This is a genomic window from Actinoplanes sp. NPDC089786 (assembly GCF_040684855.1).
Taxonomy (GTDB): Bacteria; Actinomycetota; Actinomycetes; order Mycobacteriales; family Micromonosporaceae; genus Actinoplanes.
In genome coordinates, this window is record NZ_JBFBGU010000010.1 from 1 (window position 1) to 56,757 (window position 56,757).

Here is a 56,757-nt window from a genome sequence, read left to right on the forward strand (position 1 = left end):
GCCCAAATGCCCTCAGCAGCCGCCGGCGGCACCGTTACCTGGCGGGAAGCCCTCGCGACCGAACCCGCCCGCACCGGCCTCTGGATCTGCGCACCTATAGGCACCACCCCTGGCCCGGGGGTGGGATCCCGACCGTCGCACCCATGCGCCACGATGGCTCCATGTCGTCATCACGCAGGCACTTGCCGTCGTGGCTCGGGGGCCACCGGCACGGCCATGGGCATAAGCGGAAGCGGAAGAAGGGCAGCTGGCTCGACGGCTGCGACTTCTGCGACTGTGATCTGCCCTGCTGCGACTTCGGCCTGCTGTCGACCTCGCTCCTGCTGGCCGCGCGGACGCCGCTGTCCGAGCGCGCCGCCACCACGGCCATCCGCGGCTACCGGCGCTTCTTCTCGCCCCGGGTGCCGGTGAAGTGCCGGTTCGAGCCGTCCTGTTCCGCCTACGCGCTCGAGGCGGTGACCCGGCACGGCACGCGCGCCGGGTTGCGCCTCGCCGCCGCCCGGCTGCGCCGTTGCCGCCCGGGTGTGCCGTACGGAACGCACGATCCTGTCCCGCACGACCGTTGAGGAGGCCGTGTTTTGGGTGAAGTGAGCCGCCGGACCTGGCTGCCGCGTCGTCGCGGCGACGAGGCGAACCCCGAAGACCTGCCCGCCGACCCGTTCCCGACCGAGCCGCCGCCGCCCGAGCCCGAGTCGGTGCCGATGGAGGCGCCGCCGAGGGTCACGCTGGCCGCTGTGCGCCTCGCCGCGCTCGGCCTGGCCCTGGTGCTGATGATCGGGATCACCATGGCCCGGCTGTTCGTCGGCGGGCCGCCGTCGGTCGAGGAGTTGCGGGCGCGGGCCGGGGTGGACAACTGGTCCACGATCGCCATCGGCGTGAAGGACGATCAACCCGGCACGGCCGAGCGTCGCGAGGACGGCACCTGGGCGGGGTTCGACATCGAGATCGCGTACATGATCGCCGAGGATCTGGGTTTCCGCCGGAGCGAGGTGCGCTTCTACGGGATGGAGAGCGAGGATCGGGCCCGGATGCAGGCCAACGACCCGGACGGCAAGCGGGTGCCGGTCCAGATGGTGGTGGCCAGCTACAGCATCACGCCGGAGCGGGAGGCCCGTGACGAGGTGACGTTCTCCCAGTCGTACCTCTACACCGAGCAGTCCGTGCTCACCCTGCACGGCCACGAGAAGGTGTCGGCGCTGGAGGACTTCAAGGGCAAGGACGTCTGCACACTGTCCACTGCGACCAGTGCCTCCGCGCCGGAGAAGGCGGGGGCGATCACCCACCAGCGCAATCGGATCAGCGAGTGTATCGACGACCTGCGCCACAGCCTGGTCGACGCGGTCACCACCGACTCGGCGATCCTGGCCGGGTACAAGGCGAGGTACCCGCGGGACTTCGACCACTGGGACCTCGGCCTCGACACGACCGAGCGGTGGGGCGTCAACGTGGGCCAGAACGAGGCGCTGAAGACCCTGGTCGACCTCACGCTCTACCGCTCGCTGAAAGATCCGCAGGACAACCGGTGGGAGGTCGCCTACGAGAAGAACTTCCAGTCCGAGGTGCTGGCGAACAACCGGAAGATCAACACGGTGAACACCCCGATCGCCCAGGCACAGCAGCCCGACGTCGAGAAGCCGCGGGTGCGTGAGCAGCCGTGGGAACGGGTCTTCCCGTGACCGACATCTACGTCAAGGACGGCGGGGTCGCGCCCCGGCGCCGGCGGGCCCAGCTCAACTGGCTGCTCACCGCGCTGCCCGCGTTCCCGCTGGTGCTGCTGGTCCTGCGGGTCTGGTACCTGAGCCGGCAGGACCTGCCGACCATGCTGCTGCTGGTGCAGTACATCAGCCCGCTCGGCATGATCAGCGCGCTCGGCATCACGCTGATCTGGGCGGTGCCCGCGGTCATCCTGGTGCTCCGGGTGCTCGGCGGGATGCTGCTGGTCAGCGCGCCCGCCGAGGCCGGCCGGTCGCTGCTCGCGGTGACCGCGCTGCGGATGCCCGACTGGGTGGTGCTGCTGGCCGCCGGGCTGGCCGGGCTCACCTGGCAGTTGCGGCTGCTGCCGGTGCTGCTCATGCTGGTCGTCGCGATCATGGGTCTGACCGCGTTGCAACGCTTCCAGGCCGACCGGTGGCTGATCCCCTGGGTCACCGTGGGGGTGCCGATCGCGGCCGGGTTCCTGGTGCTGGTGTTCGTGGCGCCGGGCATCCGGGAGGCGCTCGCGGTGGGCGAGTACGACACCGCGCTGCTCCTCGGCGTACCCCCCTTGCTTGGTCCTTTCCTCACCGGGCCGGTGCCGTCGCGGGCCGCCCGCTTCGCCACCCACTGGCCCGCGGTCGGCGCCACCCTGATCGCGCCGCTGGTGGTCGGGCTGCTCTTCCTCCGCGCGCCGGTGCTGCCGAACAGCGCCGTGGAGATCGGGCCCGAGGGCGGCAAGGTCACCGATGTCGTACGCGGCCAGCTGATCGCCGTCGACGACACCTCGACCACCGTGCTGGGCCGCGGCGGCCAGGTCACCTTCCTGTCCAACGATCAGGTCCGGTCCAAGACGCTGTGCCCCGAACCGGTGCACGGCCCGGACAGCGTCGTGGTGGTGCGCGGCTGGGCCGCCGAGGCCTCCGCGCTCACCTGGCTGGCGCCCGTGGTGCCCGCCACCGACATCGATCCACGCTGCCTGGGCCGCCCGCTCGCGCCCAGCTGACAACGATTTCCTCGGCGGCATCCGCGCCACGCCGCCGACCGGCTAGAGACACGGTGGACATGACCTGGCAAGCTTCCGCCATGACCTTGCACCTCCGGTGGGCGGCCGTCACCGACCAAGGACGCGTCCGCAGCAACAACCAGGACGCTTTCTACGCCGGTGACCGCCTCCTCGTCGTCGCCGACGGCATGGGAGGGATGGCCGCCGGCGACGTGGCCAGCCGCCTCGCTGTCGACGCGATGGCCTCGCTCGACGTGGCGATCGACAACGAGCAACAGATGGATGCTCTGCACAAGGCGCTCGAGGCGGCCAACGGCCGGATCGCCGAGACGGTCGCCGAGGACACCGCCCTGCAGGGCATGGGCACCACGCTCACCGCGGTCATCTTCTCCGGCGACCGGGCGGCGCTCGCCCACGTCGGCGACTCGCGGGCCTACCTGCTGCGCGACGGACGGCTCAACCAGCTCACCAAGGACGACACGTACGTCCAGATGCTCGTCGACCAGGGCCTGATCCGGCCCGAGGAGGCGGCCGCGCACCCGCGGCGGGCAGTGGTCACCCAGGCGTTACAGGGCGAACCGGTCAGCCCGTCGTACGTGATCGTGGAACCGCAGCCCGGCGACCGCTGGCTGCTCTGCAGCGACGGGCTCACCACCGTGGTCTCGCCGGAGGCGATCGAGGCCGTGCTGCTCGAGGTGGCCGACGCCCAGGACTGCTGCAAGCGGTTGCTGGCGCTGGCGCTGGAGGGCGGCGGGCCGGACAACATCACCGTCATCGTCGCCGATCTGACCAGCGAGAACCAGGCCGACCTGGGGTAGGTTACACCGGTCGTAGTGGCGATGACCGGGGTCCGGTTGGTGGTGATGACGACGGCGCGGCTGAGCACCACGCGGATGCTGCCCGTGGCGGTGGCGCTGATCGCGCTCATTGTCGCGGCCGGTGAGTTCGTCGTACCCGCCGGTGACGGCCGCCGTGTCTACCACGTCCTCATGCAGCTGATCGTCGGCGTCGCGGCCGCGGTCGTCTGCCTGACCATGGCCACCCGCCGCGAGGACGCCGGGCGGCGCTGGCGGCAACTCGTCGGCATCGGGCTGGCCGGCTGGGCCGCGATGCGGCTGTGGTGGCTGATCCGCGCGTTCGCCGACCCGGACGGCCTGGCCCGGCTGCGGCCCGGCGACGTCGGGTTCCTGGTGCTGCCCGCGCTGATGTTCGCCGGGCTCCTGATCGGCGCGGCCGCGTTGCCCCGGCCGGTACCGCTGCCCGGACGCCGCGACCTGGTCATCCTGGTCATCGACAGCGTGCTGCTGGCCGGGTCGCTGATCGCGCTGGTCTGGTCGCTGGTGCCGGAGCGGGTGTTCGAGCAGGGCGGGCGGACCCCGGCGGTGCTCGCGCTGGCCGTGGCGTACCCGGTCGCCGATCTGATCCTGATCGCGATGGCCGTGCTGATGCTGATGATGCGGCAGGGCGGCGGCGCGGTCCGGCGCCAGCTCCGGCTGATCGCCGCGGCGCTGGCCGCCTTCGGCGTCGCCGACACGTTGCGGCTGTTCGACCTCGGCGCGGACGGGCTCAACCCCGCCGCGGCGGCCGGGGCGCTGCTCGGGCCGGCCCTGCTCGCGCTGGCCGCGCTGGCGCCCGGGGCCGCGCCGGGCGACCTGAACCTGGCCCGGCGCGAGCGAGACTGGCTGCACCTGCTGCTGCCGTACGTCCCGGTGGTGGCGACCGGGGTGGTGATCGCGGTCCGCACCGGCACCGGCGGGCAACTGACGTCGTTCGAGGCGTACCTCGGCTGGCTGGGTCTCGGTCTGGTGGTGGCCCGGCAGATGTTCACGATCGTCGACAACCTGGTGCTGCTCTCCCGGGTCACCGAGGGGCAGCGGCGGATGCGCCACCAGGCGTACCACGACCCGCTGACCGGGCTGGCCAACCGGGCGCTGTTCCGGGAACGGCTGGACGCCGCGCTCACCGCCCGCAGCGCCCACGGCGGCCCGCTGGCGCTGCTCTTCGCCGACCTGGACGACTTCAAGCTGATCAACGACAGCTTCGGGCACGCCATGGGCGACCGTCTGCTCCGCGCCATCGGCGAGCGGCTGCTCGGCGTGGTGCCCTCCGGCGACCTGGTGGCCCGGCTCGGCGGGGACGAGTTCGCGGTGCTGCTCGACCATCGCGCGGCCGACGCCGAGCTGATCGGCAACCGGATGCTGGCCGTGCTGCGCGAGCCGTTCCCGATCGACGGCCACACCATCGGGGTCGGCGCGAGCATCGGCCTGGTGCTGCCCGAGCCCCACGACCGCGACCTGACCGCCGACACGTTACTGCGAAGAGCAGATGCCGCGATGTACGCCGGGAAGCGCCGCGGCAAGGGAACGATGGCGCGCTACTCCGGTGGCGCCGACGGCGGCCCGCACGCCGACCTGCCGCACCAGCTCGCCCAGGCGCTGGCCGGCGACCCGTCGGCGGCCGGTTTCGAGGTCTACTACCAGCCGATCGTCCGCTTCACCGACGGCGTCACGGTGGCCGTCGAAGCCCTGGCCCGCTGGAACGACCCGGTCGCCGGGTTCGTCGACCCGGACGTCTTCGTGACCGTGGCCGAACGCACCGGCCTGGTCGGCGCGATCGACGACTTCGTGCTGGACCGGGCCTGCGCCGACGCCGCCGTGCTGGCCAACATCTACGGCCGGCCGATCGACGTGCACGTCAACGTGTCGGCGGCCCGGTTCTGCCAGCAGGGCCTCGATTCCGCGGTGCTGGCGGCCCTCGACCGGCACGCCGTGCGGCCGTCCCGGATCGTCGTCGAGATCACCGAGACCCGGCGGATCCCCGACCTGCCGCGGGCCATCGAGGTGGCCACCCGGCTTCGGGCCGCCGGGGTGCGGCTGGCCCTGGACGACTTCGGCAGCGGCTACAACGCGCTGGCCCAGCTGCATTCGCTGCCGGTGGACATCGTCAAGCTGGACGCGACCCTGACCGACGTCGAGGTGTCACCGGAACGCTCCGAGGCGCTGTGCCGGTCGGTGCTGGCGATCTGCGAGTCGCTGGGGCTGACCGTGGTCGCCGAAGGGATCGAGACGGCGCCGCGGGCGCACGCGATGGCTTCGATGGGATGCCCGCTGGGGCAGGGTTATCTGTTCGGCCAGCCGGTGCCGCCCCATCGTCTCGGCGAACCGGCCCACCCCCTGGTCTCGTAGACCGGCCAGGTGTTGAGCCGCCGTCCCCCTGGTCGCGCATGAAGTCGAGATGAGCTTCTGTACTAGTGACATTGATCAATAGGGTTTGTAGGCCGGAGGGATGAGATATCCCGCAGCATCGGTAACGCGGATGCTGCCGCAAACTACCGCTAGGCCCGCTTCCACATTCGCCACCGGGGCCGGCGCCCCGGAAGCGAATGTGAAACAGAACCTGGCCGAGCGGGCCCGGTCCTCTCCATCACCGAGGACGAGCCCGCTTCCCGGCAGCCGGCCTCAGCACCCTCCGCACGTCGCTCAGAAGGTGACGTCCAGAGAGGAGAGACGGTGGCCGAGCGGCGGGGTCGGCTGCCAGGCCGGAGACCGGTACGCCGGCGCGATGTCCGGGCAGCGGTCCAGCAGGATCCGGAAGCACTCGTCGGTCTCCATCCGCGCGAGCGCCGCGCCCAGGCAGTAATAGGTGCCCATGCCGAAGGCGAGGTTCCGGCCACGCTTGCGGTGCAGGTCGAAGGTGTCCGGGTCGGTGAAGTGCTCCGGGTCCCGGTTGCCGGCCATCAGCGCCAGGTAGACGCGCTTGCCGGGCGGGATCGGATGACCGTGCAGCTCGATCGGCTCGGTGACGGCCCGGCCGATCACGCTCGCCGGGCCGTCCAGGCGCAGCATCTCCTCGACCGCGAGCGGCGTCAGGTCCGGGTTCTCCTTGAGCAGCGCGAGCTGGCCGGGGTTGTCGAAGAGCAGCACCAGGCCGTTGGCGATCAGGTTGGCGGTGGTCTCGTGGCCGGCGAAGAGCAGCAGCACGCAGTTGGCCACCGCCTCGTCCTCGGTGATCTGCCCCTCGGCCTCGGCGGCGACGAACATGCTCAGCACGTCGTCGCGCGGTTCGATGCGGCGCTCGGCGGCGATCACGCGCAGGTAGTCGTGCATCTCGAGCATGCTGCGCTGGGCCTGGCGCAGGCCCGGCACGTCTCCGTTGCCGAAGACCGCCAGGATGTCACGGGACCAGAGCTGCAACCGCTCGCGGTCGCTGGTCGGCATGCCGAGCATCTCGGCGATCACGTTCGCCGGCAGCGGGTACGCGAGGTCGCGTACGACGTCCATCCCGCCCTTGCCGGCGACCGCGTCGAGCAACTCGTTGGTGATCGCCCGCACCCGTGGCCGCAGCCGGTCCACCATGGCCGGGGTGAAGTAGCGCTTGAGCAGTTGCTGGAAGCGGACGTGCTCGACCGGGTCGGTGTGTCCCATCCACATCTCGATGGACCGCCGGACCGGGGCCAGCTCCTCCTGTTCGGCCGGCGTCAGGCGCAGCAGGCTCTGCGTCATGTTGGCGGTGTCCATCCGCTTGTCCCGCAGCGCGGCGACGATGTCCGCGTGGCGGGTGAGCAGGTATCCGTCGAACTGCGGGAGCCGAGCGAGCGGACTCTCCGCGCGCACCCGGTGCAGGAAGGCGTTCGGATCCGCCTGCACCTCGGGGGTGAAGACGTCGTAGTCCCGGATCGTCGCGGTTTGATCACTCATGGCCGCGATTCTGCCTACTTCGGTGATCCATCTCCATGCCGGAATCCGCAATGGACGATAAACCGCAGCTGAGGCGTGTTTCATAGCCCGGCCCAGCGATCTGCTCCTCGCGCGGCACCTCTTTACGTACATGAGGTTTCTGCTTCCCGGCCTCATCGAGCGTGGTGGACGCGATCATCAGCGCCGCCGAGCTGCGCCCACGGATCATCGAGGAGATCGAGCACGGCAGGAAGCTGACGGCCGGGGAGGCCACCCGCTCAGGAGCGTTCGAGGCGGCGCGCCAGATAGCGCCCGGTCGCGCTGTTCCGGGCCTCGGCGATCGTGGCGGGAGGGCCGGTCGCGACGACCTGGCCGCCCGCGTCCCCACCGCCCGGGCCGAGGTCGATGACCCAGTCGGCGCCGGCGATCGTGTCCAGGTCGTGCTCGACCAGAACGACGGTGTTGCCGGCGTCGACGAGTCGGTGCAGTTGCCGCAGCAGCAGCGCGATGTCCGCGGGGTGGAGTCCCGCGGTCGGCTCGTCGAGCAGGTAGAGCGCGTGGCCGCGGCGGGCCCGCTGCAACTCGGTGGCAAGTTTGATGCGTTGGGCCTCGCCACCGCTGAGCTCGGTCGCCGGCTGGCCCAGCCGCAGGTAGCCCAGCCCCACCTCCCGGAGCGTCTCGAGGCTCCGGGAGGCGGCCGGCAGGCGGGCGAGGAACTTGGCGGCGTCGTCGACGGACATCGCCAGCACGTCCGCGATGTTCTTGCCGCGGTAGGTCACCTCCAGCGTCTCCGCGTTGTACCGCGCGCCGTGGCAGGCCGGGCACGGGGCGTACGTCCCGGGCAGGAACAGCAGCGCGAACTGGGTGCCCGCGACGCCGTTGAGGCTGGCCTGTTACCGCTGGTCGTCGTGTTGGTGCTGGCCGGCGGGTGCGCCGAGCCGCGGCTGCCGATCACCTGGCGGCCGCTCGATGAGGCCGGGCACAACGGCCTGCGTCATCGCGCGGGAGGCCGTCGAAGGCGATCGCGGGTCCGGTGCAGAGGTATGGGCGGCGATCCGCGATGAGGCTCTCCGCTCCGATCGGAACTTCGTGCGGGATCGGGCCGAAACCCTGGATCGCGACATCCAGACTACCGCCGGTCCGACGCGCTGTTCAGCGTCGTCTGGATCTGCCGCAGGAGCGTGTCGGCGCTGAACGGCTTGTCGATGATCGGCACTCCCTCGGGAAGCTCGCGGTCGCCGTCGGCGGTGTAGCCGGACATGAAGACGATGTGGATCGAGGGACGGACGGCGAGCACCGTCCGGATGAAGTCGAGGACGGGCATTCCGGGCATGATGACGTCCGACAGGAGGAGGTCGAACGACAGTGTGTGGTCGTGGACGAGCCCTAGCGCTTCTTCTCGGGTGGCAGCGTCGGACACCTCGTATCCGCCGCGGGTCAGCACCCGTCGGGTGATGGTCCGGATGTCGTCGTCGTCCTCGACCACGAGGATTTGTTCGCCTCGGCCTGCGCGTGCTTCGCCGGCTGGCCCGTCCGGTGCGGTCGTGGGTGCCGGCGGGTCGGCGGCCGGCAGGTAGACGGTGATGCGCGTTCCCGCACCCGGTGCGGAGTCGACCGTGATCGCGCCGTACGCCTCCTGGACGGCGCCGTAGACCGTCGCCAGGCCGAGGCCGCTGCCCTGACCGGTGCTCCTGGTGGTGAAGAACGGTTCGAACGCCCGCTGCTGGACCTCCTCGTCCATTCCGCAGCCGGTGTCGGCGACGGTGAGACACACGTAGCGCCTCGATGGTGGCTGGTTGCCGATGGCGGTGGCGGGCACGTGATTCGAGCTTGCCGTCCGGATGACGAGATGTCCTCCCTCCGGCATCGCGGCGCGCGCGTTGACCACCAGGTTCATGATGATCTGTTCCAGGCGGCTGGGGTCGATGGTGACGAATTCGAGATCCGGCCGCAGATCGGTGCTGAACTCTATGTCCTCTCCGATCGTCCGGCGCAACAGTCGCTCGATCTCGCCGACCACGTCATTCAGGTTCACCACGACGGGATGCGACGGTTGCAGTCGGCTGAAGATGAGCAGCTGGCGGGTCAGAGCGGCGGCCCGCCGGGCGGCATGGTCGATGTTTTCCAGGTCCGGACGGCACGGATGGTCGGGGCCGAGTTCGTCGAGCACGAAACTGGTGTAGCCACCGATCACGCCGAGGAGGTTGTTGAAGTCGTGCGCGACGCCGCCGGCGAGCTGGCCGAGGGAGTCCAGCCGTTCCACCTGGTGCAGCTTCCGCTCGAGTTCCTGTCGTTGCTCGGCGGCCTCGACCTGTTCGGTGATGTCTCGGAGAATGCCCTCGACGGCGGTCGGTACGCCGGCGTCGTACACCGTGACGAGCCGCTGTTCGGCATAGGCGCGACTGCCGTCGGGCCGCGACCAGCGCAGGGTGAGGGGACCGTCCGGCGGCGACTGCCAGGACCGCCGCATGAGGTCGCGGTCTTCCGGTTCCAAGATGTTGAAGAGCAGTTCCGGCTGCTCGTACAGCTCGTCCGGCAACAGCCCGGTGACCGTGGCTATGGCGGGGCTGATGTATTCCAGTGCGGGTACCGGGCCGGGCCGGAATCGGAACAGCACGTCTTGGAGGTTCTCCGCTACCAGCCGGAACCGTTCTTCGCTGTCGCGCAGCGCCGCCTGTGCTCGCCGCCGATCCTGGCGGTCGCGTGCTTCGCGCAGCTCGCGTTGCACTGCGGGACCGAGGCGAGCGAGTTTGTCTTTGAGTACGAAGTCATGTGCGCCGGCACGCATCAGCGCGGTGGCGGACTCCTCGCCGATCTGACCGGAGACGACGATGAAAGGCACATCCAGTCCGGTTTCACGGAGCAACCGCAGCGCCGCCTCCGCGTTGAACGCGGGCATCCCGTTGTCGGAGATCACGATGTCGGGTGCCTGGTGGAGTAGAGCGGCGGACATCGCCTCGGCGGTCTCGACGCGTTCGTAGGCGACGCGCAGACCGGTGCGGCGCAGACGGTTAGCCACGAGGACGGCGTCGTCTTCGCTGTCCTCGATCAGCAGCAGCCGGATGTCGTCCGGCTCGTCAGTCATGAAGCCGTCCCGCCGGTCGGTTCACCAGCAGCCAGTACATGCCCAGCACGCGCACCGCCTCCAGGAATTCGTCGAAGGCGACCGGTTTCCGTACGAAGCTGTTGGCTCCGAGGTCGTAGGTGTTCACGATGTCGCGTTCCTCGGTCGACGTGGTGAGGACGACCACCGGCAAATACTTGGTACGGGGATCGGAGCGGATGCTGCGCAGCACCTCCAGGCCACTGACCTTGGGCATGTTCAGGTCCAGCAGTACCAGTGCGGGCAGCGCATCGGTGCGGCCTGCGGGCGGTTCGCCCGGCGGGAACAGGTGCCGCAATGCCTCCTCGCCGTCGGCGGCGATCTCCACGGGGTTGGTGATGTTGTTCTTTCTCAGCGCACGTAACGTGAGAGTCACGTCGTCCGGGCTGTCGTCGATGATCAGGATCTTGCCGTCGACGGTCATGGCTTCCCCTTTGCCCCGCTCATCAGGTTGAAGTAGAACGTCGCGCCGTGGCCGACCTCGGCCTCAGCGAAGATGTGGCCACCGTGACGTCGGACGACGCGAGCCACGATCGCGAGCCCGATGCCGGTGCCCTGAAAGTCGGCGGTCGTATGCAGCCGCTGGAAGGCATCGAAGAGCTTGTCGGCATAGGCCATGTCGAAGCCCACGCCGTTGTCACGTACGAAGAAGAAGGTCTCACCGGAGCGGACGGCCTGGCCCACTTCGATGACCGCGTCGGGCCGTTTGCCGGTGAACTTCCAGGCGTTGGCCAGAAGATTCTGGAGGGCGAGCCGTAGGAGTTGAGGATCGGCTTCAGCGACAAGGCCGTCCGGGACGACGAGCGTGACATCGCGGGGCGGATCGGCCGCCCGCAGCTCGGTCACGACGTCCTGGCTCATCGCCGTGAGGTCGATCTCGCGGCGCTCCAGGTCGGCTCGGGTGGCCCGGGACAGACTGAGCAGGTCGTCGATCATCCGGCCCATGCGTCCCACATTGCGCTGCAACCGGCGCAGGTAGTCCTTGCCGCCGTCGTCGAGAACGTCGCCGTAGTCCTCGAGCAGCGCGTCGCTGAACCCGTGCAGTGAGCGCAGCGGCGCCCGTAGATCGTGCGAGACCGAGTATGCGAACGCGTCGAGTTCTTTGTTGGACGCCTCCAGCTCAGCCGTGCGCTGCAGAACCCGGGTCTCGAGGCTCGCGTTGAGTCGTCGTACCTCGTCCTCGGCGCGCTTACGCTCCGTGATATCAGTGGAAATGCCACACACGGCGTAAGGGTCGCCGGCGCTGTCGAGCACGGGAAACTTGACGGAGATGTAGGTGCGCTCGCCGTCGATGCCCTCCGCTGTCTCCTCGTACTGGACCGACTTGTTCCCCGCCGCGACCCGGAGATCGTTCTGCCGCAGCTGGTCTGCGAGTTCGGCGGGGAAGACGCCGTGGTCGGTAAGGTTGATCACGTGGTCTCGGGTGACCCCGAACAACCGCTCCCACTCCTTGTTGACGAGCAGGTACTGGCCGTTGTCGACCCGCTTCATGTAGATGTTCGACCCGGTGTTGTCAATCAGCTTCTGTAACTGGTTGTGACTGGCGGCCGCCTCGTCCTGTGCTTCGACACGGGCTCGGTCCGCGCGCCTGACGATGTTCAACGCGTACAGCCCGAAACCGCCGAGCACGGCCACCTGGGTGGCGATCAGCATCGCGGTCGACCGGTCGGCGTGGTCGAAGACGAGCAGGCAGCCGAGCGCTGAGCTGGCCACAACGGCGGCCGCCAGCGCTCGGCGCAGCGCCGCCGGGGCCGCCCGGGCGAGGAGTTGCCTCAGGACCGCGATGCCTCGTGGCGGCCGAGGCTGCGCGCTGACCGCAGGACTCGTTGACATGGCGGCCCCCGGTTACGCACTAGCTACGGTGAAATGACGCTACCACCCTGCGTAATCAGGCCGTCTCAGTTTCCGGGCTGCCGGACGAGTTCTCGTACTCGATGTGCAGGGTCCGGTCGACAAGGTCCACCAGGCGCCGTACTTCTTGGTGAGCCGACGCGGACCCGTGCACGATGCCCAGATACGTGAGCGTGCCCTGCCGCCAGTCCAGTGCCGCACCCGGCTCCACGAAGATCTCGATGAGGTGGATACCGGTGGCGCGGCCGAGTTCGTCGAGCCCGTCGAGACGCCGCAACGCGACCGCGTCCATGGGCGGAGTGAGAAAGTACTGGAACGCGTGCCGCCGGTACGCCGTGGGCGGCGGCGGGGGGCAGGGCCGCCCCAGGGCTATTGTCAGCGCGGCCCGTACGAGGTCGAATCCACGTGCGCGTCGCACCAGATCGGCGACGTATCCGCCGAGCCGGCCGTTGACCTCGATGATCCGTGGACCGTCAGGGGTGAACTTGATCTCCGTGTGGGTGATTCCGTGCCGTACTCCGAGGGCCGCGAGAGCCGATCCGGTCAGTGTCAGCACTTCCTCCCGCCGGTCCTCGCTCAGCGTGCTGGGCACCACGTAACCCGTCTCCCTCAGTGGTGGGGCGAGGGGGAACTTCCCGGTCACCTCGACGTGCCGGATGTCGCCGTGCGAGGTCATCGACTCGACCGAGACGTAGTCGGCCCAGTCCGCTCCGGCGACCGAGGAGTCGCCGGCCAGCAGCTGCTCGACGACGAAATCGATGCCGGCGCCCCCTGCCGCCGGATCCGTGAAAGCCCGGTACCGTCCGGCGGCCTCCTGCCGGCTGCGGACCGTGCAGGTGCGTGCGCTGGCCGCGCCGTGGCGGGGCTTCAGAACCGCCGGAAGACCGACCGCGTCCAGAGCCGGATCAAGGTCAGCGAGATCGCGTACGATGCGGCATTCGGTGTGCTGCACGGATGACTCGGCGAGTATCCGGCGTTGCGTGTACTTGTCGGTCACCGCCGCAGCGGTGTGCACGTCGAGGAAGGTCAGACCGAGACGATCGGCGAGGGCAGCGGTCCGCCTGATCTGGCTCTCGCTGAACGTGACAATGCCGGCGAGGCCCGCGCATTCCGGTAGGGCGAGAATCTCGTCGTCGGTCAGGCCGGTGATGTCACCGACCTGTGCCAGCGTACGAAGCTCGTCGAAGAGCGGCCGGACGTGAGGCAGGTCCCGGTCGCACAGGAAGACGATCTCGGCCAGGGCGCGGGCGGAGGCGAGGATGCTCATCGGGCTGGCGGAGCCGAAATCGAGCACGACAGCCAGCCGGGGCAGCCGTTCCGGGCTGGTCATGCCGTTCCGTGGCGCGAGCCGGTGATCTCCCGGCCGGCGCCGGGGGCCGGGAAATACCCGCACCGCTGGAAGAAGCGCACGTAGTGGTGCAGCAGCGCGGCATCGACCGGAGGCGTCGAGAGGGCCGATCCCGCCAGCGCCCTCTCGGCATTGCTCCGAGCGAAACGGGGGAAGTGCGCGGTGAAGTACATCTCCTTGACCACGAGACCGCTGCGCGGGCACCGATCAACCCAGAGCGGCACGAACGGGGTGAACGGGTGCCGGGGGTTGTCGGCGACGAACGCCACCGCCCGGTTCACCCACTCGTCGAACGGCAGCGTGCGGATCCGGTAGCCCTGCTCACGTAGGACCTCGGTCATGTCGGGCAGCGTCGCCGGCCTCGGATTGGTCAGATGATAGGTGCGTGTCTCCCGGGTACGGGTCAGCGCGATGTGCACGATCTGCGCCGCCAGCACGTCGACCGGCACAAGATCGAGCGACAGTTCGATGTCCGGCGCGATGAGCGTGTCGACGATCAGCCGCAGCAACGCGCACGTGGCGTTCTCCAGATTCCACGCCCCGTGTGCTAGATCGCCGGACACCTCGTACGGACGGTGGATCCCAACCGGCAGTCCATCGCGTGCCGCACGGCGCAGCACTGTCTCGGCCACCCACTTGGTCTCGGTGTAGCCCATGAACAGGTACTCCGGGTAGGCCAGCGGCGTGTCCTCGGCCACGTCACGCACCCCCGCCGCCCCGAAGCCGGCCAGCACAGCCAATGTGGACACGAAATGCACGGGGATGCGCCTCGGCATCGCGAGTCGCACGATCTCCCGTGTGCCGCCGACCGTGACCGGCGCCAGCTGGGAGTAGGGGTAGGTGAAGTTCACGTAGGCGCCGGCGTGCAGGACGAGACCCAACCGATCGGCCAGCCCGTCGAACTCCGCGGCCGACAGCCCGAGACGCGGACGACCGAGGTCGCCGGCCAGCGGACGCACCCGGTCGGCGGGAAGATCGCCGAGCCCGTACCGCTGCTGCCCATCCACCAACCGGCGTCGGGCCCGGTCCTCGTCGGCCGCACGGACCAGGCAGTAGACCTCCGCATCGGTGTTCGTCAGCAACCGGCGTAACAGATAGCCGCCGAGGAAACCGGTGCCACCGGTCAACAGAATCGCCCCGCCCTGGAAGCGCCGCGGCGCGATGATCCGGTCGTGATCGGCCGGCGACCGTGGCCGAGCCACCAACGGCGGCGGGCCGTCCGGCCCCGGGATGGTCCCGAACTCGGCGTCGAGTCCGCTCTCACGCCGGAAGTCGGGATCCAGCGCGGCGCTGTTCTGGTCGAGGAGGCCGGTCCGCGCCTCCTGCACCGCGGCCGCGCAGGCGGCGAGGGTCGGGTCGGCCAGCAGCCGCGAGGTCAGGAACCGGCCCTGGGACCGATCGACACCGAAGATCGTCTGTAACCGGACGAACAGGCGCGCCGCCAGCAAGGAGTTGCCGCCCAGGTCGAAGAAGCTGTCCTCGAGACCGACCGCGTCCGGCTCCACGTCGAGGACTTCCGCCCACAGCCGCGCGAGACCCACTTCGATCGGTGTCCCCGGCCGGCGGACGGCCGACGAATCGCTGTCCGCGCGGTCCGTGCCACGCGAAGTGCCGGACGCGAGCACCGCGAGCGAGGACCGGTCGACCTTGCCCGTGGCGGCCAGCGGAAGGCGGTCCAGCGGGACGATCCGCGCGGGGAGCATGAAGTGCGGGAGGCGGGCGGCAAGGAACGCCCTGAGTTCCGGCACTGTCACTCCTCCCGGCTCGCTCACCGTTCGGTCCGGCGCCGAGCCGCGATCCGGCTGGTAATAGGCGACGATCATCCGCGTGTCCGGGTCGTCGCCGGTGACCACGACGGCCGCGGCGGCAACACCGTCCGCGCCGGCGAGAACCGCCTCGATCTCGTCCAGCTCGACCCGGAAACCGCGGATCTTCACCATCCGGTCCCGGCGGCCGAGGAAGTCGATGTCGCCGTCCGGCAACCAACGAGCCCGGTCACCGGTACGGAACAGTCGCGCGCCGGGGCGGCGGCCCAACGGATCCGGCACGAACCGCTCGGCGGTCAGCGCGGGATCATTGACGTATCCCAGCGCGACGCCGTCGCCGCCGACCCAGAGCTCGCCTTCGACGCCGACCGGCACCGGCCTGCCATCATCGTCCAGGATGTGGCAGGTGGAGTTGGCCACGGGGCGTCCGATCGGAATCCGTGCCGTCCCCTCCGGCACATCGGTGATGTGGCGGGTCGTCGAGAAGGTGGTGTTCTCGGTCGGTCCGTAGCCGTTGAGCAGCCGCTCCGGCGGCGCGCCGGCCAGCACCCGTCGCACCAGGGCCGTGTCGAGCACGTCGCCACCCGCGATCAGGCAGCGCAACCCGGCGAACATGCCCGGCAGAGTCCGCGCGCACTGGTGGAACACGCCGGCGGTCAGCCACGCGACCGTGACGCCGGCACGTGTGAACAACTCGTCCAGCCGAATCGGATCAAGCAGGGTGGCCTGGTCCACGATCACCAGTCGGGCGCCGTTGAGCAGCGCGCCCCAGATCTCGAACACTGACGCGTCGAACGCCGGATGGCCGGTGTTCGAGATCCGATCGGCCGGAGTGATCCGAAGGTGGTCGGCGCCGACCACGAGCCGTGCGACGGCGCGATGCGGCACGGCAACGGCCTTCGGCACACCGCTCGACCCGGAGGTGAACATGATGTAGGCCAGATCGCCACCGCCGGTTGCGTGCCGCGGCGGCCTTCCCTCGAAATGGTCCGTGGCGGCGACCGAGGCGACATCCTCCAGGATCCCCGCGGTGCCCGGCAATCTGATCACGTGCCGGATTCCGACCTGTTCGATCAACGTCCTGAGCCGGCCGGCCGGATCCTCAGGATCCAGCGGCACGTAGGCCGCACCGGCCTTCATGATGGCAAGCATCCCGGCCGGCGCCTCGGCGCACCGCTCGCCCAGCAGGCCCACGGTGCCGCCGGCCCGCACCCCGGCCTCGGACAGCCGGGCGGCCAACGCGTCGGACCATCGATCGAGTTCCGCGTACGTGACACAGCGATCGCCATCGACCACCGCGGTCGCGTCCGGACACCTCGCCACCTGCCGCGCGAACAGATCCACGATCGAGGAATCATCGGGGTAGTCGGTCACCCGGCCGGACCAGTGGGCCGGCGGTGGCACAGCGCCGGATTCGTCAACAGTCATGGTCAGACCTCCGCCTCACCTCGAGCACTGGCTGTACGCCTGCGCTCAGGCCGACGACCCACTTCACCAGCCCTTTCCTCATGTTGTGGGGCATGCATGGCTTTTGTGAAGGCAAGTCCTTCGATCGAACTACGACCGTCCACGCCGGCCGAGCGGCTGAGCGTCGGCGGCCACTCCGTGGACCTGTTCGGCCCGGCCGTGGAGGTGGCGGAGCGGATGGGTTGCTCCACATCGCATGGTCAGCGGCGGTGAGGGCGGTTGGTCCGGGCCGTCGGCGCGGCAGTGGTCGGGTCCTCGGGCCAGGGGTGCCGGGGGTAGCGGCCGCGCAGCTCGGCGCGGACCTGCTGGTAGCCCGAGGCCCAGAAGGAGGCCAGGTCGGCGGTCACCGCGACCGGCCGGCCCGCGGGGGACAGCAGGTGCAGCAGCACCGGGATGCGCCCGTCGGCCAGGCGGGGCGCGTCCCGCCAGCCGAAGGTCTCCTGCAGCTTGACGGCCAGCACCGGCGCCGCCGGGTCGGCGTAGGACACCCGGACCCGCGAGCCGCTCGGCACCGGCAGCCGCTCGGGCGCCACGTCGTCGAGGCGGCCGGCCACCGACCAGGGCAGCAGCCGGCGCAGGGCGGTGGCCACGTCGATGCGGGCCAGGTCGGCGCGGCGGCGGGCGCGGGTCAGGTCGGGGCCCAGCCAGTGCTCGGCGGCGGTCAGCAGCGACTCGTCGTCGACCGCCGGCCACGGGTCGCCGAGGGCCGCCCGCGCGAAGGCCAGTCGCTCCCGGAGGTCGGTGGCGGTGCGGCTCCAGGTGAGCAGGCCGAGGCCGTCCTTGCGCAGCCCGTCGAGCAGGGCGGCGCGGAGCTTCGCCGGGTCGGGCCGGTCGAGCCGCCGCTCGGTGAGGACGATCGCGCCGAGCCGGTCGACCGACCGCGCCACGACGTCGCCGTCGACCCAGGCGATCTCGGTGGCTGAGCTTCGCAGGGTGGCGGCGGCTTCGCGGGCGGCGACTTCGTCGATGGGTACGGCCGACCGGATCCGCGCACTCCGCGCTCCCGCATCCCGGTCCGCGGCCGCGACGACCAGCCAGGCCGCCCCGGCGAGCGGACTACCCACGGCCAGATCCGCAGCCGTTCCCCCGGCCATCAGATAGGTCCGCCCGCCCGGCTCCCGCACCCGGGCCACCCGCTCCGGGAACGCCAGCCCCACCACCAGCCCGGCCGCCACATCATCAGCCATCGCACCGCCCGCTTCCGAGGCGCCCGCGCCGCCCTGCCCGCCGCCCGCTTCCGAGGCGACCGGTGCCGGGGTGGGCGGGATGGCGGAGGTGAGGCGGCGGACCTCGGTTCGCCAGGTCGGGGTGTTGTCGCGGCGGGACTGGCGCCAGGCGGCCAGGAGGTCGTCGCCGGCGGTGCGGTTCTCGTCGAGGACGGCGACGATCTCGGCGGCTCGGCGCCGGCCGACCAGAGGGGCGCCGTCGAGCAGGGCCCGGGCCAGGCGGGGGTGGATGCCGGCGCGGGCCAGAGCGTGGCCGCGTGAAGTGGGGCGGCCGTCTTCGGCGACCGCGCCCAGGTCGTGCAGGGTGGTCATCGCCGACTGCAGGGCGCCGGGTGGTGGCTGGTCGGGAAGGGCCATCCCGGCGCCGGTCGGGTGGCCCCACAGGGCCAGGTCCAGGGCGAACGAGGTCAGGTCGGCGGTGGCGATCTCGGGTTCGGGGTGGGCCGGCAGGCGGTGGTGCTGGGCCTCGGACCAGCAGCGGAATACGACTCCGGGCGCCTCGCGGCCGGCCCGGCCCGCTCGTTGTTCGGCCGAGGCCCGGCTCACCGGGACCGTGACCAGGGCGCCCAGGCCGCGGGAGTGGTCCATCCGCGGCACCCGGCTCAGGCCGGCGTCGACCACGACCCGGACGCCGGGGACGGTGAGGCTGCTCTCGGCGACCGCGGTGGCCAGGACGATGCGGCGGCGCGGGCCGGGGCGCAGGGCGGCATCCTGGTCGGCGGCGGACTGGCGGCCGTGCAGCGGGATCACGTCGGCGTCGAGGCCACGCAGCAGGCCGGCCACCGTGGTGATCTCGCGGACCCCGGGCAGGAACACCAGCACGTCGCCGGGGGCGGTGACACCGCGGACGACCGTGGCGATGTGATCGAGGAGGCGTCCGGACCCGGGCGGCGTCCACCGGATCTCGACCGGGAACATCGGCGCGGTGGCGGTCACCACCGGCGCCGACAGCAGGTCGGACAGGCGTTCGGTGGCGGCCGTCGCCGAGGTGGCGATGAGCTTCAGGTCGGGGCGGAGCGTCTCGCGCACCTCGGTCAGGAAGGCCAGGGCCAGGTCGGCGTCGAGATGCCGTTCGTGGCATTCGTCGAGCATGACGGTGGCCGTACCGGACAGCTCGGGGTCTCGTTGCAACCGCCGCACCAGAACGCCGGTGGTGACCACCTCGATCCTGGTCTCGGCCGAGGCCCGGCGGTCGCCGCGCACCGAGTAACCGACCACGCCGCCGACCTGGGTGCCGAGCAGCGAGGCCATCCGCCGCGCGGCCGCCCGGGCCGCGACCCGCCGCGGCTCGGCGACCACGATGCGCCCGGCGACCGCGAAGGAGGGCAGGTCGGCGGAGGAAGAGAGGCCGGCCAGGACGAGTGGCACCAGGGTGGTCTTGCCGGTGCCGGGTGGCGCGACCAGCACCGCGGCTCCCCGCGAGGTCAGCGCCTCGGCCAGAGCGGGCAGCGCGGAGCGGACGGGCAGGTCGGGCAAGTCGAGCGGCACCGGCACAGTCTGGCGCACGTCCGTGAAATGGCGGGGAAACAGGTGCGTCTCACCGCCCGGGTTTGCTTTGATCGAGGCCGGAGACTGCGACCATCGAGGCCGGAGACTGCGACCATCGAGGCCGGAGATTGCGACCATCGAGGTCGAGGATTGCGGCCATCGAGGCCGGAGGCTGCGACGATCGACGCCCAGGACCGAGGACGGCGAAGTGCGAAGGGAAGGCGCGGATGCGGGAGCCGACTGAGCAGGAGCTGCTGGCCTGCTGCGCCACGCCGGCCTGGGCCGGGGCGATCGCGGCCGGTCGCCCGTGCCCGGACCGGGCCGCTCTTGAGACCGCGGCCGCGACCGCCGCAGATGCCTTGAGCTGGGACGACGTGGCGCAGGCCCTGGCCGCGCACCCGCGGATCGGCGACCCCCCGAAGGGCGACAGCCAGGAGGCGGCGTGGTCGCGGCGGGAACAGCAGCAAGCCCGGAAGAGCCCGGAGCTGATCGAGGCCAACCGGGCGTACGAGCAGCGCTTCGGCCGTGTCTTCCTGATCTTCGCGAGCGGCCGCACGGAGGACGAGATCGTGGCCGCGGCCAACGAGCGGCTGGGCCATGACGAGGCCACCGAACGGCGCGTGACGCAGGGGGAACTCAAGAAGATCGCCATGTTGCGCCTGGGGAGGCTGCTGGATGCCCTCGAATGACGGTACCGAGCCGGAGATCCACGCGCGGATCTCCACGCACATCCTGGACACCGTCGCCGGTGAGCCGGCCCGCGGCGTCTACGTGCGGCTGGAGCGCCGGGACCACGACGGCTGGCGGACGGTCGACGAGGGCGACACCGACACCGACGGGCGGCTGCGGTTCCGGGTGCCGATGCACGACTGGCAGGCCGGCGGTTACCGGCTGCTGTTCTATGTGGAGCCGTACCTGAAGGGCGAATCGTTCTTCCCGGAGATCACGGTTGCGTTCCACGTGCACGACCCGGCCCGCCACTACCACGTGCCGTTGCTGCTCAGCCGCTATGGCTACACCACCTATCGAGGGAGCTGACGCGTGGCGATCACGCTCGGACCGAACCGGTACGGCAAGGCGGAGGTGCGCCTGGTCCACGTCGGCCGCGACAGCGCCACGCATGTGCTCACCGACCTCAACGTCAGCGTCGCCCTGTCCGGCGACCTCGCCGCGACGCACGAGACGGGCGACAACCGCGGCGTCCTGCCCACCGACACGATGAAGAACACGGTGTACGCCTTCGCGCGTTCGCATCGCGACGAGCTCGCCCAGCCCGAGGAGTTCGGGCTGCGACTGGCGCGCTACTTCATCGCCACGCAGCCACAGATCAAGGGCGCGACGATCACGATCCGGGGGTACGGGTGGGAGCGCCTCGGTCCGCACTCGTTCCGGCGGCGCGGCGACCACATCGAACTGACCATGGTGACCGTCGTGGGCGACCAGGAGCAGGTCGTCGGCGGCATCGAGGGCCTGGTCCTGATGAACACGACCGACTCGGAATTTCACAGTTTCCCGCGCGATCGTTACACGACGCTGCCCGAGACGACGGACCGCATCCTGGCGACCGAGGTCAACGCCAGGTGGCGGCTGGCTGAGCGAAAGAACGTTCGCTCTCTCATCGAGCGAGCGCTGACGGACGCGTTCGTGAACACCTACAGCTATTCGTTGCAGCAGACGCTCTACGCCATGGGCAAGGCCGTGCTGGAGCAGTGCCCCGAGGTCGCTGAGATCCGGCTGGCCCTGCCCAACAAGCACCACTACCTGGTCGACCTGAGTCCCTTCGGGCTGGACAACCCGGGCGAGGTGTTCCAGGCCGGCGACCGCCCGTACGGCCTGATCGAAGGAACCGTGACCCGCGACGACGCGCCACCGGCCCTGGAAGCGTGGCATTCGTGATCATCATCGAGAACGTGGCCGTCGCGACGGTCGACGCCGACGGCACCGAGTACGCCGACGGGCACGTGGTGGTCGGCGACGACGGCCGGATTCTCGCCGTCGGTCCCGGCCACGCGGGCCGCTACCAGGGCAAACAACGACACGTGGACGGCACCGGGGGTCTGGTCACGCCGGGCCTGGTGAACACGCACCATCACCTCTACCAGTGGGCGACCCGCGGCCTGGCGCTCAACGACACCCTCTTCGGTTGGCTGACCACGCTCTATCCGATCTGGGGGCGGCTGGACGCCGAGGTGGTCGGCGCGGCGGCCGGCGCCGGTCTGGGCTGGCTGGCGCTGTCCGGCTGCACGACCAGCATGGACCACCACTACGTCTTCCCCCGCGACGGCGGCGACGTGCTGGCCGCGGAGATCGAGGCGGCCCGGCTGATCGGGTTGCGCTTCCACCCGGCCCGCGGCTCGATGGACCTGAGCCGGAAGGACGGCGGCCTGCCGCCGGACAACGTGGTCGAGGACACCGACGAGGCGCTCGCGGCGACCGAGGCGGCCATCGACCGCTGGCACGATCCGTCGGACGACGCGATGCTCCAGATCGCGGTGGCGCCCTGCTCGCCGTTCTCGGTGACCGAGCGGCTGATGAGCGAGGCGGCCACGCTGGCCCGGCGCAAGGGCGTACGCCTGCACACGCACCTGGCCGAGACCGACGACGAGGAGGCCTTCTGCCAGGAGCGGTTCGGCTGCACCCCGGTCGAGTACGCGGAACGTCTCGGCTGGCTCGGCGACGACGTCTGGCTCGCGCACGGCGTGCATCTGGACGACAAGGCGATCGAGCGGCTGGGCGCGACCGGCACCGGGGTGGCGCACTGCCCGTCGTCGAACGCCCGGCTGGGTGCGGGCATGGCCCGGGTCCGCGAGCTGCTCGACCACCGGGTGCCGGTCGGTCTGGGTGTGGACGGCGCCGCCTCGCAGGAGGTGTCACATCTGGGCGCCGAGCTGCGGCAGGCGCTCTACACGGCCCGGCTGCGCGGCGGTCCGGGGGCGCTGGACGCCCGCGAGGCGCTGCGGATGGGCACCATGGGCGGGGCGCGCTGCCTGGGCCGGTCGGACCAGATCGGTTCGCTGGAGCGGGGCAAGCTGGCCGACCTGGTGCTGTGGAAGCTGGACGACCTGGGTCACGACGGCATCGACGACAGGGTGGCGGCGCTGGTGTTCGGGCCGCCGGCCGAGGTGGAGCTCGCGCTGGTGGGTGGGCGTCCGGTGGTGGAGCGTGGCAGTCTGGTGCACGCCGACGCGCGTGAGCTGGCCCGGGAGGCGCGGCGCGTGGCCCGCAAGTTAAGGAAGACTTAAACCGGAAAGCAGTTATCGAATGGCTGCTCCGCAGCCACCTGCGACGCAGAAAAGTGTTATTCCTAAGTCTTTCTCCGCAGCTTGATACAGCTCTTGGTGATTCACATACTCCCTGGTGAGAAACCCGCAGGGAGGGAATACGGCAATGCCGAGAAAGAAGACCAGGCTGATTCTGGCCGCAACGATTACCGGCGCCTTGGCGGCCAGTGTGATCGTGGTGGCGAACGCGGGCGCCGACACGGTCGCGACGCCCGGGCGGGTCGAGGCCGAGAGTTCTGCCGCGCAGTCCGGCGCGCAGGTGGAAGGCACGTCGGACACCGGGGCGGCGGCCGATCCCGCATCGACGCCGCCGACCACACCCGCCAGTTCTCCGCCGGCCACCGGTGACGGCTGGGTGCCCATCGACCAGGCCAAGTGGGACAAGCAACTGGCCGAGTACGAGGCCACGCCGGCCCAGCCCGTCCCCGCGGGCAACGTCCGGGTGCCCGAGTTCAACGCCTCCTGCACGATCAGCCACCGCCGGCCGGACGACCCGATCGTCTTCCCCGGCATGCCCGGCGCCTCGCACCTGCACACGTTCTGGGGCAACAAGAGCGCCGGCGCCGCCACCACCAACGAGTCGCTGTTCGCCAACCCGGCCACCACCTGTGACCCGGCGGACGACGACTTCTCGGCCTACTGGATCCCCACGCTGCTGGAGAACGGTCAGCCGGTCGACCCGCACGGCGTGACCGTCTACTACGGCTCGCGCCTCAAGGACCCGACCGCGACCAAGCCGTTCCCGGAAGGGTTCCGGATGATCGTCGGCGACGCCAAGCGCCAGGTCGACACCCCGAAGGGCGCACCCGCCCAGTTCTGGTGCGCCGGGGCGGGCGGCGAGACCGGCCGCAGCACCGACGGCAACTGGCCGGTCTGCGCCGGCGGTTTCTAGGACCTCCGTTCCCCTCCGGAAAGGCAGCGGCCTCCGCATCCCCAGAGACTTCGGTCTCGCGGAGGCCGCTGCCCCGTTCTGCCGTTACGGTGAGGGGGAGATCCGCAGTCCGTGAGGGGAGCACTCCGTCGTGACCGAGATCCTGTCCGCCGAGGCCGTGGCGTTCGTCGAAGACCTGAACCGGCGGTTCCGGCCGCGGCGCAACGAGCTGCTCGCCGCCCGCGCCGAGCGCCGGGCCGCGATCGCCGCCGGGACGCCCCTCGACTTCTTGCCCGAGACCGCGGCGATCCGGGCCGGCGACTGGACGGTCCCGGCCGCGCCGCCCGCGCTCACCGACCGGCGGGTCGAGATCACCGGCCCGACCGAGCGGAAGATGACCGTCAACGCGCTCAACTCCGGCGCCAAGGTCTGGCTGGCCGACCTGGAGGACGCGAACACACCGCACTGGGCCAACGTGGTCGACGGTCAGCAGAACCTCTACGACGCGATCCGCGAGACGGTCACCCTTCAGACCGACAAGAAGACGTACGAGCTGAACGGCGGCCCGTACCCCACGATCGTCATGCGTCCCCGCGGCTGGCACCTGGACGAGCGCCACCTGACGGTCGACGGCGAACCGGCCGTCGGCGCGCTGGTCGACTTCGGCCTCTACTTCTTCCACAACGCCCGGGAACTGCTCGACCGCGGCCGCGGACCCTACTTCTACCTGCCCAAGATGGAGTCGCACCGCGAGGCGGCCCTGTGGAACGACGTGTTCACCCACGCGCAGGAGACGCTCGGCATCCCGGTCGGCACGATCCGCGCCACCGTGCTCATCGAGACGATCCCGGCCGCGTTCGAGATGGACGAGATCCTGCACGCCCTGCGCCCGCACATCTCGGGGCTGAACGCCGGCCGCTGGGACTACCTGTTCAGCATCATCAAGTACTTCCGGGACAACCCGTCGATGGTGCTGCCCGACCGCGCGTCGGTGACGATGACGGCGCCGTTCATGCGGGCGTACACCGAACTGCTGGTGTCGACGTGTCACAAGCGCGGCGCCTTCGCGATGGGTGGCATGGCGGCGTTCATCCCGTCCCGGCGCGACCCGGCGGTGAACGAGGTCGCGCTCGGCAAGGTGCGGGAGGACAAGGAACGCGAGGCGGGCGACGGCTTCGACGGGTCCTGGGTGGCGCACCCCGACCTCGTACCCGTCTGCACCGAGATCTTCGACCGGGTCCTCGGTGACCGGCCCAACCAGGTCGAGCGCCGCCGCGACGACGTGTCGGTGACCGCCGGCCAGCTGCTCGACGTGGCCGCCACCCCGGGCTCGGTGACCGAGGACGGGCTGCGCGGCAACGTGTCGGTCGGCCTGCAGTACCTGGAGGCGTGGCTGCGCGGGAACGGCGCCGTGGCCATCAACAACCTGATGGAAGACGCGGCCACGGCCGAGATCTCGCGTTCGCAGATCTGGCAGTGGATCCACAACGGCGTCACGCTGCCCGACGGCACGCCGATCACCGCCGAGCTGGTGCAGCGCATCGAGGACGAGGAGCTCGCCAAGATCGCGCCGGGGCCGGGCAACCGCTTCGACGACGCCCGCAAGCTCTTCGAACGGGTCGCGCTGGCCGACGACTTCGCCGACTTCCTCACCACCGCGGCGTACGACAGCATCGACTGATGCGCCTCGACGACGGCGACTATCGGCAGATCGACGAGCTGCTCGCCGATCACGACGCGTTCCTGAAAGCTCGTTACCCGGGTGAGCGCGCGGGCCGCCAGCCGGTACACACCGTGTACGTGCCGGCCGACCAGGTCACGCCCGACCTGGTCGACGGGTGGCGGGCTTCCGCGCTGGCGGCCCTGCACGGCCAGGAGTGGCCGTTCGGCCACGTCGAGCAGGTCGAGGCCAAGCTGCGCGCGGAGCCGATCGAAGACCTGCGGGTCGACCTCGAGGACGGGTACGGGGTGCGTGACGACGCGACCGAGGACGCGGCGGTGAAGTCGGCCGCCGCCGCGCTCCACGAGGGCATCCGGGTGCCGTTCGCCGGCATCCGCATCAAGTCGCTGGAGGCGGCCACCCGGCGCCGCGCGCTGCGCACCCTCGACCTGTTCCTGACCGCCTACGGTGAGCCGTTCACGATCACGTTGCCCAAGGTGAGCGGCCCGGCCCAGGTTCACGCGATGGTCGCGCTGTGCGACCGGCTCGACCGGGCGTACGGGACCACGCTGCACTTCGAGATCCAGGTGGAACTGCCGGCGGCGGTGCTCGGGGCCGACGGCGCCGCGACGGTGGCCAAGCTGATCACGGCGGCCGAGGGGCGCTGCTCCGGCCTGCATTTCGGCACCTACGACTACAGCGCCGCGGCCGGTGTCGCGGCGGCGTACCAGTCGATGGACCACCCGGCGGCCGACCACGCCAAGGCGGTGATGCAGGCGGCCGCCGCACAGACCGGCGTGCGCCTGAGCGACGGCTCGACCAACGTTCTGCCGGTCGGGTCGCCGGCCGAGATCCGCGCGGCCTGGGAGCTGCACCACCGGCTCGTCCGGCGATCGCTGGAACGCGGCTTCTACCAGGGCTGGGACCTGCACCCGGCCCAATTGCCGACCCGTTACGCCGCGGTCTACGGCTTCTACGCCGACGGCCGCGACGCCGCGATCAGCCGGCTGCGCCGCTACCTCGACCGCCAGTCCGGCGGCATCGCGGACGAGCCGGCCACCGCCCGCGCCCTGGCCGGATTCCTGCTGCGCGGCCTCGACTGCGGCGCACTCACCGACGTCAGCTTCACCCGCGAGGAACTGCTCGCCTTCGTCTGAACCGACGCACGGGTCATCCATCTCACTCGCTCCGGGCGACCGGTTCCCGCCGGAGCCGGCGCACGAGCCACACCGTCGTGGCCGCGAGGATCAGGACGGCCGGTCCGGTGTGGACGGCGAAGACGCCGAGCAGGCTGGGGCCGCCCCAGTCGTCGCGATAGCTCGCCGGGTTGTCGTAGTCGACCACCCAGAACTCGGCGATGCCGCGGACGACCAGGTAGAGCGCCGGCAACCCGCCGGCGGTCAGGCCGAGGAACCGGAGCACCGGGCGCCGCCACCGCTTCGAGACGATCGCCACCACCAGCGCCACCAGCACGGCGACGCCGACAAGCGTCACGATGAGACCGGTGCGCGCCTCGGGCCCCGGATCGCCCTGCACCGCGAGCGGGTGGACGACCATCAGGCCGAAGACGCCGTACGTGCCGGCCCGGGGCAGGGAGCGCCGCCACCGCCGGACGATCAGCGCCACCCAGGGACCGACCGCGCCGGCCAGGGTGAGCGCGCCGAGCACGGTCGCCGGAACCCACAGCACGTTGACGGCGAAACCCTCGCGGTGGGCGATCACCCGGCTCACCGTGGCCACCGCCAGCGCCGCCACGATCAGCAGCCCCTCGGTGTGGGCGTCGCACCGCAACCGGGCCGCGTTGGCCACCACGTCGGCCATGGCCCTGGGCGTGAGCCGGGTGTCGTCGAGCAGGGCGGCGAACTCGTCGCCGTAGCGCCGGCGCCAGGCCGGCGGATGGAGGGCGACGAGGAGCCGGGTCAGGTCCATGCCAGCCGCGCCTTGCCGGTCTCGACGACCCGGGACCAGAGCCGCAACTGGGTCGCCAGGGCGGCCCGCCCGGCGTCGGTGATCTCATAGGGACGGCGCCGATCCTCGCTGGGCAGCGGGGCGATCAGGCCCAGTTTCTCGAGCTTGGCCAGGGATCCGTAGAGGGTTCCCGGGCCGAGCTCGACACCGGTGCGGTCGGTGATGTCGGCGACGATGGCGTAGCCGTGTTTCGGCCCGTCGCTGAGCGCGAGCAGCACCAGCAGGCCGGGCTCGCCGAACCGCGCCAGCCCGCCCGCGTCGGGCGATTGCTTCGTCATGCGGTGCATCGTATCGCGTTACATCGTCTGGCGTAGTAGTGACCTTTGTCGCTCATGCCCGTCGGTGATCGGCCGTTAAGCTCGCAGTCATGATGGATCTCGTCGTCCGGTCCCGCCGGGCCGTCACCGCCGACGGTGAACGGCCGGCCGCCGTCGGGGTGCGCGAGGGTGTGATCGTCGAGGTGGCCGGCTACGACGCGGTGCTCGACGCGGCCGAGGAACACGACCTCGGTGACGACGCGCTGCTGCCCGGCCTGGTCGACACCCACGTGCATGTCAACGAGCCCGGGCGTACCCAGTGGGAGGGATTCCCGACGGCCACCCGGGCGGCCGCGGCCGGTGGCGTGACCGCGATCGTCGACATGCCGCTGAACAGCCTGCCGCCCACGGTCGACGTCGACGCCCTGCGGGTCAAACAGGCGGCGGCCACCGGGCAGTGCCATGTCGATGTCGGCTTCTGGGGCGGCGCGATCCCGGGCAACGCGGGCGCGCTGCCCGGCCTGCACGAGGCCGGGGTGTTCGGGTTCAAGGCGTTCCTGGCCGATTCCGGGGTGCCCGAGTTCCCGCCGGTCAGCCCGATCGAGCTGGCCGCCGCGCTGTCCGCTGTGGACGCCCAGTTCGTCGTCCACGCCGAAGACCCGTTCCACCTGCACGAGGCGGCGTCCTCCGCGGCGTACCCGGATTTTCTGGCCTCGCGCCCGCCCGAGGCCGAACACGCCGCCGTGCGCACCGCCATCGACGCGGCCCGGGCCGGCGGCCGGCGCGTCCACATCCTGCATCTCTCGGCCGCCGGCGCGCTGCCGCTGATCAGGCGGGCGCGGGCCGAGGGGCTGCGGGTGACCGCCGAGACCTGCCCGCACTACCTGGCGCTGGCCGCCGAACATGTTCCGCCCGGCGCCACCGAGTTCAAGTGCTGCCCGCCGATCCGTGAGGCGGCCAACGCCGACCTGCTGTGGGCGGCGCTGGCCGCCGGCGAGATCACCTGCGTGGTCAGCGACCACTCGCCGTGCACGCCCGAGCTGAAGCGGCCGGACACCGGCGACTTCGCGGCGGCCTGGGGTGGCATCGCCTCGGTCCAGCTCGGGCTGCCGGTGATCTGGACGGCGGCGCGGGCCCGGGGCCACTCGCTGCCCGACGTGGTGTCCTGGATGGCGCGCCGCCCGGCCGACCTGGTCGGGCTGAGCCGCAAGGGCCGGCTGGCCGTGGGCGCCGACGCCGACCTGGTCGCCTTCGCGCCCGACGCGTCGTTCACCGTCGACCCGGCCGCGCTCCATCACCGCAACCCGGTCACGCCGTACGCCGGGCAGACCCTTACGGGTGTGGTGCGCGCGACTTGGCTGCGCGGCCGGCCGGTGACCGGCGAGACTCCACACGGCCGGTTTCTGACCAGGGAGAGCTGAATGGACGACACCCAGTACATCGACCTGGCGTCCCGGGCGTTCGGCGCCGGGGTGGTCGCGGTCAACGACGAGTTCTTCGCGGCCGCCGACCACCTGCTCTCGCCGGCCCGGCCGACGCACTCGGCACGCACCTTCGACCACCGCGGCCAGGTGTACGACGGCTGGGAGACCCGGCGGCGGCGGGAACGCGGGAACGACTGGGTCATCATCCGGCTCGGCGCGCCCGGCGTGGTCCGGGGCATCGACATCGACACGTCGTTCTTCACCGGCAACTTCCCGCCGTACGCGTCGGTCGACGGGTGTTCGCTGCCCGGTTATCCCGACGCCACGCAGCTGAAGGCGGCCACGTGGACGCCGCTGGTGTCCCGGTCGGCGCTCAGTGGCGATACCCAGAACCTGTTCACCGTCGACAACCCGAAGCGCTTCACCCACGTCCGGCTGACCATCTACCCGGACGGCGGCGTGGCCCGGCTCCGCGTGCACGGCGACGTGGTTCCCGACCCCGATCTGCTGCCCGAGGTCTTCGACGTGGCGGCGGCCGAGCACGGCGGCCGGGTGACCGCGTGCAGCAACATGTTCTACGGTCACCCCGGCAACATGCTGATGCCCGGCCTGGCCGCGTCGATGGGCGACGGCTGGGAGACCTCGCGCCGGCGCGACGACGGCAACGACTGGGTGACCGTCCAGCTCGCGGCGCCGACCGTGCTGTCGCTGGCCGACCTCGACACCCGCCACTTCAAGGGCAACGCGCCGGGGCGGGCGTCGCTGCGCGGGGCCGACGCCCGCAGTGGTTCGGTGGACGACCCGACCGAGTGGTTCGACCTGATCGAGCCGGTGCCGCTGGCGCCCGACACGCCACACCGGTTCCGGGTGGCGGCGGCGCGGGCGGTGACCCACGTCCGGCTCGACATCTTCCCGGACGGCGGCATGGCCCGGTTGCGGCTGCTCGGCCGGCCCGACGCGGCCGCGCTCGACGCCATGCGGGAACGTTACGAGTCGTTGCGCTGAGCGCGGGCCCACACCGCGGGCCAGTTCCAGTTCGCCGGGGCGCGCAGCGGGCCGCGCGGCACCGGGCGGCCGGTCAGCTCCTTCGGGGTCGCGGCCCGCCACGCCTCGGGTCGTTCCCGCCTGATCGGGGCGCCCACACCCAGGGCGGTGGCGGCCAGAGCCATCGCGCACAGCGTCGGGACGTCCGGGCCGGCCGCCAGGCCACGGGCCAGCGCCGGGTCCTCGGCGGCGACCAGCCGGCCCAGCGCCGCGCGGACCCGGATCGACACCACGTCGACCGTGCGGGCCAGCCGTACCTCGGGCAGCCGGGCCAGCGGCCGCAGCGCGCCCGGCAGCGGCTCGTCGCGGGCCAGCGGCGCGATCCGCGTTCCCATCTTCCGGATCGCCGCCCCCAGCGGGCGCTCGTCGGTCCCGTGCCACAGCTCGCGCACGGTCATCCCGGCCCGGAACGCCCGCCGGCACGCCTCGTCCAGCTCGGCGTCGTCGGCGCGGCGCAGGGCGGTGACCGCCTCGGTGCCGCGGGTGCGGGGCGGCTCGGGCAGGGCGTGCGCCAGGCGTACGAGAACCGGCGCTTCGAGGCCCGACAGCCGGCGGCGCAGCACCGGCCCCACCTCCCGGACCACCCGCTCGGCCGGCGTCGGACGCCGGACCGTCCGCATCGGACGGGCGCCGGGCGGCGGCAGGTCCGGGACGTCCGGGGGCGTCGGCTGCGGCACCGGCAGCGTCGCCACCCACGCCCGGACCGCCTTGTCCTGCCCCGGATCGGGGTCGGCGTTGAACCGCGCCTTGAACTGGTCGATCCGCCAGTGGCCGAACCGCCGCACCAGCTCCACGTTCAGCACGATGCGGCGGTCCGGGGCCCGCAGCGCGAGCACGACGCAGGTGCCCAGCTCGGCCTCGCGGGTGTAGTACGAGCCGTTGAGGCAGTTGCCCATGAAGTCGCTGTACGCGGCCAGATGACGCGGTGTGGTGGCCACCTCGACCCGCAGGCCGGTGCCCGGTACCTCCTGGCCGTCCTGGGCCAGCAGCACCTCGGGCACCGGGAAGCGGCCGGTCAGCGCCTGCGACACGTCGGCCGAGCCGTAGAGGCCGGCCACCAGCTCGGCCCAGCCGCGCGGTTTGCCCGGCACCACCCCGCCCAGCTCGGCCAGGTGGGCGGCGCCGGTCAGGGCGGTGGTGATCGACAGGTACGCGACCGGCCCCGCCTCGACCGGCCCCGCCTCGATCGGCCGCGCTTCGGCCGGCCCGGTGAGCGGGTCCACGGTCGGATAGTCGTCGTCGAAGCCGACCTCGGCCCGCTCCCGCCCGTGCAACCGGGCCACCTGATCGCCGAGCTCGGCCATCCAGACCAGGTCGTCGATCCGTTCCTCGCCGCCGGCCGGTCGCCGCTCGGCCAGCGGGGCGCGGTCGTGGCCCGGCTGGCCCCAGCCGTCGAGGCGCTCCGGCGACACGTAGCCGAACGCCGCCCGCCACTCGGTCATCGGCTCGGCGCCCCAGGCGCGCAGCTCACCGGCCGAGGCCGCGTCCAGCGACCGCAGGCCGTCGGCGAACTCCGCCAGCTCGCCGAGCAGGATCGTGCCCCAGTCCCGGGCCCGCGCGAGCCGCGCCGCGACGTACGCCTCCTTCTTGGGCGTGAGCTCGCCGGTCAGCGTGGGGACGATCTCCATCACCCAGACGGCCGGCCGGGCCGGTACCTTGCCGATTCGCCGGGCCAGCTTGACCGCCCGGTCGGACGGCATCTTGGCGACCAGCCGCAACGCCGCGGCGTACCTTCGCAATGCCCCCGCCAGACCGGTCGCCGTCGCGTCCTCGGCCAGCCGTCCCATCAGCGTCACCGCGAGCGAATCCTGGTAGAGGCGCCGGGCGCCGGACAGCCAGCCGTAGGGCGGGAAGGTGTGCCGGATCAGCTGCGCCGCCCGCGGCTCGCCGTCGTAGTGCCCGGCCACCCAGGTCAACGCCGACACGTCGTCCAGCCGGTGGTAGACCTCGCGCAGGTCGTCGAGGCCGTGGCCGTCCTGTGAGGCGCGCAGCCGCTCGGCCCGCCCGGCGCGCACCCGGTCGGCGCCGACCACCCGCCACAGATCGGCCAGCAACGACAGGCGGCGGGGCTCGGGCAGGTCGCGGGTCAGGCGCTCCAGGTGTACGGCGGCATCCGACGCGAGGCCCGTACCGAACGGATCGATGCCTTCCGGCGCCTCCCACGCGAGCACCTGCTCGAGCTGCTCCGGCCCGAGCACGTCACTGGCCGCCGCGGCCAGCTTGACCGCGCCCCAGCGCCCGTCCTCGACGGCCCGGCCCGCGGCGGCGCCGACCCGCCGGGTGACCCGCGGCCCGAACAACGCGGTGACGATCGCCTCGCGGGCCCCCAGCGCCGACGGGTCGGTGGTCAGCGCGGCCAGCATGGCGTCCCGTCGATCGCCGCGCCCGCCGTCGAGCAGCGCCGACCGGAAGCCGTGCCCCAGATCGACCTCCGCGCCCGCGGCCAGCCGCCCACCGGCGGCGACGAGGTTGCCGAGCGCCCGGACGGCCGCCGCCACCCGGTCCGGCGTGGCCCCGGCCGCGCCGAGCGCGACCGGGGCGCCGGGCGGGGTGCGACCGGCCACGCTGTTGTCGAGCGCGACCGGCTCGCCGGCTGGTCCGGCGAGCCAGAGCCCGCAACCACCCGGCGGCACCACACCGCCAGCCAGACGTACACCCACAACGCCCGATGATGGCGGCCGGCGCCGAACCGCCCAACCGATTTCCCACCCGCGGCCCTCGGTCAGCCGCCACCCTGATCGAGCAGGCCCGCGCGGTGGGCCAGCAGGGCCGCCTGGACCCGGTTCTCGCAGGACAGCTTCTGCAGGATGCGGCTCACGTGGGTCTTGACCGTGCTCTCGGAGATGACCAGGCGTTCGCTGATCGCGGTGTTGGACAGGCCTTGCGCGAGCAGTTCGAGCACGTCGCGTTCGCGGGAGCTGAGCTGCTCCAACAGGGCCATGACGTCGTCGCCCGGGGGAGTGGGGCGCAGCTGGCGCAGCTGGCGCAGCTGGGTGACGGCCTGGCGGGTCACCGGCGGCGACAGGAACATCTCGCCCGCCGTCACCGCACGCAGCGCGGGCTCCAGCTCGTCGGCGGCCGAGCTCTTCAGCACGAAGCCGGCCGCGCCGGAGGCGAGCGCCTCGTCGATGTAGTGCTCGTCGCCGAACGTGGTCAGGATCAGCACCGCCACCGACGACGACCGGCAGATCTCGCGCAGCGCGGCCAGGCCGTCCATGTGCGGCATCTTGATGTCCAGCAGCACCACGTCGGGGCGGTGCCGGATGGCCAGGTCGCGCGCCTCGACGCCGTCACGGGCCTCGGCCACCACCTCGACGCCGGGGATGCCGCCCAGGATCAGCCGGATGCCGCCCCGGGTCAGCTCGTCGTCGTCGGCGATCATCACCCGCCGCACGGCCGGGTCAGCCGACATCAGGTCGCGCCGAGACACCAGAATCAACCGGGATGCGAGAGCCGGCCGCGGGTCGGAAGTCAGTCCACATCGGCGAGTTCCTCCTTCGAGATCAGGGCGCCGGCCCCGAAGCAGAAGCGATATCCCTCGACGCCGGCCGGTCGCAACGTCGGCGCGGCCCGGTAGGCCACGCAATCACCGCCGGCGGGCGCCGCCGGAAGAACCCGGGCCGGGTCGAGCGCGGCGTCCCGGTCCGGCAGCTTCTCCCGTACGTCCACAGCGCTGTCACCCACCCGCACCCGCTCGAAGGTCGCGGAATCGACGGTCTGCTGCCGCACCGCCACCCAGATGCCGCCCGCGCACAGCCCGACCACCACCAGCGCGCTCACCCCGACCACCACGGTCCAGAGCCGGCGCCGCGAATCGACCCGGCGCAGATCGGCGCCGAACTCGTCCGGCACATCCACCGCGCCACCGGACTTCCCGGCGGCCGCCGGCATCGGCGCCACCGCGGTCAGCGGCAGCGTCGCCGCCACCCGGAAGCCGCCGTCCGGCTCCACGCCGTGGTAGAGCACCCCGCCGGCCAGCCGGATCCGCTCGGCCAGACCGTAGAGCCCCTGCCCGCCGCCGGCCGGCCCGTCACCCCGCCGGCCGGGCTCGTTGACCACCTCGGCCACCAGCGCGTCGTCCTCGAACCGCAGCGCCGCCCGGATCGCGCCGCCCCGGGCGTGCCGCAGCGCGTTCGTGACACCCTCCTGCAGCGTCCGGTAGGCGGCGTGCTCGATCATCCGGGGCACGTCGACCGGTGGACCGGAGCGCGTCAGCTCGATCTGGGCGCCGGCCCCGCGCGCGTCGGCGACGAGCTTGTCCACGTCGTGGTCGCCGTCCGGCTCGGCCGACTCGTCCCGCAGGACGGTGAGGATGTGCCGCAGCTCCTCCATCGCCGTCACCGAGGTGGCGTGCAGCAACCGCACCGTCTCGGCCGACTGCTCGGGGGCCGAGCGCAGCGCTCCGGCGTACAGCGAAAGGAGCGTGAGCCGGTGACCGAGCGAATCGTGCATCTCCCGGGCGATCCGGTTGGCCTCGCGGGCCCGGGCGCGCTCGGCGATGATCCGCTGCTGCTCGTTGAGATAGACGGTCCGCTCGTGCATCAGCGTGAGGATCCGGCGGCGCTGGGCCGACAACCGGGCCAGGGTCGCCGGGAACGCCGACAGCACCAGGAAGGTGCCGACGGTGAGCAGCGTCGTCGAGAGCTGGACGGTCCGGTCCCGCAGCCAGAGGCCGCCGACCTGGAGGACCAGGACGGCGGCCAGGGTGCCGGTCAGGCGCCACGGCCCGCGGATCCGGAAACCGGCCGCGAAGGCCAGCCCGAAGGCGAGCAGGAAATCGGCGCGGCCGGGCACGGCCATCGTGGCGGCCGCCACGATCAGGACGGCCGCTGGGAACCGGCGCCGCAGCGCGACCAGGGCGAGGTCGGCCACGGCGAGCAGGGCCGCGGTCACCGGGGGCATCGAGCCCAGGAGCGACAGCCCCGCGGTGGCCGCCGCGAGCGTGGCGGCGAGCGTCGCCTCGTACCAGGGGAAACCCGCCGGCCGAACCATCAGCTCGCGACCCTGATCTGCTTCTTCTCGGCCAGCTTGCCGCCCGCGAAGCAGAACCGGAACAGCGGCCGGTCGCCGCCCTCGGTCAGCGGCTTGACCGCGTAGTAGACGCAGTTCGAGCCGGCCGGTTTGCCCTGCCGCGTCGGGTCCGAGCCGTAGATGTCCGACTCGTCCTCGTCGGGCAGCGGCTCCGGCAACGCCTCCCGCACCGCGGTCTCCTCCCCGCCGACCTGTTGCGCGTCGAACTCGGCCTGGTTGATGGACGATGTGGCGATCTGGTCGCCGATCTTGATTCCGTTGTAGAGGAACCAGCCGCCCACCCCGCACACCACGACGGCCACCACAGCGATGATCACAAATACTTTGCGCATGTACCCAGGCTCGCGGGAAAGATGTCCCGGAACGACCGTCCTCCGGCCGATCATGGGGCAGCCGTCGGTGGTACGAAAGTACCGTCAGGGCAGCGAGACCAGCGCCTGATGGTCGTCGTAGGGCAGGTCGTCCGCGGCCACCGCGAAGATCTCCAGCTCGGGCATGGTCAGCGCCCCGGTGATGGTGGTGGCGAAGGCGGTGTCGGCCGCGTCCCGCCCGGTGGCGATCCGGACCAGGGTCGGCCGCGGCGCCAGCCGGGTGGCGTCCCACACCCGCCACTCGCCGTCCAGCAACGTCTCGGTGACCAGATGGAAGTCCATAGGGGACAGTCCGGGGGCGTAGACCGCGGCCACCCGCGCCGGGATGTCGAGCGACCGGCAGAGGGTGGCGGTCAGGTGGGCGTAGTCCCGGCAGACGCCCTGGCCGGACAGCAGGGTGTCGATCGCGTCGGTGGACGGGCCGCTGGCGCCGGCCTGATAGATCAGGTGCCGGTTGACCCAGTCGACGATCGCCCGCACGGGGTCGTCCGCCCCACCGAACATGCGGGCCGCGAAGCCGCCCAACCGGTCCGACGGGCAGTATCGGCTGGGCCGGAGCGCCTCGATCCGGCCGATCGGCGCCGGCGGCGGTGGCGTCGACACGCGCGCCTGGTAGGAGACGACGACCCGGCCGACCGGCGCCCGGAAGTCGTCGGAGACGGCCAGCGGCCGGCCGTCACAGGTGGCGGTCAGGCTCTCCGACGACGCGCCCGCCGCCGCGATCTGGAGCACGATCTCGGCGGGTGACGTCACGTCGAAGACCAACCGGCACCCGACCTCTGCGGAATTCACGCCGAAACGGTATCCCCGGAGCCCCGCGCGGAAACGTCGCACACGTTACGGTCTCGGTCGTGGGTCGCACAGTGAAACTGGTTCTGCTCGACACCCTCGGTGTCCCGCTCGGCGCGCTGCCGCCGTTCGACGTGTCGGTGCCGTGGTGGCCGGAGGTCGAAGAGGTGGTGGCCGGCGCCCGCTCCCGCTACGGGATCGAGGTCCAGGTGCTGCGTCTGCTCACCGCCTCGGGCGCCACCGCGGCCACCGGCGGCGGCACGGTGACGTATCTCGCCCAGCTGGCCGGGTCGCCGCCGATCGCGGTGGAGCCCGCCGACCCCGACCTGTCGCCGCAGCCGTGCCGCGCCCCGTACGCCGAACCGGGCGGCCCGGCCGCCTCCATCCGCTGGGCCATCGCCGCGCTCGACGCCCTGGGCAGCCCCAACGCCGTCGCCACCCAGCGCAAGACGTGGAACCTCTCCGCCATCTGGCGGCTCGACGTGGCCGGCGCCCCGGTCGCCTGGCTCAAGCAGGTGCCCGAGTTCTTCGCCCACGAGCCGGCCGTGCTCGGCCTGGTCGCCGGGGTCGCGCCCGGCCTGGTGCCGCCCCTGCTCGCCGCCGGTTCCCAGGGCCGGATGCTGCTGGCCCACGTGCCCGGCGAGGACGGCTTCGGGGCCGGCGCCGGGGTGCGCGCCGAGATCGCCGCCGAGTGGCACCCGGTGCAGGAACACTTCGCCGACCGGGTCGACGACCTGCTCGCCGTGGGCCTGCCCGACGCGCGCCTGGCCGTCGAGCCGTTCGCCCGGGTCGCCGCCGGGCATCGGGCCGACGTCGACGGCCTCGGCGAGGTGATCGACGAGCTGCCCCGGCGGCTCGAGCGGATCGCCGCCTGCCGCCTGCCCGACACGATCGTGCACGGCGACCTGCACCCGGGGAACGCCCGCATCCGGTCCGGCGCCCCCGCCGTGATCATGGACTGGGGCGACGCCAGCGTCGGGCACCCGGCCGACGACATCCTGCGCCTGACCGAGGGGCTGCCGGGCACCGAGGCCGAGGCGCTGACCGTGGCGTGGGCGCTGCGCTGGCGTGCCGCCCGCCCGGACAGCGACCCGCAGCTCGCCGCCGAGCTGATGCGCCCGGTCTTCCACCTGCGCCGGGCGGTCATCTACGCGGACTTCGTGGCCAAGATCGAGCCCGCCGAACACCCGTATCACGCCGCGGACGTGCGGGAAGGTCTCACCGCCGCGGTGGCCGCCGTACGGTGAACGGGTGACCGGCAGCGACCGGCGGGCGCGCCTCGTCGACCAGATGCGCACGGCCGGCGCGCCGCTCACCCCCGAGCTGGCCGCCGCGTTCGCCGCCGTGCCGCGCGAGGCCTTCGTCCCCGACGGCTTCCAGCGCCCCCGCGGCGGCTGGGTCACGCCCCGCGACCACGACTTCCTCGACCTCGTCCACCGCGACGACGTCCTGGTCACCAAGGTCGACGGCCGGCTGCCGATCAGCTCCTCGAGCCAGCCGTCCCTGATGGCGATCATGCTGGCCGCGCTCGACGTGCGCCCCGGCCACCGGGTCCTCGAGATCGGCGCCGGCACCGGCTACAACGCCGCCCTGCTGGCCGCCCTCGGCGCCACCGTGGTCAGCGTCGACGTCCAGGACGACGTGGCCGCCCGAGCCACCGCCGCCCTCCGCGGCGTGGGCGTGGAAGGCGTCGAGGTCCAGACCGGTGACGGGTACGCCGGAGCCCCCGGCCACCGCTTCGACCGCGTGATCGTCACCGTCGGCGTGGCGGGCCTGTCACCCCGATGGCTGAACCAGCTCGACCCCGGTGGCCTGGCCGTGGTCCCGGTCGAACACGCCGGGACCCATCCCGTGCTGGCCGTCCGGGGCGCCGCCGCCGGCCCGGTGACCGCCGAGGTCATCTGCCCGTCCGGTTTCATGAGCGCCGCGGGCCCGCTGACCGCGCACCACCAGTTCGCCCACCCGGCGCCGGCCGCCCCCGGCGAGCTGGCCCCGCTCACCCCGGCCTCGGCGCCCCGCTTCGACCCGCCCGTCGACGCCATCACCTACCGCGACCTGTGGTACGCCGCCGGCGTCTGGCACCGCCGAGCCACCCACGCCGCCATCCCCGGCACCGAGCACTCCTGCCTGGTCCTCCTGGATGAGGACCGGGTCAACGGCGCCGCCATCCCGCCCGACGGTTCCGTCCTGACCACCGGCAGCCGCGCCCTCGCCCAGGACGCCGGCGACATCCTGCGCCGCTGGGACACCGAGGGCCGGCCGCCGATGCAGTCGTGGCGGGTGACGCTGGCCCTGGCCGGCCACCCCGAGGCCCCGATCTGGGTCCCGGCCAACTGGAGCCTTCAGCCGCGCGTGAGCTGAGCGACGGGGAACGTCACGCCGGTGAGGTTCTCCGAGAGGGCCCACAGCCGCTGCTGGACGGCCACCTCGTACGACTCGGGGCTGGAGGTGACCAGGCGGGGGTGGCCCTTCACCTCGTTGCGTCCGCCGGGACCGTAGTACTGGCCGCCGAGCACGGCCGGGTCGGTGGCGGCGCGCAGGGTCGCCAGCGCGCCCATCGCCGGTGTCTGTGTGATCAGCGGCGCGAGCCAGGTGAGCGGGAGCCGGAGGGCGGCGGGGGTGTTGCGGGCGAGCTCGGTGCTGGACAGGCCGGGGTGCGCGGCGACCGCGACGGTGGTGCCGTGCGGGGCGAGCCGGCGCTGCAGCTCGTAGGTGAACATCAGGTTGGCCAGCTTGGACTGACCGTAGGCGGCGATCCGGCTGTACGACCGCTCCCACTGGGGGTCGTCGAAGTGGATCGCGGCCCGAATGCGGTGGCCGGTGCTGCTGACCGTCACCACGCGTGAGCCGGGCACCGGCAGCATCAGGTCGAGCAGCCGCCCGGTGAGCGCGAAGTGGCCGAGGTGGTTGGTGCCGAACTGCAGCTCGAAGCCGTCCCGGGTGGTCTGCTTCGGTGTGTACATCACGCCGGCGTTGTTGATCAGCAGGTCGATCCGGTCGAGCCGGGACCGCAGCGCCGCCGCCGCGGTCCGGACCGAGTCGAGCGAGGTCAGGTCGAGCGCCAGCACGGTCACGTCGCCGGTCATGCGGGCCGCGGCCCGCTCACCCTTCTCGACATCCCGTACGGCGAGCACCACGGACGCGCCGCGCCCGGCGAGCGCCTTGGCCGTCTCGTACCCCAGCCCGGTGTTGGCCCCGGTCACGACGGCCACCCGTCCGCGCTGGTCGGGAAGGTCGGCCGTGGTCCACTTCTCGCTCATGTCGAGCCCCTGACTCTCTAACGTACCGAAGGTATCTTGTGCCGACGACGTTAAAGTACTCACGGTACGTTGTCAACGTACCGCAGGTACCTAAGTTAGGCTGGTGATCATGACGTTTCAGCGGGCGCGAACCGAGGAGCAGCGGGAGATCCGCCGGCGGGCGATCCTCGACATGGCGTCGGCGATGCTCGACGAGATGCCGGTGGCCGCGGTCACCCTGAACGAGCTCAGCCGCCGGGTCGGCCTGGCCAAACCGAACGTGCTGCGCTACTTCGAGTCCCGCGAGGCGGTGCTGCTGGAACTGCTCGACCACTTCCTGCGCGAGTGGCTGACCGAACTGGCCGGCGAGCTGGCCGACGGCGTCGACCAGAAGTCACCCATGGCCGGGCGGGCGGCCGCGGTGGCCGAGATCCTCAGCCGTTCCCTCGCCGCCCGGGTGGTGCTGTGCGACCTCTTCGGCGCCCAGGGCAGCGTCCTGGAACACAACGTGTCGGTCGAGGTCGTGGCACGGTACAAGCGCGCCTCCCTGGACCGCCTGACCACCATGACCGACCTGATCCGGAAGTGTCTGCCCGAGCTGGGCGAGAACGCGACCCTGTTCAGCCTGCAGACCATGGTCATGGCCGGCGCGCTGTCGGCCTACAGCACCCCGCCGCCCAGCCTGCTGGCGGCCTACCAGGCCGAGCCCGAACTGGCCCGCTTCCACCTGGAGCTCGAGGACGCCTTGAAGCTGGCCCTGACCGCCACGCTCCTGGGTGTGCTGCCCCGCCGCTGACCTGTCAGCGGGGATTGTCGCTGCGCAGGTAGGCCAGGACGGCCAGGACCCGGCGGTTGGTGTCCTCGGCCGGTGGCAGGTCGAGCTTGCTGAGAATGTTGCCGACGTGCTTGCCGACGGCGGCCTCGGACACGAAGAGCCGGCCCGCGATGGCCGAGTTGGAGTGGCCCTCGGCGATCAGCGCCAGCACCTCGGTCTCCCGGGCCGACAGGCGGCTCAACGGGTCGCGGGACCGGTTGAGCAGCCGCCGCACCACCTCGGGGTCGATCACCGTGCCGCCCGCGGCCACCGATCGCAGCGCCGCCACAAAATCCTCGACGTCGACGACACGGTCCTTCAGGAGGTAGCCGACGCCGCGGCCGGTGCCGGTGTCGAGCAGGGTCGAGGCGTACTCCTCCTGGACGTACTGGCTGAGCACCACGACGGGCAGCGACGGCTGGGACGTCCGCAGCTGGACGGCGGCGCGCAGGCCGTCATCGGTGTGCTCGGGCGGCATCCGGATGTCGGTGATGACCAGGTCGGGTGTGGTCGCGGCGACGGCCGAGACCAGCGCGACGGCGTCACCGACGGCGGCCACGACCGAGAAGTCGAACCGGCCCAGCAGGCCGGCCAGACCCTCGCGCAGCAGCACGCCGTCCTCAGCCAGGACCACTCTCACCGGCACGGCAACTCCACGCGCACCAGGGTGCCACCCCCGGGCGGAGAGGCCAGCAGCAGCCTGCCCCCGGCCGCCGCGACCCGGTCGGCCAGCCCGGTCAGGCCACTGCCGGCGGTGGGGTCGGCGCCGCCGGCGCCGTCATCGCGTACCTCGAGGATCAGGTCTTCTCCGTCCCAGATCACGCGCACCTCGACGTGCTGGGCGGCCGCGTGCTTGGTGACGTTGCCGAGCGCCTCCGAGGCCACGAACCAGGCCGTGGTCTCCACGTGCTCGGGCGGGCGGGTCACCACGTCGGGGGCGATGACCATCACCGGCAGCGGCGCGCGGTCGGCCAGTTCGCGCAGCGCCGGCATCAGGCCGAGATCGCCGAGCACCTGGGGGCGGATGCCGTGCACGATGTCGCGGAGCATCACCATCAGGTCCTTCGCCTGGTCGTGGGCCCGGTTCAGCGGCTCGGCGGCGGGCGAGCCGGCCGGCAGGTCGAGGCGGGCCATGCCCAGTTGCAGGGTGAGGCTGGTCAGCTGGTGCTGGGCGCCGTCGTGCAGGTCGCGCTGGATGCGGCGGCGTTCCGCCTCGAACGCGTCGACCAGCCGGGCCCGGGAGCGGGCCACCTCGCGCAGGGCGCCGGAGGTCCGGTCGTTGTCACCGAGCAGGGCCCGCGCGGCGGCGGCCTGGGCGGCGGCCACCCCGCCACCGAGGTAGGCCAGCGGCGGGATGAGCACCAGACCGATCACGGAGGCGATCGCCGCCTCGCCCGGCGTGTCGATGGTCATCGAGCCGAGCTGGATCGCCGACGAGCCCACGGCGAACAGCGGCGCGGTCAGCAGCGCCAGCTCGATCCCGGTGATCACGACCAGCACGCCGTAGACCACGGGCACGACCAGGGTGAACAGCAGCCCGTAGAGCAGCTCGCGCCACGTCGCGGCCTCGCTGTAGCGCAGCCGGAGCCAGGCGATCGGGTCGCTCGGCGCCGGCCGGTGCGCGCTGCGGACCTCCCGCGGGTCGAGCAGCCCGAGCCGCCGCCGTTCGATCGCGGCCAGCGGCACCGCGACCAGCGGGCCGAACAGCGCCAGCACCACGACGCTGACGACCATCAGCAGGTAGTTGTGGTAGTGCGGAAGCTGCCCGTTCCGCAGGTCGCTGAGCGTCACCAGCCACGGCAGGGCCAGCAGCCAGCTGACCGCGGCCACCGGCGCGGCCACGATCACGGTGGTCACCATGTAGAGCAGGGACCGCCAGGGCCAGGAAGAAAGCAGGAAACGCCGGGTACGCAGGGCCGGCCAGATGCTGGACATGCCGATCACGGTAGGCAATCGGCACCGCCCGCCACGAGCCGTCCAGCCCTAGGACCCGGGTATGCCCAGCCCTACCAGTTGCCGGCCCGCCGGTCCCGCCGCGGGCGCCCGTCCGGGTCATAGATCAGCTGGTAGGCGGGCGTCGCCCAGGCCTTCGTGAACCACGACAACTTGCCCGTCTCGTGCGGCACCAGCCGGCCCGGCGGCCGGGCACCCCGCTGTCCGCCGCGATGCCAGTCCCGCAGCCGGTCCGCGGTCGCGTTCACCCGGCGTACCGTCTCGTCCGGGTCCACCAGGCCCTCGTCGTCGGACGCGTCGAGGTGTTCCCGCAGCAGCCGGAGCCGCAGATCCCGCGCGAAGCGGCGGGCGCCGTCGCCCAGACCGGCCGGATCGGCCGGGGAGCGGCCGTCGACCGTCTCGTCCAGGATCGAGCACGACAACTCGCTGTCATGCGTCCACGACCGGCGGTTGAAGTTGTCCGACCCCACGGACGCCCAGACGTCGTCGACCACGCACACCTTCGCGTGCACGTACACCGGCGTGCCCTGATGGTTCTCGACGTCGAACACGTGCACCCGGTCCGGGGCGGCCTTCCGGCACAGCGAGATCGCGTGTTCCCGGCCGACCTGGTTGGGCGGCAGCGCGAACCGCCCGTCCACATCCGGGTGACGCGGCACCACGGCGATCAGGTGCAGGTCAGTGTGCTGGCGCAACGACTCGGCGAACAGGTTGGCCACCTCGCGCGACCACAGGTACTGGTCCTCGAGGTAGATCAGCCGCCGCGCCCGCTTGATCGCCTTCGTGTACCCACGGGCGACCGTCTGCTCACCGAGCTTCGCGAACGAGTAGGCCGGCCGCATCGCCGGGTAGGTCCGCAGCACCTGAATCGCCAGCGTTCCCACCTGCGGCGGATCAGGCGGCTGCTCGGGCAGGTGGTCGGCGCTGAGGTCGGCGTGCCGCAGCTTGTCCTGGATCGTGGAGATCGGCCCGTGCTGATCGAGCGGCGCCGGGTCGGTCCAGCGTTCCCGGAAGGTCAGGTCGAGCGCCCCCACGATCGGCCCGCGCAGCAGGAGCTGCACGTCATGCCAGGGTGGATGCTCGCCGTAGGCCTTGGCCATCACCACCGCCTGCGGGTCACCGGCGTGGTCAGCGTTGTCCCGCCGGCTGTGGCACAGGTCGATGCCACCGGCGAACGCCAGGTCGTCACCGTCCTTGCGCCGGATCACGACCAGCTTCTGGTGATGCGAGCCACCCCGCCGTACCCGCTGGTCGAGCAGCACCTCGCCGCCGGCCGCGGCCACATCGTCGGCCAGCGACCGGTTCTCCTCCTCGGAGTACGCGAACTTGTCCAGGTGCGAGCGCCACAGCAACCCTTTGACCACCACCCCACGCTTCGCCGCGGCGGCGAGCAGTTCGGCGATCGTCGGCCCGTCGTCCCGCATCCGCTGGTCCGGGTCACCCCGCCAGTCGGTGAAGAACAACGTGTCGCCCTCGCCCAGGGTTTCCACCTCGGCCACCAGCCGGTCAAAATACGTTTCACCGTGTATCAGCGGTTCAGCCGTGTTTCCGGCGGTCCAGGTGGGTATGGAGGAGTCCGGGTTGCCGCGCTCCTCGCTGGTGAGGAACCAATCAGTAAGCGGCACGCCCACACGCTAAGCCGACCGTGCCGATTCTGCATGTCGACCGCCCCTCTTCCGAGGAGATCACCATGAGCTCCGAGCCCATCACCACCCCCATCGCCTCCGAGCCCGCCGCCTCCTCCGAGCGGGGCCTCCTGATCGCCATGGCCATCCTGGTCCTGACCGGCGTGGCCGCCATGCTCCTCATGACCAGCTGACCCACCCAACGACAAGATCAAGAACGCGATGTCGCACCTGGGCGGGTGGCCCTGACCGTCGCTCCCGCCGAGGCTGGGCTCCCGGCTCCAGGCCGCAGGGCGGCCAAAACAGAGCCGCGACCCCTTCATTCTGCGTAAGTGGTCACCCTCTCCAAGACCACCAGCCACCCCGCGAACCCACCCCAACCGCCCAACGCCGACTCGCCACTACAAAGGCTCCGGAGCGCCACTCTCCCGTCGAGCAGAACCCCGGCGCCCGTAGCCCGCGGGCCGCGCCCGCCCCAACGGATTCCCCACAACCCGCCCAGCGTCCGAACAAGCCGCCGCCGCGCCTCACCCGCGCTCGGGTTGCCCACCTAGGCTCCCCGTGAGCCCCGGTCGTGCGCCTGCCCCGTGCGCTTGGGTCGACGGCTCGGCCGGCCCGCGTCTCGCCTCTGCGTCTTCCCCCCGTGTCTCGTGCGCCTGGATCGGCGTCTCGCCCGCGCGCGTCGGTCCTTAATTCTCCCGTCGAGTGCCCACGCCGCGCTGTACCTCGCCGTGCGAGCTTTCGCAGGCTGGCGACCATTGCGCCCCGCCCCGCCGTGACGCTGGCCACCTACTTTGCGGCCCTTTGCTCTGCGCACATATAGGCACCGCTTCGATGGTGGCGGTATCCGGATGTTGCCGGTATCCGAGTGTTGCCTATATGTGCGCAGAGCAAAGGAGCTCAGGGCGGTGGTTGGCCTGGCGTATTGCCCATGCTCGCTCACACACGGTGTCGGTGAGTTTCGGTAGTTCGCCATCGCCCGATGGCGTGGCGTCTGTGCTGGTCATGATGTTTGCGGTGGCTAGGTCGCGTGGGTGCTGGGTATGACCGAACGGATCATGGCCGCAACAGCAACAGCGGCTCGAGCAGTGACTGGGGCAGCGGCAGCGGTCACTGGCAATGTGATTGGTGTGCGCCGCTGGACGCGGTCGTCGGGCACACACCGAGGTCGACGCCGGATTCGAGCACGAACGGCAATCCACGAGGGCAGTCGCGCCGGACTGAAACGACTGGTCGACCGTCAGGTTCTGACCCAGACGGAACCCGGCACGGACGTCACGGGCCGGGTCGGACGGTCAGCGAGTGCCGTCGACGATGCAGAAGTCGTTGCCCTCCGGATCGCGCATCCAGGCGTGGGCCTCGAAACGCTCCTTGACGGTTGCGCCCAGAGCGGTGAGGCGGTCGATCTCAGCCCGCCAGTCCGCGGACGCGATGTCGAAGTGCACGGGGGTTTTCGATCGCGGCTCGAGTTCGACCTTCTGGAAGCAGACCTCGAGGTGGGGGCCGTCGAGGATGACGACCGGATCGGTCTCCGGCGTGAGGCCGAGCGAGGCCAGACGGGCGACCTCCTCGTCGTCGTAGGGCCGGATGTCGAAATCGTCCAGCGCCTCCGCCCAGAACCGGGCCAGCGCGGACGGCGTCTCGCAATCGACGACGACCTGCTTGAGACGTGCCATACCGGGCTCCCAACGTGTGTGCGGTTCATGCATCGTCAGCAGATCAGTCTTGCTCAGCCCTCGCCGGATCAGGGGGCGGGATCGCGGTGCTCCGTAGCCCACCGCGTCGGCGACACCGGCGAGCCGCCCGAACCGGGGCTGCGACGCGCGAGCACGAAAGCAGTGGGCCCGACGAGGAGCAGCGGGCGGTGGCGAGGTTGGGGCGCGGCGTGGAGTAGCGGGGCGGTGGAGGGGTTGGGGCGCGGAGCGCCTGGAGGGTGACCACTTACGCAGAATGAAGGTCGCGCGGCTCTGTTTTGGACGCGCCAGCGGCCAGGAGCCGCGCGGCCGGCCTCGGCGGGAGCGACGGTCAGGGCTCCCCGCCCAGGTGCGACATCAAGCTCTTGATCTTGATCTGGTTGGGACGAAAACAGGGCCTTGGCGGGAGTTGCGGTCAATGATCTTCAGAATTCTTGTCCGCCGACGTCCACCTGGCCGTTGGCGGCGAGCCAGCGGACCGATTCGCGCAGCGTCTCCAACACCGTGTACCTGGGCGAATAGCCCAGAACGTCGCGGGACCGGTCGATGCTCGCGGCGATGTTGCGGTGGCCGTGATCGCGGGACGTCGCGGCGTGATCGGCGCCGACGCGGGTCTCGAACTCGGCCCACGACACCATGTCGAAGGCCGGCTCGCGACCGAACCAGGCCGCCACGCCGGTGGCCAGGCCGCGCATCGTCATGGCCTGGGCGGCCACGGTGTGGAAGCTCGAACCGATGGCGGCGGGGCGGGTCAGGGCGCGTTCGAAGGCCTGGGCCACGTCGTCGGCGTGGACGTGGTGCAGGACGCCGAGGCCGTTGTCGGGCAGGGGGAGCGGCTTGCCCAGCGCGAGCGTGGTCCAGACGGTCGGGTCGAGGTTGCCGGCGGGGGTGATGACCGGCCAGCCGGGGCCGGAGATGTGGCCCGGGTGCAGGACCACGCTGGGCACGCCGCCGGTGCGGGTCTCGCGGTGCAGCAGGGACTCGATGTGCATCTTGGCGACGCCGTAGTCGCCGTAGGCGGTGCGCGGCTCATCCTCGGTGATCGGGGAGCGCAGCGCGGGGCCGTGCACCCAGATCGTGCCGCAGTGCACCAGCAGCGGCTTGGTCGGGCGCAGCGCGTCGAGCAGGTCCTGGGCCTGCTGCGGCGTGAAGCAGACCAGGTCGATGACGGCGTCCGCCTCGAACGCGGCGACCCGGTCACCGAACGAAGCGGTCTCGCGGTCGGCGGTCACGCGCTGTACCGACTGCCATTCCGGGGACGGGTGGTAGGGATCGCGGCTGCCCCGGCTGAGCGCGATCACCTCGTGGCCGGCGCGGACCAGCCGCGGAACCAGGTAGGTGCCGATGTGGCCGGTGGCGCCGATGACGACGACTCGAGACATGCCTACAGTTTGCGCCGCCCGGCGAACCCCAGGTCAACCCGGTGGTACCAGGACAGCTCGGCGTCGCCCTCCAGCCAGCACAGCAGCACCGGCACCCCGTCCAGGTCGGCGGGGAAGTCGATGAGCAGCGGCGCCACGCCCTTCAGCTCGGCGCCGGTCTGCTGGACCTCGGTCATCAGCTCGTTGAGCCGGGCCTCGGCCGCCTTGCGTTCGGGAAGCCCACCCAGCGGCGTAGGCGCCCCCGACGCCAACTCCACCATGTCAGCACGCACCGTGACCATCTCGTCAAGCATCGGCAGCAACCGGACGAGCTCAGCCCGAGCCTCGTCAACCGTGAACAACCCCATGCCGCCATCCAATCATTCGAGCCGAAGCACGCACTCCTCGATCTCCTCCCGCCGCGCATTCGCGAACCCGGTCTCCGTCCCCACGACCACGAACCCGTTCTTCGCCAGCACCCGCAACGACCCGGCGTTGTCCGCCGCGGCCCGCGCGACGATCGGCCGGGTCCGCACCTCGTCGAGCATCAGCTTCACCGCCCGCCCGGCGATGTCCCGCCCCCAGAACGCCCGATCCACCCAGTAGGTGAGCTCGGTCTCACCGTCCTGCACGAACGTGGCGATGGTTCCCACGAACACGCCGTCCAGGGTGATCGCGCGCTCCTGAACCCCGGGCCACACCGCGATCCGCGCCCGCTGCGCGTCGAAGGCGACCCGGTCATCGGGATCGTCCGCGGTGAATGCCGCCATCCGCACCGATTCCGGGTCGCGCATCTGCGCGAACACCGCGTCCATGTCCGCCTCACCCAACGCCCGCAACGCCACCTCAGCCATGCCCGTCCCCGTCGCCGTTCGCGTCCGCAGTGATTCGCCGGAAGTCAGAGATCAGGATCTCGCATCCGAGGGGGTGGCGCTGACCGCAACTTCAAGATCAAGAGCATGATGTCGTTGCTGGGTGGGTGGTGCAGACCGCAGCTCCCGCCGAGGGCGGCCACCCGGCTCCTGGCCGCTGGCGCGTCCAAAACAGAGCCGCGCGACCTTCATTCTGCGTGCGTGGCCACCCTGACGGCGCTTCGCGCCATCCTCGTGCGGTCGCGCCATCTGGCCAGCGCATGGTGTGCATCCCCGATCCTCATCGGGCAGGGTCACGGTCGGCATACTTGATCAAGTGCTTCGCCGCGCCGACGTCATCAATGGCTCGCGGCCTGAGCGTCACCCGCCCCCGACTGATGCCTGGTGGCTGACACCACGGGGCTTCCACGCATATCGACCTGCCGGACGGGGTTCCTGCCTGAGTCTCTCGCGATTGACCACGGCACGGCCTGCCTAGGCTTCGCGGCCGGCGGCGAGGCCCGCGAGGTTGGCGACGCCCGCCGGGCGGTCCGCGAGTGGGTGTTGAGGGCGTTGTGTCACCGGGTGAGTCCGGTGAGGCGGATGAGGGCGGCGAAGCCGTCTTCCGTGCCTGGCCACTTCTCTCGGACCGCGGCGAGTCCGGCGTGACGCACGACGGAGCGGAGCACAACGATGACGATGATCGCGTCGTCGGCGTAGCCCAGGACGGGGATGAAGTCGGGTACGAGGTCGAACGGGAACGCCAGGTAGGCCAGGAGAAGACCGAGCCGCACACGCACCCCGCGGGGCAGCGTCGGGTCGGCGGCGAGCCGGCGCAGCAACCGCAACACGTCGGGCAGCAGCCGGAGGGCTTCCTTGATCTGCGCCGTCCCGGGCTTGGCGACCAGGAGCGCGACCACCAGGGCGAGCCACCCGAGCAGCAGACCCGCGCCGACACCGATCAGCGTCTGCCACCACCAGGCCATCGCGCCCGCTCCTCCACCACACGTCAGAAACGGAGTCAGGAGCAAACAGATCCGCGCCGACACCGATCAGGCTGTCCCGGGCTCGCTCCTCCACCACACCTCAGGAACGGTAGTGCTCTGGCTGGTAAAGATGATCCGCGAGGGCGGGCTTCCTGGCGGGAAACGCCGGATCAGAGGTCTACCTGAAGCGCCGGATGACACCGCGCGCCTTGAGCTTCTGCCACTGGTGGCGGCCGAGGAGGATCCCGCCGGAGTTGGTGCGGCCGAAGGCGACGTGGTTGATCACGGCGCGGGCCGCGGGCACCTGAAGCAGGATGGAGAGGATCAGGACACTGGTCAGAGTGGCGCGGGCGGCGTCGTTGCGCAGGGTGCGAATCAAGGCGGCGGCGACGGCGCCAGAGCAAGTCGCCAAGCACGAGCGGGAGCCCCAGGTGAACACGAGCGGGCACCCCAGGGGAACAAGCGCCGCCGCCGCCCGTCAGCCCGGGTCACGGCCGATCTTGATGGCTCGGAACGCGGGAATGGAGGCCGTCAGGAGCATCGCCGCCGCTGCTATCGCGCCGCCGGTGATGGCCACGACCGCGGTGCCGAAGGTTGCGGCCAGGAGGGGGGCGGCCAGCTGGCCGGCCGGGGAGGACGCCGTCGACCAGAACTCGTCGTGGGCGCCGACCCGGGAGAGCAGGCGCTCGGGGATGAGCGTGTTGGTGACGGTCTGCCAGGTGACGGTGAAGAACTCGGCGGCCGCGCCGGCCAGCAGGGACGCCGCGGCCAGCCCGACGGTGCCGGCGCCGGCGCCCAGCAGGATGAGCGGCAGCGTGGCCACGGTCATCGAGGACAGGGCCGGTCGCATCGGCCGGCTCATCAGCGGCACCCGCACCAGGACCACGCTGGAGAGCAGGGCGCCGGCGCCGCGGGCGCTCAGCACCAGGCCCCAGGCGGCGGCGCCGATGGTGGTGTTGGCGATGACCGGGCCGAGGATCTGCCAGAAGCCCATGTTGGCGGCGTTGAAGACGGCGAAGGCCAGGGTGACCGACCAGAACCAGCGGTGCGACCTGAACCAGGTCCAGCCTTCCCGCAGGTCGGCGGGCCGGGGCTCCAGGCGGGGCAACCTCATCCGGGCGAAGCAGGCGGCCGCCAGCAGGAACGAGGCGGCGTCGGCGGCGATCGCCCATCCGCCGCCGGCCGCGGCGGTGAGCAGGCCGGCGGCGGCCGGGCCGCCGATGCGGGCGATGTTGCCGGCCGCGGCCAGCAGGGAGCCGGCCCGCTGGAGGCCGGGACCGGAGGTCAGGTTGGCCAGGATGCCGCGGAGCGTGGGCGTGGTCAGGCCCTGGAAGACGCCGTTCAGGGCGGAGAACGGCAGCAGCAGCGCGGGATGCCGATCGGTGAGCAGGAGCACCGCGACGCCGGTCTGGGCGAGGCCGGCGCCGAGGCTGGTCAGCACGAGCACGGTGTCGCGGCGGTAGCGGTCGGCGACAGCGCCGCCGAGGAGCATCGTCGCGACCATCGGCACCAGGGCCGACGCGGTGACCGCGGACAGCCAGGCGGCGCTGCCGGTCAGCTCGAGGACGCCGAAGGCCAGGGCCACGGGCGACATGAAGCTTCCGATCAGCGAGATCGAGCGACCGGCGAAGAACCAGCGCAGCGCCGGGGACACCTGCTAAGGCCGGCCCTCGAAGATGTGCCGCGCGGTGAAGCCGATCAGCTCGCGCGCCGGTGCGAGGTCGATCGGCACGGTGCGGCCGGGGAACGACGGGCGCGGGGTGCCGGGGTGGAAGCGGGCCAGCAGGTCGTCGGTGGGGTACGGCGCCAGGGTCGTCGGCGCGGCCACGTAGACGACATGGCAGCCGGGCGACGCGGGGGTCAGCGCCGCCACCATGGCCCGGCCGGCGTCGCGGGTGTCCAGATAGGACCAGACGTCGTTGGCGCCGGTCAGCGGGTCGTCGGCGTATCGCCGGGCGGCCGAGGCCAGCCGGTCGGACGGCGAGCCGACGAACGGGAGCCGCAGCGCCACCACGGTCAGGTCGTAGCGGCGGCGCATCATGGCCGCCGTCTCCTCGTCGACGCGTTTCGACAGGGCGTACGCGTCGTGGATCTGCAACGGCAGCGCCGCGTCGATCGGCAGGTAGGGCATGGTCAGCCGGTGGGGCGCGAACGGCAGGCCGCAGATGGCGTAGCTGCTGGCCAGCGCGACCCGCCGCACCCCGGCCCGGCCGGCCTGGTCGAGCACGGTGAAGGTGGCCTGGGTGTTCAGGGCGAAGACGAGTTCGGCCGGGTCGCTCAGCGGGGACGGGATCGCGGCCAGGTGGATGACCGCGTCGACGTCGTCCAGCGCGCCGGCCACCACGCCGGGGTCCCGCGCGTCCCCGATGACCACCCGCGCGCCGTCACTCTCCAGGGGCACATTCGACAAGGCGGTGACGGGTACGCCCGAAGCGAGCAGATGATCGACGGCGGCGCGCCCGATCATCCCGCCGGCGCCGGTGACCAGGACGCGGGGCATCAGCGGACCGCCGTGGCCGGAACAGGGTGACGCGTGGGGAAGGCGATGCGGAGGGGAGCCATCAAAAAGCAGGCTAACGGAGGCGTACGCCACATCTCTGGTATTTCAATTTTGAAAGACCTATCGTGGGGATCGTGACCGAACCGCTCAGCCCGACGCAGCAGGAGTCGTGGCGCGCCTACGTCGAGTCGTCGTGGGCGCTGCACACCCGGCTCGAGGACGAGCTGCGGGCGGCCACCGGCCTGAGCATGGCCGACTTCCACGTGCTGGTCGTGCTGTCCGAGGCGCCCGGGAAGCGGTTGCGGATGGGCGAGCTGGCCGGGCGGCTGGTGTTCTCGCCCAGCCGGATCACCTACCAGATCAACTCGATGGTCAAGCGCGGCCTGGTCCGCAAGCAGCCGTGCGCCGCTGACGGCCGCGGCAGCGAGGCCGTGCTGACCAGCGCCGGCCTGACCGAGCTCGAGGCCGCCGCCCCGCTTCACCTCAGAACCGTTCGTGCCCGCTTCATCGACCACCTCGACGACGAGGAACTCGCCGTCATCGGCCGCGCGTTCGCCCGGATCAGAAAGGCCTGAGCCATGCCCGCCATCACCGTCGACGACGTCCTCGTCCTGCCCCGCCTGCCCGAACTCGACCCCGCCGCCCAGCAGCGCCCGGTCCGCCGGCTCACCACCGCGCCGAGCGGCTACGAGGGCGAGGGCTTCCCGGTGCGGCGCGCCTTCGCCGGCGTACCCGTCAACGAGCTCGACCCCTTCATCCACCTGGACCAGATGGGTGAGGTCGACTACGCCCCGGGCGAGCCGAAGGGCACACCGTGGCACCCGCACCGCGGCTTCGAGACGGTCACCTACATGATCGACGGCGTCATGGACCACCAGGACTCCAACGGTGGCGGCGGCACCATCACCAACGGCGACACCCAGTGGATGACGGCCGGCGGCGGCATTCTGCACATCGAGGCGCCGCCGGAGCAACTGGTGATGAGCGGCGGCCTGTTCCACGGCATGCAGCTGTGGGTGAACCTGCCGCGCGTGGCCAAGATGATCGCCCCGAAGTACCAGGACATCCGCGGCCGCGAGTCGGTCCTGCTCACCACCCCCGACGGCGGCGCGCTGATCCGGGTGATCGCCGGCGGCCTGGCCGGTCACGAGGGCCCCGGCTCCACGCACACGCCGATCAACCTGGCCCACGTCACGCTCCAGCCCGGCGCCCGCCTCGACCTGCCCTGGCCGGCCGACTACAACGCGCTGGTCTACGTGATGTCCGGCCGCGGCACGGCCGGCGCCGAGGCCCGGCCGATCGAGATGGGCCAGCTCGCGGTGTACGGCCCCGGCGACGCGATCCGGGTCTCGTCCTCGTCCGAGCTCGACCTGTTCATCATGGGCGGCCGCCCGCTCCGCGAGCCGGTGGCCCACCACGGCCCGTTCGTGATGAACACCCGCGAGGAGCTCAAGCAGGCGTTCGACGACTTCCAGAAGGGCCGCCTCGGCGTCGTCCCGGCCTCGAAACTGCCCCACACCGACTGACGTTCACCGGTGACCCGGCAGCTCCATGCGGGCCAGCTTGCCGGGTCGGCCACGGCGTCGGTCAGGAGCGCTCGGTGAAGTAGAGCCGCAGCCGGCCGTCCGACCAGGACACGTCGGTCACGGTGATCACCGAGGCCCGGGAGTTGAGCCAGCTGGTCGCCGCGCCGAAGGCCTCGGCCGCGGTCTGGCCGCTGAACGAGACCCGCTGGAGCCAGCCGTCGGTGTCGCGCGCCGGGTGGCTCGGCGCGGCCACCGAGGCGACCATCGGGTCGGGGCCGGTGATGACCGCGGTGGGGCCGATCGGCTCGCCGTTGACGACGCCCTGGATGAACCAGTCGTTGATGCTCTCGTCGTGCTCGACGGTCCAGCCGCTGATCGGGCCGAGGTCGGCGGCGATCGCGTTCTTGGCGTTGTCCATCGCGGCGTCGAGGGTGGTGACCTCGAGGTCACCGCCGTTGTACTCCACCCGGTAGTTCATGGGCGCCCCAGTACCCGGCCGGGGCGCCCGGGAACCTTCAGGCGGCCTTGTCGTTCAGCGCCTGGGTGAGCGTGGTGCGGAGGCGGCCGAGGTCGACCTCCCGTTCGGTGATGATCTGCATGGCCAGGCCGTCGCCCTCGCGGAGCAGGCCGAGCAGCAGGTGTTCGGGCGCGATGAAGTTGTGTTTCAGGCGGAGGGCCTCGCGCAGGCTCAGCTCCAGCACCTTCTTGTTGCGCGGGCTGAACGGGATGTGTCCCTTGGCGCCCTCGCCGGCGTAGAAGCGGCCGAACAGCCCGCGCCGTTTCGGCGCCTGCGCGCGGGGCAGCCGCAGCGCCCCGGGCCCGAAGTTCTCCTCGATGGCCCGGCGCACCTGGTCGAGGTCGATGCCGATGGCCTTGAGCGCCTCACGGTCGTCGGCGTCGCGGTCGACGAGGGTGGCGGTGTCCGGCGCGGCGTCGGCGGGGACCCGGCGGAGGATCTCGGCGCGGACGTAGCGCTGGTCGATGCCGTCCGCGGCGAGCGCCCGGGCGATGGCCGACGACGGGTCGGCCAGCATCGCCAGCAGCAGATGTTGGGTGCCGATCGGGGACTGGTGCAGCTCGCGCGCCTCATGCTGGGCGCCGACGACGATCTCTCGTGCGCCGTGGGTGAATCGCTCGAACATCTCAGTCCTTCCGTGGGTCGATCATCGGCATCAGGCGGGCGTGCTTCTTGTGCACGCCCTGCCGGGTCACCTCGAGCGCGTCGGCGATCTCCTGCCAGCTCCAGCCCTTGCGGCGGGCGTTGGCGACCTGGAGGTGTTCCAGGCCCTCGAGCAGGCGACGGAGGGCGACGACGGCACGCAGCCCGACCCGGGGGTCAGCACTGGAGGCGGCAGCAGCCAGGTCGGTCGCTTCGGTCATAGGTGTCAACCTACGTTGACGGGAGGTCTGCGTCAACCCGAGTTGACGGCCAGAAACCGATGTCGTAGCTGGGTGGGTGGTTCAGACCGTCGCTCCCGCCGAGGGTCGCTTCGCTCCACCTGCGTGCGCGGTCACCCGCAAAGGACAAACCCACAAAGACAAAGAAAGGGCCACCCCCGCTGCAGTAGGGGTGGCCCTTCGGTCAGGAGCGGCTCAGCGGCCGCGACCGGTCTTTTCCTGGAGCTCGTCGATCTTCTGGGACGCCTCCGCCTTGGTCAGCGTGGCGGGCACCTCTTCGTGGGCCTCGCTCGCCAGCGTGTGGAGATATGACTCCTGCGCCCCGGTGGCGGGCTCGTCACCCGTGGTCCAGTCGTCCGGGTCCTTGATCGTGTTGTCTCCGGAGGGAGCAGCCATGACCACGCCTTCTTTCATGGGTGTAGTTCTCGTACACCCGTGCTACCTACCCCGGGAAGGTCAGCTCCATGCCGGCCATCGCGCTGAAGGTCAGCATCAGGTCGACCGGGCGCGAGGTCGGGGCGGTCACCGCGAACGGCGTACCCCACGGGTCGCGCAGCTCGGCGATCAGCCCGAGCCCCATGTCGGTCGGGGCGATGACCACCTCGGCGCCCAGGTCGGCCGCCGTGGCCACGGTCGCCGCGCAGTCGGCCACCTGGAAGGCCGCCCGCCAGCGGGCCACCCGGCCGCCGGGGGCGAGGCCGGCCACCGCGTCGTGCCCGGGGGTCAGCCATTCGATACCGTCGCGCAGCAGCCAGCCGAACGCCGAGCCGTAGAACCGCTCGGCCTGCGCCGGGTCGGCGGTGAGCAGCTCGGGCCAGGCCATCGTGCCGGGCTCGCCGGCCATCTGGGCGCCGGCGAAGTCGGTCGCCTCCCACAGCCCGAGCGTCGCGCCGGACGGGTCGGCGACCACCGCGCCGCGGCCACCCCGGCCCTCGGTCGGCCCGCTCAGGCAGCGGCCACCGGCGGCGGCGAACCGCTGCACGGCCCGGCCCAGATCTTCGGCCGCGAAGTAGGTCAGCCAGCCGGCGGGACGGCCCGGCCGGGTCCGGGTGAGCCCGGCGACCGCCTGGCCGCCCAGTTTGAAGCGATCGCCGGCGGGATCCCAGCCGAACAGGCTCGCGTAGAACTCCTGAGCCCGGCCCGGCTCTGCACTGGCCAGTTCGACCCAGCAGGGTGCCGCCGGCGCGAAACCTCTGATCCGCATTGACTCGCTCCATCGTGGACGTCGCCGTGTGTCGACCACCATACGCCAATCAATACGCTCCGCCACCATCTGAGGGTTCAATGTCGGAAATTATCGAGTTTCAGTTACCGTGCGTGTTCTTAACTTCCACTGATCCAGCAATCGCATCACCGGCGTGACGGCGATGCCGTGCAGAACCACGGACACGAGCACGACGAACGCGACGGTCGCCCAGAGCAGATCGGACTGTGGGAACGTTGCGTGCGTCATCGCGTACGCCAGGTAGTAGAACGACCCGATCCCGCGGATGCCGAAGACGGCGATCACCCCGCGCTCGGCGTGTCGCCCTTCGGTGCCGATCAGCGAGGCATATCCGATCAGCGGGCGGACCACGAAGACCAGGGCCAGACCGACCAGCGCGGCCGGCCAGGTCAGCGGGGCGAGCAGACCGGTCACCACGGAGCCGCCGAAGAGGAGCAGCAGGAGGACGGTCAGCAGCCGCTCGGTCTGCTCGGCGAAGTCGTGCAGGATCTGGTGGAACTCGTGCGACCGCTCCAGCGACCGGATGCCCCGCGCCGCCACGAAGACGGCCAGGAAGCCGTAGCCGCCGGCCACCTCGACCACCCCGTAGGCCAGGAACGTCGCGGCCAGCGCCAGGAACCCCTCGGAGTGCTTGGCCAGCCGCAACGACTCGCGCTTGGGCCGGAAGAACAGCCGGCCCAGCAGCCGGCCGACGACCAGCCCGCCGGCGATCCCGACCAGGATCTTGAAGAAGACGTCCCGCACCGCCCACTCGGCCGTCCAGGCCAAACCACCGGCGCCGGCCAGTGCGATCGCCGCGTACACGAACGGGAAGGCGAGCCCGTCGTTCAGCCCCGCCTCCGAGGTGAGCGAGAACCGCACCTCGTCCTCGGAGTCCTCCTCGTCGGTGGGCTCGCCGACCTGCACGTCCGAGGCCAGCACCGGGTCGGTGGGCGCGAGCGCGGCGCCCAGCAGCAGCGCCGCGGCCGGCACCAGACCCGCCCACCACCAGCCCAGCAGCGTCACCGCGGCGATGGTCAGCGGCATCGCGATCGCCAGCAGCCGCCAGGTCGACTGCCAGCCACGGAGGCTGAGCGGCCGGTCGATCTTCAGGCCGGCGCCCATCAGCGCCACGATCACGCCGATCTCGGTCAGGTGCTCGGCCAGCTTCGGGTGGGCCAGCGGATCGGGTTCGGGCAGGCCCAGCGGCAGCGCGAAGACCGCCATGCCGAGCAGGAGGAAGACGATCGGCATGGACAGCGGGCGCCGTTCGAGCACCCGCGGCAG

General features: G+C 71.6%; 54 protein-coding genes (1 of these 54 only partly in view). 20 read left to right on the plus strand and 34 right to left on the minus strand.

Features of this window, described 5'->3' with window-relative positions; genetic code table 11:
* The first annotated feature begins 320 nt into the window (after window positions 1-320).
* The 5 genes from yidD (at window position 321) to AB0O15_RS26170 (ending at window position 5,883) form a co-directional block, all read left to right on the plus strand.
* Window positions 321-566, plus strand: coding sequence for a membrane protein insertion efficiency factor YidD (gene yidD / locus AB0O15_RS26150; RefSeq protein WP_364323799.1), 246 nt, complete (start codon window positions 321-323; stop codon window positions 564-566).
* A 21-nt stretch (window positions 567-587) separates the two neighbouring features.
* Complete coding sequence (locus AB0O15_RS26155) at window positions 588-1,676, plus strand: transporter substrate-binding domain-containing protein (protein ID WP_364323800.1); 1,089 nt, start codon at window positions 588-590, stop codon at window positions 1,674-1,676.
* Window positions 1,673-2,698 carry a hypothetical protein gene (locus AB0O15_RS26160; protein ID WP_364323275.1) on the plus strand — a complete coding sequence of 342 codons (1,026 nt, stop codon included), beginning with the start codon at window positions 1,673-1,675 and terminating at the stop codon, window positions 2,696-2,698. Before AB0O15_RS26155 ends, AB0O15_RS26160 begins: the two co-directional genes overlap by 4 nt.
* A gap of 80 nt (window positions 2,699-2,778) precedes the next feature.
* Entirely contained in the window at window positions 2,779-3,516 is a 738-nt protein-coding gene (locus tag AB0O15_RS26165) for a Stp1/IreP family PP2C-type Ser/Thr phosphatase (protein WP_364323277.1), read from the plus strand.
* A 21-nt stretch (window positions 3,517-3,537) separates the two neighbouring features.
* Window positions 3,538-5,883: an EAL domain-containing protein gene (locus tag AB0O15_RS26170; RefSeq protein ID WP_364323279.1), complete on the plus strand. Its 2,346-nt coding sequence runs from the start codon at window positions 3,538-3,540 to the stop codon at window positions 5,881-5,883.
* Window positions 5,884-6,177: 294 nt separating this feature from the next.
* Here AB0O15_RS26170 and AB0O15_RS26175 read toward each other — a convergent pair whose 3' ends face one another.
* The 9 genes from AB0O15_RS26175 to hrpB all read right to left on the minus strand — a co-directional run bounded on the left by AB0O15_RS26175 (window position 6,178) and on the right by hrpB (window position 19,623).
* Window positions 6,178-7,395, minus strand: a complete 1,218-nt coding sequence (locus tag AB0O15_RS26175) for a cytochrome P450 (protein WP_364323281.1) — start codon at window positions 7,393-7,395, stop codon at window positions 6,178-6,180.
* Window positions 7,388-7,648, minus strand: a complete 261-nt coding sequence (locus tag AB0O15_RS26180; RefSeq protein WP_364323283.1) for a hypothetical protein — start codon at window positions 7,646-7,648, stop codon at window positions 7,388-7,390. The genes AB0O15_RS26175 and AB0O15_RS26180 overlap by 8 nt, the downstream gene beginning before the upstream one ends.
* A 4-nt stretch (window positions 7,649-7,652) precedes the next feature.
* Window positions 7,653-8,153, minus strand: coding sequence for a hypothetical protein (locus AB0O15_RS26185; RefSeq protein WP_364323285.1), 501 nt, complete (start codon window positions 8,151-8,153; stop codon window positions 7,653-7,655).
* Between the two features lie 350 nt (window positions 8,154-8,503).
* Window positions 8,504-10,459 carry a response regulator gene (locus AB0O15_RS26190; protein WP_364323287.1) on the minus strand — a complete coding sequence of 652 codons (1,956 nt, stop codon included), beginning with the start codon at window positions 10,457-10,459 and terminating at the stop codon, window positions 8,504-8,506.
* On the minus strand, window positions 10,452-10,901 hold the full coding sequence (locus AB0O15_RS26195) for a response regulator (RefSeq protein WP_364323289.1): 450 nt from the start codon (window positions 10,899-10,901) through the stop codon (window positions 10,452-10,454). The genes AB0O15_RS26190 and AB0O15_RS26195 overlap by 8 nt, the downstream gene beginning before the upstream one ends.
* Window positions 10,898-12,130: an ATP-binding protein gene (locus AB0O15_RS26200; protein WP_364323291.1), complete on the minus strand. Its 1,233-nt coding sequence runs from the start codon at window positions 12,128-12,130 to the stop codon at window positions 10,898-10,900. The genes AB0O15_RS26195 and AB0O15_RS26200 overlap by 4 nt, the downstream gene beginning before the upstream one ends.
* A 235-nt stretch (window positions 12,131-12,365) precedes the next feature.
* Entirely contained in the window at window positions 12,366-13,658 is a 1,293-nt protein-coding gene (locus AB0O15_RS26205; protein WP_364323293.1) for an ATP-grasp domain-containing protein, read from the minus strand.
* On the minus strand, window positions 13,655-16,870 hold the full coding sequence (locus tag AB0O15_RS26210; RefSeq protein WP_364323295.1) for an amino acid adenylation domain-containing protein: 3,216 nt from the start codon (window positions 16,868-16,870) through the stop codon (window positions 13,655-13,657). Before AB0O15_RS26210 ends, AB0O15_RS26205 begins: the two co-directional genes overlap by 4 nt.
* Before the next feature lie 239 nt (window positions 16,871-17,109).
* Window positions 17,110-19,623 (minus strand): ATP-dependent helicase HrpB, encoded by a 2,514-nt coding sequence (gene hrpB, locus AB0O15_RS26215; protein WP_364323297.1) that lies wholly within the window; start codon window positions 19,621-19,623, stop codon window positions 17,110-17,112.
* Between the two features lie 227 nt (window positions 19,624-19,850).
* On the opposite strand from hrpB, the gene uraD reads away from it, so the two are divergent.
* From uraD to AB0O15_RS26250, 7 genes are all read left to right on the plus strand, one after another.
* Window positions 19,851-20,312: a 2-oxo-4-hydroxy-4-carboxy-5-ureidoimidazoline decarboxylase gene (uraD, locus tag AB0O15_RS26220; protein WP_364323299.1), complete on the plus strand. Its 462-nt coding sequence runs from the start codon at window positions 19,851-19,853 to the stop codon at window positions 20,310-20,312.
* Window positions 20,299-20,661 (plus strand): hydroxyisourate hydrolase, encoded by a 363-nt coding sequence (gene uraH, locus AB0O15_RS26225; protein WP_364323301.1) that lies wholly within the window; start codon window positions 20,299-20,301, stop codon window positions 20,659-20,661. The genes uraD and uraH overlap by 14 nt, the downstream gene beginning before the upstream one ends.
* Before the next feature lie 3 nt (window positions 20,662-20,664).
* On the plus strand, window positions 20,665-21,519 hold the full coding sequence (gene pucL, locus AB0O15_RS26230) for a factor-independent urate hydroxylase (protein ID WP_364323303.1): 855 nt from the start codon (window positions 20,665-20,667) through the stop codon (window positions 21,517-21,519).
* Window positions 21,516-22,865, plus strand: a complete 1,350-nt coding sequence (locus tag AB0O15_RS26235) for an 8-oxoguanine deaminase (protein WP_364323305.1) — start codon at window positions 21,516-21,518, stop codon at window positions 22,863-22,865. Before pucL ends, AB0O15_RS26235 begins: the two co-directional genes overlap by 4 nt.
* A gap of 145 nt (window positions 22,866-23,010) precedes the next feature.
* Window positions 23,011-23,796, plus strand: a complete 786-nt coding sequence (locus AB0O15_RS26240; RefSeq protein WP_364323307.1) for a DUF1996 domain-containing protein — start codon at window positions 23,011-23,013, stop codon at window positions 23,794-23,796.
* A 130-nt stretch (window positions 23,797-23,926) separates the two neighbouring features.
* Window positions 23,927-25,456, plus strand: coding sequence for a malate synthase A (gene aceB, locus AB0O15_RS26245; RefSeq protein WP_364323309.1), 1,530 nt, complete (start codon window positions 23,927-23,929; stop codon window positions 25,454-25,456).
* Window positions 25,456-26,592, plus strand: coding sequence for an aldolase/citrate lyase family protein (locus AB0O15_RS26250; RefSeq protein WP_364323312.1), 1,137 nt, complete (start codon window positions 25,456-25,458; stop codon window positions 26,590-26,592). The genes aceB and AB0O15_RS26250 overlap by 1 nt, the downstream gene beginning before the upstream one ends.
* Before the next feature lie 22 nt (window positions 26,593-26,614).
* On the opposite strand, the gene AB0O15_RS26255 is transcribed toward AB0O15_RS26250, so the two are convergent.
* Window positions 26,615-27,364 (minus strand): hypothetical protein, encoded by a 750-nt coding sequence (locus AB0O15_RS26255; RefSeq protein ID WP_364323315.1) that lies wholly within the window; start codon window positions 27,362-27,364, stop codon window positions 26,615-26,617.
* A complete protein-coding gene (locus tag AB0O15_RS26260) occupies window positions 27,355-27,681 on the minus strand; it encodes a PadR family transcriptional regulator (protein WP_364323317.1) in 327 nt (108 codons plus the stop codon). The genes AB0O15_RS26255 and AB0O15_RS26260 overlap by 10 nt, the downstream gene beginning before the upstream one ends.
* An 89-nt stretch (window positions 27,682-27,770) precedes the next feature.
* Between AB0O15_RS26260 and allB the strand changes: the two genes are divergently transcribed.
* Together allB and alc are read left to right on the plus strand one after the other, a co-directional pair.
* On the plus strand, window positions 27,771-29,081 hold the full coding sequence (allB, locus tag AB0O15_RS26265) for an allantoinase AllB (RefSeq protein ID WP_364323319.1): 1,311 nt from the start codon (window positions 27,771-27,773) through the stop codon (window positions 29,079-29,081).
* Entirely contained in the window at window positions 29,082-30,089 is a 1,008-nt protein-coding gene (gene alc, locus AB0O15_RS26270; protein WP_364323321.1) for an allantoicase, read from the plus strand.
* Here the strand turns inward: alc and AB0O15_RS26275 are convergent.
* The 5 genes from AB0O15_RS26275 to AB0O15_RS26295 form a co-directional block, all read right to left on the minus strand.
* A complete protein-coding gene (locus tag AB0O15_RS26275; protein ID WP_364323323.1) occupies window positions 30,071-32,788 on the minus strand; it encodes a hypothetical protein in 2,718 nt (905 codons plus the stop codon). The genes alc and AB0O15_RS26275 overlap by 19 nt on opposite strands.
* Window positions 32,789-32,850: 62 nt before the next feature.
* Entirely contained in the window at window positions 32,851-33,558 is a 708-nt protein-coding gene (locus tag AB0O15_RS26280; protein ID WP_364323325.1) for a response regulator transcription factor, read from the minus strand.
* A gap of 41 nt (window positions 33,559-33,599) precedes the next feature.
* On the minus strand, window positions 33,600-35,120 hold the full coding sequence (locus AB0O15_RS26285; RefSeq protein WP_364323327.1) for a histidine kinase: 1,521 nt from the start codon (window positions 35,118-35,120) through the stop codon (window positions 33,600-33,602).
* On the minus strand, window positions 35,120-35,491 hold the full coding sequence (locus AB0O15_RS26290) for a hypothetical protein (protein ID WP_364323329.1): 372 nt from the start codon (window positions 35,489-35,491) through the stop codon (window positions 35,120-35,122). The genes AB0O15_RS26285 and AB0O15_RS26290 overlap by 1 nt, the downstream gene beginning before the upstream one ends.
* 84 nt (window positions 35,492-35,575) lie before the next feature.
* Window positions 35,576-36,322 (minus strand): transglutaminase-like domain-containing protein, encoded by a 747-nt coding sequence (locus tag AB0O15_RS26295; protein ID WP_364323331.1) that lies wholly within the window; start codon window positions 36,320-36,322, stop codon window positions 35,576-35,578.
* Window positions 36,323-36,381: 59 nt separating this feature from the next.
* On the opposite strand from AB0O15_RS26295, the gene AB0O15_RS26300 reads away from it, so the two are divergent.
* Both AB0O15_RS26300 and AB0O15_RS26305 read left to right on the plus strand, forming a co-directional pair.
* Window positions 36,382-37,566 carry a phosphotransferase gene (locus tag AB0O15_RS26300; RefSeq protein ID WP_364323333.1) on the plus strand — a complete coding sequence of 395 codons (1,185 nt, stop codon included), beginning with the start codon at window positions 36,382-36,384 and terminating at the stop codon, window positions 37,564-37,566.
* 4 nt (window positions 37,567-37,570) lie between these two features.
* Window positions 37,571-38,680: a methyltransferase domain-containing protein gene (locus tag AB0O15_RS26305; RefSeq protein ID WP_364323335.1), complete on the plus strand. Its 1,110-nt coding sequence runs from the start codon at window positions 37,571-37,573 to the stop codon at window positions 38,678-38,680.
* Here AB0O15_RS26305 and AB0O15_RS26310 read toward each other — a convergent pair.
* Window positions 38,662-39,579: an SDR family NAD(P)-dependent oxidoreductase gene (locus AB0O15_RS26310; RefSeq protein WP_364323337.1), complete on the minus strand. Its 918-nt coding sequence runs from the start codon at window positions 39,577-39,579 to the stop codon at window positions 38,662-38,664. The two genes, AB0O15_RS26305 and AB0O15_RS26310, sit on opposite strands and share 19 nt — an antisense overlap.
* A 109-nt stretch (window positions 39,580-39,688) precedes the next feature.
* Here AB0O15_RS26310 and AB0O15_RS26315 point away from each other — a divergent pair, with 109 nt between their 5' ends.
* Complete coding sequence (locus AB0O15_RS26315; RefSeq protein WP_364323339.1) at window positions 39,689-40,354, plus strand: TetR family transcriptional regulator; 666 nt, start codon at window positions 39,689-39,691, stop codon at window positions 40,352-40,354.
* 4 nt (window positions 40,355-40,358) lie between these two features.
* Here AB0O15_RS26315 and AB0O15_RS26320 read toward each other — a convergent pair whose 3' ends face one another.
* The 3 genes from AB0O15_RS26320 to AB0O15_RS26330 all read right to left on the minus strand — a co-directional run bounded on the left by AB0O15_RS26320 (window position 40,359) and on the right by AB0O15_RS26330 (window position 43,950).
* The gene (locus tag AB0O15_RS26320; RefSeq protein WP_364323802.1) at window positions 40,359-41,012 is read right to left on the minus strand and encodes a response regulator transcription factor; all 654 of its coding nucleotides are present in this window, start codon (window positions 41,010-41,012) and stop codon (window positions 40,359-40,361) included.
* Window positions 41,009-42,307 (minus strand): sensor domain-containing protein, encoded by a 1,299-nt coding sequence (locus AB0O15_RS26325; RefSeq protein ID WP_364323341.1) that lies wholly within the window; start codon window positions 42,305-42,307, stop codon window positions 41,009-41,011. Before AB0O15_RS26325 ends, AB0O15_RS26320 begins: the two co-directional genes overlap by 4 nt.
* Before the next feature lie 71 nt (window positions 42,308-42,378).
* On the minus strand, window positions 42,379-43,950 hold the full coding sequence (locus AB0O15_RS26330; protein ID WP_364323343.1) for a phospholipase D-like domain-containing protein: 1,572 nt from the start codon (window positions 43,948-43,950) through the stop codon (window positions 42,379-42,381).
* 65 nt (window positions 43,951-44,015) lie between these two features.
* On the opposite strand from AB0O15_RS26330, the gene AB0O15_RS26335 reads away from it, so the two are divergent.
* On the plus strand, window positions 44,016-44,144 hold the full coding sequence (locus AB0O15_RS26335; RefSeq protein ID WP_364323345.1) for a hypothetical protein: 129 nt from the start codon (window positions 44,016-44,018) through the stop codon (window positions 44,142-44,144).
* Between the two features lie 1,101 nt (window positions 44,145-45,245).
* Here AB0O15_RS26335 and AB0O15_RS26340 read toward each other — a convergent pair.
* From AB0O15_RS26340 to AB0O15_RS26375, 8 genes are all read right to left on the minus strand, one after another.
* Entirely contained in the window at window positions 45,246-45,659 is a 414-nt protein-coding gene (locus AB0O15_RS26340) for a VOC family protein (protein ID WP_364323347.1), read from the minus strand.
* A 410-nt stretch (window positions 45,660-46,069) separates the two neighbouring features.
* Entirely contained in the window at window positions 46,070-47,026 is a 957-nt protein-coding gene (locus tag AB0O15_RS26345) for an NAD-dependent epimerase/dehydratase family protein (protein WP_364323349.1), read from the minus strand.
* 2 nt (window positions 47,027-47,028) lie between these two features.
* The gene (locus tag AB0O15_RS26350) at window positions 47,029-47,373 is read right to left on the minus strand and encodes a DUF2203 domain-containing protein (protein ID WP_364323351.1); all 345 of its coding nucleotides are present in this window, start codon (window positions 47,371-47,373) and stop codon (window positions 47,029-47,031) included.
* Window positions 47,374-47,385: 12 nt separating this feature from the next.
* Complete coding sequence (locus tag AB0O15_RS26355; RefSeq protein ID WP_364323353.1) at window positions 47,386-47,859, minus strand: GNAT family N-acetyltransferase; 474 nt, start codon at window positions 47,857-47,859, stop codon at window positions 47,386-47,388.
* A 575-nt stretch (window positions 47,860-48,434) separates the two neighbouring features.
* Window positions 48,435-48,842, minus strand: coding sequence for a DUF1232 domain-containing protein (locus AB0O15_RS26360; RefSeq protein ID WP_364323355.1), 408 nt, complete (start codon window positions 48,840-48,842; stop codon window positions 48,435-48,437).
* 178 nt (window positions 48,843-49,020) lie between these two features.
* Window positions 49,021-49,281 carry a hypothetical protein gene (locus AB0O15_RS26365; protein ID WP_364323357.1) on the minus strand — a complete coding sequence of 87 codons (261 nt, stop codon included), beginning with the start codon at window positions 49,279-49,281 and terminating at the stop codon, window positions 49,021-49,023.
* Between the two features lie 39 nt (window positions 49,282-49,320).
* The gene (locus tag AB0O15_RS26370; RefSeq protein ID WP_364323359.1) at window positions 49,321-50,496 is read right to left on the minus strand and encodes an MFS transporter; all 1,176 of its coding nucleotides are present in this window, start codon (window positions 50,494-50,496) and stop codon (window positions 49,321-49,323) included.
* Window positions 50,497-50,499: 3 nt separating this feature from the next.
* Window positions 50,500-51,342 carry an NAD(P)-dependent oxidoreductase gene (locus tag AB0O15_RS26375; RefSeq protein WP_364323361.1) on the minus strand — a complete coding sequence of 281 codons (843 nt, stop codon included), beginning with the start codon at window positions 51,340-51,342 and terminating at the stop codon, window positions 50,500-50,502.
* 134 nt (window positions 51,343-51,476) lie between these two features.
* Here AB0O15_RS26375 and AB0O15_RS26380 point away from each other — a divergent pair, with 134 nt between their 5' ends.
* Entirely contained in the window at window positions 51,477-51,917 is a 441-nt protein-coding gene (locus AB0O15_RS26380) for a MarR family transcriptional regulator (protein ID WP_364323363.1), read from the plus strand.
* Between the two features lie 3 nt (window positions 51,918-51,920).
* Window positions 51,921-52,868, plus strand: a complete 948-nt coding sequence (locus AB0O15_RS26385; protein ID WP_364323365.1) for a pirin family protein — start codon at window positions 51,921-51,923, stop codon at window positions 52,866-52,868.
* 61 nt (window positions 52,869-52,929) lie between these two features.
* Here the strand turns inward: AB0O15_RS26385 and AB0O15_RS26390 are convergent, their stop codons facing one another.
* From AB0O15_RS26390 to AB0O15_RS26415, 6 genes are all read right to left on the minus strand, one after another.
* Window positions 52,930-53,346, minus strand: a complete 417-nt coding sequence (locus AB0O15_RS26390) for a hypothetical protein (protein ID WP_364323367.1) — start codon at window positions 53,344-53,346, stop codon at window positions 52,930-52,932.
* A 37-nt stretch (window positions 53,347-53,383) separates the two neighbouring features.
* On the minus strand, window positions 53,384-54,010 hold the full coding sequence (locus AB0O15_RS26395; RefSeq protein ID WP_364323369.1) for a Clp protease N-terminal domain-containing protein: 627 nt from the start codon (window positions 54,008-54,010) through the stop codon (window positions 53,384-53,386).
* 1 nt (window position 54,011) lies between these two features.
* A complete protein-coding gene (locus AB0O15_RS26400; RefSeq protein WP_364323371.1) occupies window positions 54,012-54,248 on the minus strand; it encodes a helix-turn-helix domain-containing protein in 237 nt (78 codons plus the stop codon).
* A 213-nt stretch (window positions 54,249-54,461) separates the two neighbouring features.
* On the minus strand, window positions 54,462-54,662 hold the full coding sequence (locus AB0O15_RS26405; protein ID WP_364323373.1) for a DUF3072 domain-containing protein: 201 nt from the start codon (window positions 54,660-54,662) through the stop codon (window positions 54,462-54,464).
* A gap of 46 nt (window positions 54,663-54,708) precedes the next feature.
* A complete protein-coding gene (locus AB0O15_RS26410; RefSeq protein WP_364323375.1) occupies window positions 54,709-55,470 on the minus strand; it encodes a VOC family protein in 762 nt (253 codons plus the stop codon).
* A gap of 90 nt (window positions 55,471-55,560) precedes the next feature.
* A protein-coding gene (locus tag AB0O15_RS26415) for a cation:proton antiporter (RefSeq protein ID WP_364323378.1) crosses the window boundary here: on the minus strand, window positions 55,561-56,757 show its 3' portion. It continues 60 nt past the right edge of the window; only the last 1,197 of its 1,257 coding nucleotides appear in the window; its start codon lies beyond the right edge, outside the window; it ends in the stop codon at window positions 55,561-55,563.

Excerpts from the sequence above, each read along its gene's own strand:
- AB0O15_RS26385 (WP_364323365.1), top strand. The coding sequence starts at position 51,921 with ATGCCCGCCATCACCGTCGACGACGTCCTCGTCCTGCCCCGCCTGCCC.
- AB0O15_RS26355 (WP_364323353.1), bottom strand. The coding sequence starts at position 47,859 with ATGGCTGAGGTGGCGTTGCGGGCGTTGGGTGAGGCGGACATGGACGCG.
- AB0O15_RS26335 (WP_364323345.1), top strand. The coding sequence starts at position 44,016 with ATGAGCTCCGAGCCCATCACCACCCCCATCGCCTCCGAGCCCGCCGCC.
- AB0O15_RS26195 (WP_364323289.1), bottom strand. The coding sequence starts at position 10,901 with ATGACCGTCGACGGCAAGATCCTGATCATCGACGACAGCCCGGACGAC.
- AB0O15_RS26315 (WP_364323339.1), top strand. The coding sequence starts at position 39,689 with ATGACGTTTCAGCGGGCGCGAACCGAGGAGCAGCGGGAGATCCGCCGG.
- AB0O15_RS26310 (WP_364323337.1), bottom strand. The coding sequence starts at position 39,579 with ATGAGCGAGAAGTGGACCACGGCCGACCTTCCCGACCAGCGCGGACGG.
- AB0O15_RS26345 (WP_364323349.1), bottom strand. The coding sequence starts at position 47,026 with ATGTCTCGAGTCGTCGTCATCGGCGCCACCGGCCACATCGGCACCTAC.
- AB0O15_RS26175 (WP_364323281.1), bottom strand. The coding sequence starts at position 7,395 with ATGAGTGATCAAACCGCGACGATCCGGGACTACGACGTCTTCACCCCC.
- AB0O15_RS26200 (WP_364323291.1), bottom strand. The coding sequence starts at position 12,130 with ATGCTGATCGCCACCCAGGTGGCCGTGCTCGGCGGTTTCGGGCTGTAC.
- AB0O15_RS26165 (WP_364323277.1), top strand. The coding sequence starts at position 2,779 with ATGACCTTGCACCTCCGGTGGGCGGCCGTCACCGACCAAGGACGCGTC.
- AB0O15_RS26375 (WP_364323361.1), bottom strand. The coding sequence starts at position 51,342 with ATGCCCCGCGTCCTGGTCACCGGCGCCGGCGGGATGATCGGGCGCGCC.
- AB0O15_RS26250 (WP_364323312.1), top strand. The coding sequence starts at position 25,456 with ATGCGCCTCGACGACGGCGACTATCGGCAGATCGACGAGCTGCTCGCC.
- AB0O15_RS26390 (WP_364323367.1), bottom strand. The coding sequence starts at position 53,346 with ATGAACTACCGGGTGGAGTACAACGGCGGTGACCTCGAGGTCACCACC.
- AB0O15_RS26340 (WP_364323347.1), bottom strand. The coding sequence starts at position 45,659 with ATGCATGAACCGCACACACGTTGGGAGCCCGGTATGGCACGTCTCAAG.
- uraH (WP_364323301.1), top strand. The coding sequence starts at position 20,299 with ATGCCCTCGAATGACGGTACCGAGCCGGAGATCCACGCGCGGATCTCC.
- AB0O15_RS26190 (WP_364323287.1), bottom strand. The coding sequence starts at position 10,459 with ATGACTGACGAGCCGGACGACATCCGGCTGCTGCTGATCGAGGACAGC.
- AB0O15_RS26405 (WP_364323373.1), bottom strand. The coding sequence starts at position 54,662 with ATGGCTGCTCCCTCCGGAGACAACACGATCAAGGACCCGGACGACTGG.
- allB (WP_364323319.1), top strand. The coding sequence starts at position 27,771 with ATGATGGATCTCGTCGTCCGGTCCCGCCGGGCCGTCACCGCCGACGGT.
- AB0O15_RS26400 (WP_364323371.1), bottom strand. The coding sequence starts at position 54,248 with ATGACCGAAGCGACCGACCTGGCTGCTGCCGCCTCCAGTGCTGACCCC.
- AB0O15_RS26260 (WP_364323317.1), bottom strand. The coding sequence starts at position 27,681 with ATGACGAAGCAATCGCCCGACGCGGGCGGGCTGGCGCGGTTCGGCGAG.
- AB0O15_RS26360 (WP_364323355.1), bottom strand. The coding sequence starts at position 48,842 with ATGGCCTGGTGGTGGCAGACGCTGATCGGTGTCGGCGCGGGTCTGCTG.
- alc (WP_364323321.1), top strand. The coding sequence starts at position 29,082 with ATGGACGACACCCAGTACATCGACCTGGCGTCCCGGGCGTTCGGCGCC.
- AB0O15_RS26350 (WP_364323351.1), bottom strand. The coding sequence starts at position 47,373 with ATGGGGTTGTTCACGGTTGACGAGGCTCGGGCTGAGCTCGTCCGGTTG.
- AB0O15_RS26290 (WP_364323329.1), bottom strand. The coding sequence starts at position 35,491 with ATGCGCAAAGTATTTGTGATCATCGCTGTGGTGGCCGTCGTGGTGTGC.
- AB0O15_RS26240 (WP_364323307.1), top strand. The coding sequence starts at position 23,011 with ATGCCGAGAAAGAAGACCAGGCTGATTCTGGCCGCAACGATTACCGGC.
- AB0O15_RS26205 (WP_364323293.1), bottom strand. The coding sequence starts at position 13,658 with ATGACCAGCCCGGAACGGCTGCCCCGGCTGGCTGTCGTGCTCGATTTC.
- AB0O15_RS26410 (WP_364323375.1), bottom strand. The coding sequence starts at position 55,470 with ATGCGGATCAGAGGTTTCGCGCCGGCGGCACCCTGCTGGGTCGAACTG.
- AB0O15_RS26325 (WP_364323341.1), bottom strand. The coding sequence starts at position 42,307 with ATGTCCAGCATCTGGCCGGCCCTGCGTACCCGGCGTTTCCTGCTTTCT.
- AB0O15_RS26210 (WP_364323295.1), bottom strand. The coding sequence starts at position 16,870 with ATGACTGTTGACGAATCCGGCGCTGTGCCACCGCCGGCCCACTGGTCC.
- AB0O15_RS26255 (WP_364323315.1), bottom strand. The coding sequence starts at position 27,364 with ATGGACCTGACCCGGCTCCTCGTCGCCCTCCATCCGCCGGCCTGGCGC.
- AB0O15_RS26395 (WP_364323369.1), bottom strand. The coding sequence starts at position 54,010 with ATGTTCGAGCGATTCACCCACGGCGCACGAGAGATCGTCGTCGGCGCC.
- AB0O15_RS26285 (WP_364323327.1), bottom strand. The coding sequence starts at position 35,120 with ATGGTTCGGCCGGCGGGTTTCCCCTGGTACGAGGCGACGCTCGCCGCC.
- uraD (WP_364323299.1), top strand. The coding sequence starts at position 19,851 with ATGCGGGAGCCGACTGAGCAGGAGCTGCTGGCCTGCTGCGCCACGCCG.
- AB0O15_RS26170 (WP_364323279.1), top strand. The coding sequence starts at position 3,538 with ATGACCGGGGTCCGGTTGGTGGTGATGACGACGGCGCGGCTGAGCACC.